Annotated in this window: 62 protein-coding genes, 1 tRNA gene and 1 pseudogene (2 of these 64 only partly in view); 40 read left to right on the top strand and 24 right to left on the bottom strand. The window is 68.9% G+C overall.

Going from position 1 to position 54,621, the window contains the following annotated elements; genetic code table 11:
- The 4 genes from QSK35_RS26590 to QSK35_RS26605 form a co-directional block, all read left to right on the top strand.
- Positions 1-1,088, top strand: the 3' portion of a protein-coding gene (locus QSK35_RS26590; RefSeq protein WP_285750232.1) for a sodium:solute symporter family protein. 424 nt of this gene lie to the left of the window's left edge; 1,088 of the gene's 1,512 nt are visible here — the last part of the coding sequence; its start codon lies beyond the left edge, outside the window; its stop codon occupies positions 1,086-1,088.
- 245 nt (positions 1,089-1,333) lie between these two features.
- The gene (locus tag QSK35_RS26595; RefSeq protein WP_285750233.1) at positions 1,334-1,969 is read left to right on the top strand and encodes a Crp/Fnr family transcriptional regulator; all 636 of its coding nucleotides are present in this window, start codon (positions 1,334-1,336) and stop codon (positions 1,967-1,969) included.
- 111 nt (positions 1,970-2,080) lie between these two features.
- Positions 2,081-2,671 carry a hypothetical protein gene (locus QSK35_RS26600; protein WP_285750234.1) on the top strand — a complete coding sequence of 197 codons (591 nt, stop codon included), beginning with the start codon at positions 2,081-2,083 and terminating at the stop codon, positions 2,669-2,671.
- 63 nt (positions 2,672-2,734) lie between these two features.
- Positions 2,735-3,157, top strand: coding sequence for a hypothetical protein (locus tag QSK35_RS26605; RefSeq protein ID WP_285750235.1), 423 nt, complete (start codon positions 2,735-2,737; stop codon positions 3,155-3,157).
- A gap of 38 nt (positions 3,158-3,195) precedes the next feature.
- Here the strand turns inward: QSK35_RS26605 and QSK35_RS26610 are convergent, their stop codons facing one another.
- Genes QSK35_RS26610 through QSK35_RS26620 form a run of 3 tightly spaced genes read right to left on the bottom strand, consistent with a single transcriptional unit; the run spans position 3,196 to position 5,087 of the window.
- Entirely contained in the window at positions 3,196-3,858 is a 663-nt protein-coding gene (locus QSK35_RS26610) for a CHAP domain-containing protein (RefSeq protein ID WP_285750236.1), read from the bottom strand.
- A 21-nt stretch (positions 3,859-3,879) separates the two neighbouring features.
- A complete protein-coding gene (locus tag QSK35_RS26615) occupies positions 3,880-4,563 on the bottom strand; it encodes a CHAP domain-containing protein (RefSeq protein WP_285750237.1) in 684 nt (227 codons plus the stop codon).
- A 38-nt stretch (positions 4,564-4,601) separates the two neighbouring features.
- Entirely contained in the window at positions 4,602-5,087 is a 486-nt protein-coding gene (locus QSK35_RS26620; RefSeq protein ID WP_285750238.1) for a hypothetical protein, read from the bottom strand.
- 139 nt (positions 5,088-5,226) lie between these two features.
- Between QSK35_RS26620 and QSK35_RS26625 the strand changes: the two genes are divergently transcribed.
- Positions 5,227-5,964, top strand: coding sequence for a helix-turn-helix domain-containing protein (locus QSK35_RS26625; protein WP_285750239.1), 738 nt, complete (start codon positions 5,227-5,229; stop codon positions 5,962-5,964).
- 42 nt (positions 5,965-6,006) lie between these two features.
- Here QSK35_RS26625 and QSK35_RS26630 read toward each other — a convergent pair.
- Positions 6,007-6,080 (bottom strand) — tRNA-Gly (locus QSK35_RS26630).
- 50 nt (positions 6,081-6,130) lie between these two features.
- Here QSK35_RS26630 and dcd point away from each other — a divergent pair.
- Positions 6,131-6,712: a dCTP deaminase gene (gene dcd, locus QSK35_RS26635; protein ID WP_285750240.1), complete on the top strand. Its 582-nt coding sequence runs from the start codon at positions 6,131-6,133 to the stop codon at positions 6,710-6,712.
- 6 nt (positions 6,713-6,718) lie between these two features.
- Here dcd and QSK35_RS26640 read toward each other — a convergent pair whose 3' ends face one another.
- Positions 6,719-7,705 carry a cation diffusion facilitator family transporter gene (locus QSK35_RS26640; RefSeq protein ID WP_285750241.1) on the bottom strand — a complete coding sequence of 329 codons (987 nt, stop codon included), beginning with the start codon at positions 7,703-7,705 and terminating at the stop codon, positions 6,719-6,721.
- Between the two features lie 202 nt (positions 7,706-7,907).
- Here QSK35_RS26640 and QSK35_RS26645 point away from each other — a divergent pair, with 202 nt between their 5' ends.
- The 5 genes from QSK35_RS26645 to QSK35_RS26665 all read left to right on the top strand — a co-directional run bounded on the left by QSK35_RS26645 (position 7,908) and on the right by QSK35_RS26665 (position 11,396).
- Positions 7,908-8,453, top strand: a complete 546-nt coding sequence (locus QSK35_RS26645) for a MarR family winged helix-turn-helix transcriptional regulator (RefSeq protein ID WP_285750242.1) — start codon at positions 7,908-7,910, stop codon at positions 8,451-8,453.
- Positions 8,454-8,576: 123 nt separating this feature from the next.
- The gene (locus tag QSK35_RS26650; RefSeq protein WP_285750243.1) at positions 8,577-8,957 is read left to right on the top strand and encodes a phage holin family protein; all 381 of its coding nucleotides are present in this window, start codon (positions 8,577-8,579) and stop codon (positions 8,955-8,957) included.
- A gap of 65 nt (positions 8,958-9,022) precedes the next feature.
- The gene (locus tag QSK35_RS26655) at positions 9,023-9,778 is read left to right on the top strand and encodes an SdrD B-like domain-containing protein (protein WP_285750244.1); all 756 of its coding nucleotides are present in this window, start codon (positions 9,023-9,025) and stop codon (positions 9,776-9,778) included.
- Positions 9,779-9,829: 51 nt separating this feature from the next.
- Positions 9,830-10,597 carry an SdrD B-like domain-containing protein gene (locus QSK35_RS26660; protein ID WP_285750245.1) on the top strand — a complete coding sequence of 256 codons (768 nt, stop codon included), beginning with the start codon at positions 9,830-9,832 and terminating at the stop codon, positions 10,595-10,597.
- Positions 10,598-10,628: 31 nt separating this feature from the next.
- On the top strand, positions 10,629-11,396 hold the full coding sequence (locus QSK35_RS26665; protein WP_285750246.1) for an SdrD B-like domain-containing protein: 768 nt from the start codon (positions 10,629-10,631) through the stop codon (positions 11,394-11,396).
- A 50-nt stretch (positions 11,397-11,446) separates the two neighbouring features.
- Here the strand turns inward: QSK35_RS26665 and QSK35_RS26670 are convergent, their stop codons facing one another.
- Entirely contained in the window at positions 11,447-13,669 is a 2,223-nt protein-coding gene (locus tag QSK35_RS26670; RefSeq protein ID WP_285750247.1) for a (Fe-S)-binding protein, read from the bottom strand.
- 114 nt (positions 13,670-13,783) lie between these two features.
- Here QSK35_RS26670 and QSK35_RS26675 point away from each other — a divergent pair, with 114 nt between their 5' ends.
- The 10 genes from QSK35_RS26675 to QSK35_RS26720 all read left to right on the top strand — a co-directional run bounded on the left by QSK35_RS26675 (position 13,784) and on the right by QSK35_RS26720 (position 21,363).
- A complete protein-coding gene (locus QSK35_RS26675; RefSeq protein WP_285750248.1) occupies positions 13,784-14,107 on the top strand; it encodes a DMT family transporter in 324 nt (107 codons plus the stop codon).
- Entirely contained in the window at positions 14,104-14,646 is a 543-nt protein-coding gene (locus QSK35_RS26680) for a TetR/AcrR family transcriptional regulator (protein ID WP_285750362.1), read from the top strand. Before QSK35_RS26675 ends, QSK35_RS26680 begins: the two co-directional genes overlap by 4 nt.
- A 20-nt stretch (positions 14,647-14,666) precedes the next feature.
- Positions 14,667-15,236, top strand: coding sequence for a hypothetical protein (locus tag QSK35_RS26685; RefSeq protein WP_285750249.1), 570 nt, complete (start codon positions 14,667-14,669; stop codon positions 15,234-15,236).
- Between the two features lie 74 nt (positions 15,237-15,310).
- Positions 15,311-16,141 (top strand): DUF4097 family beta strand repeat-containing protein, encoded by an 831-nt coding sequence (locus QSK35_RS26690; RefSeq protein WP_285750250.1) that lies wholly within the window; start codon positions 15,311-15,313, stop codon positions 16,139-16,141.
- A 207-nt stretch (positions 16,142-16,348) separates the two neighbouring features.
- Positions 16,349-18,199, top strand: a complete 1,851-nt coding sequence (gene dnaK, locus QSK35_RS26695) for a molecular chaperone DnaK (RefSeq protein ID WP_285750251.1) — start codon at positions 16,349-16,351, stop codon at positions 18,197-18,199.
- The gene (gene grpE / locus QSK35_RS26700; RefSeq protein ID WP_285750252.1) at positions 18,196-18,831 is read left to right on the top strand and encodes a nucleotide exchange factor GrpE; all 636 of its coding nucleotides are present in this window, start codon (positions 18,196-18,198) and stop codon (positions 18,829-18,831) included. Before dnaK ends, grpE begins: the two co-directional genes overlap by 4 nt.
- Before the next feature lie 144 nt (positions 18,832-18,975).
- A complete protein-coding gene (gene dnaJ / locus QSK35_RS26705) occupies positions 18,976-20,145 on the top strand; it encodes a molecular chaperone DnaJ (RefSeq protein ID WP_285750253.1) in 1,170 nt (389 codons plus the stop codon).
- A gap of 2 nt (positions 20,146-20,147) precedes the next feature.
- Positions 20,148-20,576 (top strand): heat shock protein transcriptional repressor HspR, encoded by a 429-nt coding sequence (locus QSK35_RS26710; RefSeq protein WP_285750254.1) that lies wholly within the window; start codon positions 20,148-20,150, stop codon positions 20,574-20,576.
- Between the two features lie 20 nt (positions 20,577-20,596).
- Positions 20,597-20,845: an ATP-dependent Clp protease adaptor ClpS gene (locus QSK35_RS26715; RefSeq protein ID WP_285750255.1), complete on the top strand. Its 249-nt coding sequence runs from the start codon at positions 20,597-20,599 to the stop codon at positions 20,843-20,845.
- Positions 20,842-21,363 carry a DUF2017 family protein gene (locus QSK35_RS26720; protein ID WP_285750257.1) on the top strand — a complete coding sequence of 174 codons (522 nt, stop codon included), beginning with the start codon at positions 20,842-20,844 and terminating at the stop codon, positions 21,361-21,363. Before QSK35_RS26715 ends, QSK35_RS26720 begins: the two co-directional genes overlap by 4 nt.
- Here the strand turns inward: QSK35_RS26720 and QSK35_RS26725 are convergent.
- Positions 21,360-21,977: a class I SAM-dependent DNA methyltransferase gene (locus tag QSK35_RS26725; protein WP_285750258.1), complete on the bottom strand. Its 618-nt coding sequence runs from the start codon at positions 21,975-21,977 to the stop codon at positions 21,360-21,362. The genes QSK35_RS26720 and QSK35_RS26725 overlap by 4 nt on opposite strands.
- The gene (locus QSK35_RS26730) at positions 21,970-23,073 is read right to left on the bottom strand and encodes an FAD-binding oxidoreductase (protein ID WP_285750363.1); all 1,104 of its coding nucleotides are present in this window, start codon (positions 23,071-23,073) and stop codon (positions 21,970-21,972) included. The genes QSK35_RS26725 and QSK35_RS26730 overlap by 8 nt, the downstream gene beginning before the upstream one ends.
- 302 nt (positions 23,074-23,375) lie before the next feature.
- Between QSK35_RS26730 and QSK35_RS26735 the strand changes: the two genes are divergently transcribed.
- A complete protein-coding gene (locus tag QSK35_RS26735; protein ID WP_352244149.1) occupies positions 23,376-23,999 on the top strand; it encodes a pyridoxamine 5'-phosphate oxidase family protein in 624 nt (207 codons plus the stop codon).
- Positions 24,000-24,148: 149 nt separating this feature from the next.
- Positions 24,149-25,369: pseudogene (locus QSK35_RS26740) on the top strand (MFS transporter); the annotation flags it as partial.
- A 332-nt stretch (positions 25,370-25,701) separates the two neighbouring features.
- Here the strand turns inward: QSK35_RS26740 and QSK35_RS26745 are convergent.
- Entirely contained in the window at positions 25,702-26,085 is a 384-nt protein-coding gene (locus QSK35_RS26745; RefSeq protein WP_285750259.1) for a VOC family protein, read from the bottom strand.
- Between the two features lie 58 nt (positions 26,086-26,143).
- On the opposite strand from QSK35_RS26745, the gene QSK35_RS26750 reads away from it, so the two are divergent.
- Complete coding sequence (locus QSK35_RS26750; protein ID WP_285750260.1) at positions 26,144-27,499, top strand: chondroitinase-B domain-containing protein; 1,356 nt, start codon at positions 26,144-26,146, stop codon at positions 27,497-27,499.
- Between the two features lie 19 nt (positions 27,500-27,518).
- Here QSK35_RS26750 and QSK35_RS26755 read toward each other — a convergent pair whose 3' ends face one another.
- Positions 27,519-30,542 (bottom strand): AfsR/SARP family transcriptional regulator, encoded by a 3,024-nt coding sequence (locus tag QSK35_RS26755; protein ID WP_285750261.1) that lies wholly within the window; start codon positions 30,540-30,542, stop codon positions 27,519-27,521.
- Positions 30,543-30,667: 125 nt separating this feature from the next.
- Between QSK35_RS26755 and clpB the strand changes: the two genes are divergently transcribed.
- Positions 30,668-33,265, top strand: a complete 2,598-nt coding sequence (gene clpB, locus QSK35_RS26760; RefSeq protein ID WP_285750262.1) for an ATP-dependent chaperone ClpB — start codon at positions 30,668-30,670, stop codon at positions 33,263-33,265.
- Here clpB and QSK35_RS26765 read toward each other — a convergent pair.
- Positions 33,240-34,397 carry a cytochrome P450 family protein gene (locus tag QSK35_RS26765; protein ID WP_285750263.1) on the bottom strand — a complete coding sequence of 386 codons (1,158 nt, stop codon included), beginning with the start codon at positions 34,395-34,397 and terminating at the stop codon, positions 33,240-33,242. The genes clpB and QSK35_RS26765 overlap by 26 nt on opposite strands.
- A gap of 102 nt (positions 34,398-34,499) precedes the next feature.
- Between QSK35_RS26765 and QSK35_RS26770 the strand changes: the two genes are divergently transcribed.
- The 6 genes from QSK35_RS26770 (at position 34,500) to QSK35_RS26795 (ending at position 38,103) form a co-directional block, all read left to right on the top strand.
- Positions 34,500-35,237 carry a TtfA family protein gene (locus QSK35_RS26770; RefSeq protein WP_285750265.1) on the top strand — a complete coding sequence of 246 codons (738 nt, stop codon included), beginning with the start codon at positions 34,500-34,502 and terminating at the stop codon, positions 35,235-35,237.
- Positions 35,238-35,406: 169 nt separating this feature from the next.
- On the top strand, positions 35,407-35,586 hold the full coding sequence (locus tag QSK35_RS26775) for a peptidase (RefSeq protein ID WP_285750266.1): 180 nt from the start codon (positions 35,407-35,409) through the stop codon (positions 35,584-35,586).
- A 43-nt stretch (positions 35,587-35,629) separates the two neighbouring features.
- Positions 35,630-36,403, top strand: coding sequence for an SDR family NAD(P)-dependent oxidoreductase (locus QSK35_RS26780; RefSeq protein WP_285750267.1), 774 nt, complete (start codon positions 35,630-35,632; stop codon positions 36,401-36,403).
- 37 nt (positions 36,404-36,440) lie between these two features.
- Positions 36,441-36,794, top strand: coding sequence for a hypothetical protein (locus QSK35_RS26785; protein WP_285750268.1), 354 nt, complete (start codon positions 36,441-36,443; stop codon positions 36,792-36,794).
- Complete coding sequence (locus tag QSK35_RS26790) at positions 36,791-37,675, top strand: WXG100 family type VII secretion target (protein WP_285750269.1); 885 nt, start codon at positions 36,791-36,793, stop codon at positions 37,673-37,675. The genes QSK35_RS26785 and QSK35_RS26790 overlap by 4 nt, the downstream gene beginning before the upstream one ends.
- Entirely contained in the window at positions 37,672-38,103 is a 432-nt protein-coding gene (locus QSK35_RS26795; RefSeq protein ID WP_285750270.1) for a hypothetical protein, read from the top strand. The genes QSK35_RS26790 and QSK35_RS26795 overlap by 4 nt, the downstream gene beginning before the upstream one ends.
- Before the next feature lies 1 nt (position 38,104).
- Here QSK35_RS26795 and QSK35_RS26800 read toward each other — a convergent pair whose 3' ends face one another.
- Positions 38,105-38,650, bottom strand: coding sequence for a hypothetical protein (locus QSK35_RS26800; protein ID WP_285750271.1), 546 nt, complete (start codon positions 38,648-38,650; stop codon positions 38,105-38,107).
- 56 nt (positions 38,651-38,706) lie between these two features.
- On the opposite strand from QSK35_RS26800, the gene pyrE reads away from it, so the two are divergent.
- The 5 genes from pyrE to QSK35_RS26825 are packed head-to-tail and all read left to right on the top strand — an operon-like array spanning position 38,707 to position 42,268.
- Positions 38,707-39,261 (top strand): orotate phosphoribosyltransferase, encoded by a 555-nt coding sequence (gene pyrE / locus QSK35_RS26805; RefSeq protein WP_285750365.1) that lies wholly within the window; start codon positions 38,707-38,709, stop codon positions 39,259-39,261.
- A 57-nt stretch (positions 39,262-39,318) separates the two neighbouring features.
- Positions 39,319-39,687 (top strand): DUF2784 domain-containing protein, encoded by a 369-nt coding sequence (locus QSK35_RS26810; RefSeq protein WP_285750272.1) that lies wholly within the window; start codon positions 39,319-39,321, stop codon positions 39,685-39,687.
- Positions 39,687-40,484, top strand: coding sequence for an alpha/beta fold hydrolase (locus QSK35_RS26815; RefSeq protein WP_285750273.1), 798 nt, complete (start codon positions 39,687-39,689; stop codon positions 40,482-40,484). Before QSK35_RS26810 ends, QSK35_RS26815 begins: the two co-directional genes overlap by 1 nt.
- A gap of 4 nt (positions 40,485-40,488) precedes the next feature.
- On the top strand, positions 40,489-41,160 hold the full coding sequence (locus QSK35_RS26820; protein WP_285750274.1) for a TrmH family RNA methyltransferase: 672 nt from the start codon (positions 40,489-40,491) through the stop codon (positions 41,158-41,160).
- Between the two features lie 25 nt (positions 41,161-41,185).
- Complete coding sequence (locus QSK35_RS26825) at positions 41,186-42,268, top strand: glycoside hydrolase family 76 protein (protein WP_285750275.1); 1,083 nt, start codon at positions 41,186-41,188, stop codon at positions 42,266-42,268.
- On the opposite strand, the gene QSK35_RS26830 is transcribed toward QSK35_RS26825, so the two are convergent.
- On the bottom strand, positions 42,250-42,984 hold the full coding sequence (locus tag QSK35_RS26830) for a sugar phosphate isomerase/epimerase family protein (protein ID WP_285750276.1): 735 nt from the start codon (positions 42,982-42,984) through the stop codon (positions 42,250-42,252). The genes QSK35_RS26825 and QSK35_RS26830 overlap by 19 nt on opposite strands.
- Positions 42,978-43,952 (bottom strand): LacI family DNA-binding transcriptional regulator, encoded by a 975-nt coding sequence (locus QSK35_RS26835; RefSeq protein WP_285750277.1) that lies wholly within the window; start codon positions 43,950-43,952, stop codon positions 42,978-42,980. Before QSK35_RS26835 ends, QSK35_RS26830 begins: the two co-directional genes overlap by 7 nt.
- Positions 43,953-43,985: 33 nt before the next feature.
- Between QSK35_RS26835 and QSK35_RS26840 the strand changes: the two genes are divergently transcribed.
- Both QSK35_RS26840 and QSK35_RS26845 read left to right on the top strand, forming a co-directional pair.
- Positions 43,986-44,837, top strand: coding sequence for a PfkB family carbohydrate kinase (locus QSK35_RS26840; protein WP_285750278.1), 852 nt, complete (start codon positions 43,986-43,988; stop codon positions 44,835-44,837).
- A complete protein-coding gene (locus QSK35_RS26845) occupies positions 44,801-45,436 on the top strand; it encodes a nucleoside/nucleotide kinase family protein (RefSeq protein WP_285750279.1) in 636 nt (211 codons plus the stop codon). The genes QSK35_RS26840 and QSK35_RS26845 overlap by 37 nt, the downstream gene beginning before the upstream one ends.
- Positions 45,437-45,448: 12 nt before the next feature.
- Here the strand turns inward: QSK35_RS26845 and QSK35_RS26850 are convergent, their stop codons facing one another.
- Positions 45,449-45,841 carry a hypothetical protein gene (locus QSK35_RS26850; protein ID WP_285750280.1) on the bottom strand — a complete coding sequence of 131 codons (393 nt, stop codon included), beginning with the start codon at positions 45,839-45,841 and terminating at the stop codon, positions 45,449-45,451.
- Between the two features lie 77 nt (positions 45,842-45,918).
- Positions 45,919-46,563, bottom strand: coding sequence for a DedA family protein (locus QSK35_RS26855; RefSeq protein ID WP_285750281.1), 645 nt, complete (start codon positions 46,561-46,563; stop codon positions 45,919-45,921).
- A gap of 154 nt (positions 46,564-46,717) precedes the next feature.
- Between QSK35_RS26855 and QSK35_RS26860 the strand changes: the two genes are divergently transcribed.
- On the top strand, positions 46,718-48,103 hold the full coding sequence (locus QSK35_RS26860; protein WP_285750282.1) for an FAD-binding oxidoreductase: 1,386 nt from the start codon (positions 46,718-46,720) through the stop codon (positions 48,101-48,103).
- Here the strand turns inward: QSK35_RS26860 and QSK35_RS26865 are convergent.
- The 6 genes from QSK35_RS26865 to QSK35_RS26890 form a co-directional block, all read right to left on the bottom strand.
- Positions 48,090-49,235: a glycoside hydrolase family 18 protein gene (locus QSK35_RS26865; RefSeq protein ID WP_285750283.1), complete on the bottom strand. Its 1,146-nt coding sequence runs from the start codon at positions 49,233-49,235 to the stop codon at positions 48,090-48,092. The two genes, QSK35_RS26860 and QSK35_RS26865, sit on opposite strands and share 14 nt — an antisense overlap.
- Positions 49,236-49,309: 74 nt before the next feature.
- A complete protein-coding gene (locus QSK35_RS26870) occupies positions 49,310-49,930 on the bottom strand; it encodes a DedA family protein (protein ID WP_285750366.1) in 621 nt (206 codons plus the stop codon).
- Between the two features lie 68 nt (positions 49,931-49,998).
- On the bottom strand, positions 49,999-50,196 hold the full coding sequence (locus QSK35_RS26875) for a hypothetical protein (RefSeq protein WP_285750284.1): 198 nt from the start codon (positions 50,194-50,196) through the stop codon (positions 49,999-50,001).
- Entirely contained in the window at positions 50,196-51,353 is a 1,158-nt protein-coding gene (gene nagA, locus QSK35_RS26880; protein WP_285750285.1) for an N-acetylglucosamine-6-phosphate deacetylase, read from the bottom strand. The genes QSK35_RS26875 and nagA overlap by 1 nt, the downstream gene beginning before the upstream one ends.
- A complete protein-coding gene (locus tag QSK35_RS26885; RefSeq protein WP_285750286.1) occupies positions 51,350-52,282 on the bottom strand; it encodes an ROK family protein in 933 nt (310 codons plus the stop codon). Before QSK35_RS26885 ends, nagA begins: the two co-directional genes overlap by 4 nt.
- A gap of 104 nt (positions 52,283-52,386) precedes the next feature.
- The gene (locus tag QSK35_RS26890; RefSeq protein ID WP_285750287.1) at positions 52,387-52,953 is read right to left on the bottom strand and encodes a SigE family RNA polymerase sigma factor; all 567 of its coding nucleotides are present in this window, start codon (positions 52,951-52,953) and stop codon (positions 52,387-52,389) included.
- A 39-nt stretch (positions 52,954-52,992) separates the two neighbouring features.
- Between QSK35_RS26890 and QSK35_RS26895 the strand changes: the two genes are divergently transcribed.
- The gene (locus tag QSK35_RS26895; protein ID WP_285750288.1) at positions 52,993-53,277 is read left to right on the top strand and encodes a YciI family protein; all 285 of its coding nucleotides are present in this window, start codon (positions 52,993-52,995) and stop codon (positions 53,275-53,277) included.
- Here QSK35_RS26895 and QSK35_RS26900 read toward each other — a convergent pair.
- Together QSK35_RS26900 and QSK35_RS26905 are read right to left on the bottom strand one after the other, a co-directional pair.
- A complete protein-coding gene (locus QSK35_RS26900; RefSeq protein ID WP_285750289.1) occupies positions 53,260-54,111 on the bottom strand; it encodes an SDR family oxidoreductase in 852 nt (283 codons plus the stop codon). The two genes, QSK35_RS26895 and QSK35_RS26900, sit on opposite strands and share 18 nt — an antisense overlap.
- A 45-nt stretch (positions 54,112-54,156) precedes the next feature.
- Positions 54,157-54,621 carry the 3' portion of an aldo/keto reductase gene (locus tag QSK35_RS26905; RefSeq protein ID WP_285750290.1) on the bottom strand. The gene runs 453 nt beyond the window's last position, so only the last 465 of its 918 coding nucleotides appear in the window; its start codon lies beyond the right edge, outside the window; the stop codon is at positions 54,157-54,159.

A 54,621-nucleotide genomic window follows, 5' to 3' on the forward strand; every position in this document is an offset into this window, starting at 1 on the left:
CCGTCGCGATCCTGCTGAAGGGCTTCGCGGGCGTGCCCATCACGTGGGGCATCATCCTCATCGGTCTCGTCACGATGATCTACTCGGTGCTCGGCGGCCTGTGGGCCGACGCCCTCACCGACTTCGGCCAGTTCATCATCCAGGCCGCCGCCGGCTTCGCGATGTTCTTCGCGGTCGCCGGCCGGCTGGGCATGGACTTCCCGATCACGATCTGGGACAAGCTGCCGGAGAGCCACAGCGACCCGCTCGCCGGGCCGTACACGAGCACGTTCTTCATGGCGCTCTTCCTGATCAAGACGCTCGAGTACAACGGCGGCATGTGGAACCTGGCGCAGCGCTACATGGCCGCGCCGTCGGCCTTCGCCGCCAAGCGTTCGGCCCTGCTGTCGTCCGTGCTGTGGCTCGTGTGGCCGCTCGTGCTGTTCTTCCCGATGTGGGCCGCTCCGCTGATCGTGCCGGGCCTGCAGGGCGCGGCCGCGGAGAGCGCCTACATCGAGATGGGCAAGCAGATGCTGCCCGCGGGCATGATCGGCCTGGTGCTGGCGGGCTTCTTCTCGCACACGATGGCGATGGTGTCGTCCGACGCGAACGTCATCTCTGCGGTGATCACCCGCGACATGCTGCCGAGGCTGTGGAAGGGCATCACCCGCCTCACCTCGGACGGGCAGCTGGTGCTCGCCCGCGTCACGACGTTCCTGTTCATCGGCGGCAGCATGCTGATCGCGATCATCTCCGGCGGCCAGGGCTTCGTGCTGAAGGTCGTCGTCGACCTGGTCGCGGCCACCATGGGCCCGATCGCGATCCCGCTGATGCTCGGCCTGCTGCCGTGGTTCCGCAGGATCGGTTCCACCGCCGCGATCGCGTCGGTGGTCGGCGGTCTGGGCATGTGGGCGTTCCTGTACATCGAGCAGATGAACAAGGCCGCGTGGGTCACCAAGGGCGTGCTGGTCTCCTGGCCGCTCGTGCTCTCGCTGGTGCTCTACCTGACGATCGGATTCCTCAAGTCGGAGCCGTCGCGGGAGCGTGACGAGCTCCTCGACTCGCTCGACACCGACGAGGAGCCCGAGAAGGAAGCCGTCAAGGCCTGATTTCGGCCGTTGCGGAGGCCTTGGAGTGCGGCGGCACTCCAAGGCCTCTTTTTTGCAATTCCACGGCTTATCTCGATAGGCATAGATCAACAACTCGGAATACGTGCGAACGGAGTCGGGAAGGCGCTATCGTCGTGCCGTTTTCGATGGCTTCTCGCGCACGTGGAGATTGATTGTCCATTGGCGACAGCTCCTGGCCTGCACAAAGCTTCCTCGGTCGATTGCCCGGTCCGCCCAGAGACGCGTTGCTGAATCTCGGGACCTCCCGGACACGTCTGCAGGGCGAGAACCTGCTGCGGCAGGGCGAAGAGGGCGACGACGTGCTGTTGCTGCTGACCGGATACGTCAAGATCGAGGTCGATCTGCCCGAAGGCGGTCAGGTGCTCCTCGCGATCAGAACCGGCGGCGACCTCGTCGGCGAGATGGGGCCGCTGGAACACAAGCCGAGAAGCGCGACCGTGCGTGCGTCCACCACCGTCACCTACAAGTCCATCGCCTGGCCCGACCTGGAGAAGTACCTGGCCGACCACCCCCGTGGATCGGTCGAGTTCAGCCGGATGCTGTCGGCGCGACTGCGGTGGTCCAACGAGCGGCGGGTCGACCAGGCCGCGTCCCGGCGGGCCGCCACGCGGGTCGTGCGCGTGCTCTACGAGTTGATGGTCGCGTATGGACGGCGGACGTCGTCCGGAGTGGACATCGACGTCTCGTTGACGCAGAAGGAAATCGCCTCGCTGTCCGGTATGTCGCTCTCCGCGGCGGAATCGGAACTGCGTGAGCTCGAAAAGGCGGGCATCATCCGCAAGCTGTACCGCCGAACGGTCGTAGTGAACGAGATCGCACTGCGCAAGCGAGCCGAAAATCCTGATGACATCCCCCAGTAGTGGGGAATCTGGTTCACCTCTTCGGTGGAAAGTTTCGCGGCGACGCGGACCGTCCCGCGTTCTTCCACAGAAAGGCTCGTAATGGTTGGACCATTTCAGCGTGCCCTCTGCATGTCCGCCGACGCGGAAGGGTACGGCAGACGAACCGATCCGGAGAAGTCCGTCGCGCAGGCAATGCTCGAGTCGGTGCTCAGCGACGCCGCGCTCGACGCCGGGCTGCGCCGCGACAGCTGGTTGCGGCAACCGAAGGGCGACGAGGAACTGGCCGTGCTGCCCGGCGAGGAGCTGGAGCCGAAGGTGGTCGGCCCGTTCCTCGACGCGCTGGACGACGGGCTCGCCCGGCGCAACTTCGGCCTGCCGCCGAGCAAACGGTTGCGGCTGCGCGTCGCGCTGCACCACGGGGTGGCGTACCCGGCGCCGCTCGGGTTCGGCGGACAGGCCGTCGTGCACGTCAGCCGGCTCGTCAACGCGGAGCCGGTGAGACGTGCGCTCGTCCTCGCACCGGACGCCAACCTGGCCGTCATCCTCTCGCCCGAGGTGTTCGACCACGTGGTGCGGCAGGGGTACACCGAGCTCTCCCCGCGCGACTTCCGGCGCGTCGAGGTGGAGCTCAAGGAGATCACCGCCGCGGGGTGGCTCCGGGTGCCCGGTGCCGACGTGCACTCGCTGGAACTCCGCGAGGCCGCGCCGGCGCCGTCCTAGGTCACCCTGTGGTCGTGGTCATCGTCGCGAGACGTTGCCCGGTTCGGCATGCACAGTGGAGTCATGGGGACATGGCGTCCGAAGGACGAGGCGGAGCTGGCCGCCGGCTGGAGTCTGTGGCTGGAGCTGAGCACCCGCGTCTGGCCGGACCCGTCGTGGGACGGCACGCCGGCCGACGCCATCCGCCAGGTTCGCGATCTGCTGTCGGCGTGTGAGCAGATCCGTTCCTCGTACGAGGCCGAGGCCGCGGCCCCGTCGGTCGCCCTGCTGCAGTTGTTGCAGTCCATGACCTTCGTGGCGAGCTTCCCGGTCGACCTCTGGCACGACGACACCCATCCGCTCGACGTCGAACGGGCCGCCCTGCTGCACGGCGACCTGGCTTCGTTCGCCGAACACGTCGCGGGTGTGCGGGCCGCTCTCGCCCGTGGCGGCGGATGGGCATCGCTGGACGCGGAGCGCAGGCCGTGGGGCCTGCCGGTGGACTGACGCGAAGGGCCCGGAGACCAGGCCCTTCGCGACGGTCGTCAGGCCGCTGAGACGAACCCGGACGCGGCGTAGTTCCCTTCGCCGCCACGGAGATCCTTCAGCTTGCGCCACGGGGTGGCCACGACGCTGTCGTGGACGTTGCCCTCGACGGTCTTGATGTGGGTCGCCTTGCCGTGGGCGTCGTACTTGACGTCGACGACGACACCGATGTGGCCCTTCTGCTGCGGGAAGTTGCCATAGACCACGGCATCACCCTTGACGACGGAGCGCTGCTTGATCGGCTTCCACAGCTTGTGCTTCTTGGCCCACGCCTGCCAGTAGGTCGCGAGGTGCCCCTGGTTGACGGTGTCCCACTTCTTCTTGGGCGGGACCGTGGTGTCGGACATGTTCGCGCCGGTGGCACCGCTCTTGGTCCACGTCCAGTACACGAACACCCCGCACCACTGGGTGGGCCAGAAGACGGTCTTGTCGAGCTGGTACTTGCGGGGATAGTGGTTCGCCCCGCCCTTCTCGTGCTGACCGACCTGCCCGAGGGCGGTCGTGGCGATTCGCTCGCGAATCCGTTCCTGTGGCGGGTCGGCCTTGACCGCCGCCACGGGGTCGATGGCGGGTGCCGCGTCGACGTTCTGCGTGGCGACCAGGCCGCCGAGCAGGGACGCGACCAGAACGGCCAGGGCCGCGATCTTCGGTGTCCGGTGCATTTCTTCCTCCTTGTGTGTGGATCAGCCGTGGGACAGGTGGTCGCCGGTCACCGTCACCGGCGCGGGCTGTGGCTCGATCCGGCCGGGCTTCTTGCTCTTCGGCGCGGTTTTGGTCTTGGCCTTGGCGTCTTTGGCGACGGGCGAGGCGAACCCGGTGACCTGTGCCTTCTTCGGGTCGATCGTGACCTTGCGGATCTTGTTGCCGCTGTTGCCGGAGATCACCGTGATGCGACCGGTCTTCCGGTCGACGGCCGTGACGATGCCGACGTGGTCGTTGCGGAAGTCCTTGTCGTTCAGGCGGTACGTCACGGCGTCACCGGGCCGCACCTGCTTGACGCTCGGCCCGTTGCGCCACGTGTGGTTCTTCTTGCCGTAGTCGCGGAAGCTGTTGGCCATCGAGGTGACGCCGTCGGTCTTCGCGCCACCCTTGCCCCAGACGAACTTCGCGAAGTCCGCGCACCACGCCTGGCATTTCCCGTTCGGGCTGTAGGAGTTGCAGTTGTCGCCGGTTTCCCGGTTGCGCTTGCTGTTCATCTCCTGTTCGGCGGTCTCCACGATCCGCCGACGCGTTTCGTCGTCGGTCGACTTCTCGACGGCGACGAGTTGCGGATCGGCCGATATCGAGCGGCCTTCGGACGAAATACCGACCAGGGCGACGGCGGCGAGAATGCCGCCCACCGCGGTTTTGAGCAGGGGCAGTCGCACTGTGATCCTCCATTTGTATTCGGGGGTGATGGTTCGGTTCAGCGGCCGGCAGGCAGGTACGTGAACGGGCCGTCCGTGTGCGGGCCGACCACGATCGGCGCCGGGACGTCCGGCTCGTCCGGCTCGTGCGGCGGCTCCATCGGGAAGGTTCGGACGGTCGGCTCGGGCTCGGACGGTTCGGCGGATTCGAACCGCCACGTCGTCTCCTCCGCGACGGGCTCAGCCTGTCCGGGCAGGTCGGACGGCTCGGACGACTCGTTCACGACCGGTTCCACGGGTGCGGGCTCTTCCGGCTGCACGGGCTGTTCAACCTGTTCAGCCGGCTGTGTCTCCTGCGGCTCCTCTGCCGGCTCCTCCGTCGGTTCCGCGGGTACTTCCGCAGGTGCTTCCGCGACCGGCGGCTCGGCGGTGCTCGGCTCGTCGCCCAGGTGATGGCCCAGCAGGAACGCCGCCACGACCGCCAGCGCGAACGCGGCGAACACGAGCACCGTGTTCCGCTTGTCGGGGATTTGTCGCTGTGGCATCTCCGGACCTCCCTGGTCGAATCGCTCGATCCGAGGCAATCCGTCCGAATAGCCGTCCGACAAGATTCCGCGATGTCCGGGACTGATCGGGACGGCACTGCCATGCTGGCGACGCATCCGAGTCCGACAGGGGGAGTCGATGAGCACCGAATCGTGGTGGAACCCGCCCGCGAATACGGGTGATGCGGAATTCGTCGCGGCATTGCGGGAACTGCGCACCCGGCTCGGCCTGAGCTACCGCGTTCCGGAACGCCGAGCCGCACAGGCCGGCGACGTCTTACCCAGTTCGACGCTGAACTCGGCGTTGTCCCGGACGACGCCGCCGAGCGAACAGGTCCTGACCGCGTTCCTCCGCGCGTGCGGGGCGGACGAGGAGACCATCGAGCGCTGGCGTGCGGCCCGTGCGGAACTGACGGTCGAGCCGGTTTCACTCAGTCCGCTTCCCGACGGTTCCGGCATATCGCGGCGCCGCAGGTTCGTGTTGGTCGCCGCCTTGGCGGTGCTGGTGGTCGCGGCCGGTGTCCTGGTCGCCCTCGCACCCGGCCGCCGCGACGTCCCGTCCGATCGGGACGCCGCCGGACAGACCCCGCCAACGACCGGTTCCTCCGCGCAGCAGGTGGGACAGGCGCCCGCCACGGCACCGGCGGTCACGCCGACCACCCGTGCGGTCCGCGGCCACGAGCCCGCGCCGACCACCACCTCCGTGAGCAAGGCTCCGGAGCCGCGTCCCGGTGATGACGACTGGGACATCCCGCCGGACACGTGGTCGCCGACGTCGTCGAAGAGGACCACGACCACCACGGAACCCGCGATCGGCACGTTCCCCGGCTACGTGTGCGACCCGCCGCCGTCCAACGTGTGCCACGAGGCCAAGTAACGACGAAAGGCCCAGGTGACGAGTCACCTGGGCCTTCGTATGTGGAGCGGGTGACGGGAATCGAACCCGCCTCTACAGCTTGGGAAGCTGTCGTTCTACCAATGAACTACACCCGCATCGGTAGTGCGTCGCCGATCATACACAAACGTCGGGCTACCCTGTGCCAGTGCTTCTGAGTGACCAGGATCTGCGCAAAGAGGTCGAGTCCGGGCGACTCCACCTGGACCCGTTCGACGTCGAGATGGTGCAGCCGTCCAGCATCGACGTCCGGCTGGACCGCTTCTTCCGGGTCTTCAACAACCTGAAGTACACCCACATCGACCCGTCGGTGCAGCAGGACGAGCTGACGAGCCTGGTGGAGACGCCGGACGGCGAGCCGTTCGTGCTGCACCCCGGCGAGTTCGTGCTCGGGTCGACGTTCGAGATGGTCACGCTGCCCGACGACCTGGCGGGCCGGCTCGAGGGCAAGTCGAGCCTCGGCCGCCTCGGCCTGCTGACCCACTCGACGGCCGGGTTCATCGACCCCGGTTTCTCGGGGCACATCACGCTCGAGCTGTCGAACGTGGCGAACCTGCCGATCACGTTGTGGCCGGGCATGAAGATCGGACAGCTGTGCCTGTTCCGGCTGACCAGCGCCGCCGAGTTCCCGTACGGCTCGAAGCAGGCCGGGTCGCGGTACCAGGGGCAGCGGGGGCCGACGCCGAGCCGCGCGTACCTGAACTTCCACCGGACCGACACGCGCCGCTGAGCCGCGTCAGCCGCGCGACAGGTCGCCGTACCGGTCGAGCACCCGCTGACGCAGCTCGGGATTGTTGCGCGGCACCGGTTCCAGGAAGATCTCGTCGAGGTCGCCGAACTCGGCGCGCAGCTCGCCGTCGAGGCGCACACACACCTCCTCGAGCTGCGCGGCGGTGAGTGAGTCGTCGAAGTCCAGCCGCGCACACAGCAGCACCCGGTCGGTGCCGATCAACATGGTGAGCACGTCGACCACGGCGTCGACCTCCGGCACACCGGCGAGCCGCCGCCAGATCGCCTTCACCATCACCGGGTCGGCCTGGCGGCCGATCAGCAGACCGCGGTTGGTCCGCGCGAGGACGTACGCGACGAGCGCGAGCAGCAGGCCGATCAGCACGGACGCGATGCCGTCCCAGATGTGCGACCCGGTCAGCTGGTGCAGCCCGAGGCCACCGAACGCCAGCACCAGGCCGATGAGCGCGGCGGAGTCCTCCAGGAAGACCGTCTTCACCGTCGGGTCGTCCGACATCTGCAGGAACCTCATCAGCGACCGCCCCTCGGCCGCGGCCTCGGCGCGCACCTGGCGGAACGCCTGCGTCCACGACACCGACTCCATGGCGAACGCCAGGCCCAGCACGATGTAGCCGACGAGCGGCTTGACCTGCTCGGTCGGGTGGCCGAACAGCGTGCTGAACCCTTCGTAGAACGCGAACATCGCACCCGAGGCGAAGATCGACACGGCGGCGAGCAGCGACCAGAAGTAGCGCTCCTTGCCGTATCCGAAAGGGTGCCTGCGGTCGGCGGGCCGGTCGGAGCGGCGTAGCGCGGTCAGCAGCAGGGCCTCGGTGAACGTGTCCGCGACCGAGTGAGCGGCCTCGGACAACACCGCCGCGGAGCCGGTGATCACGCCGGCGACGCCCTTCATCACCGCGATCGCCAGGTTCACCAACAGGGCCAGAACGACGGTCAGGGTGCTCTCGCCGCTGGGCTGCTGCTGCTCACTCATGCGGGCAAGCCTAGGGGCGGCCGCTAGTTACTGCATTCGAGTGACATAGCTCTCGGGAGGCAACATCCGCCACGCCTGCGGTGTCTTAAGGACGGGATCTGCCACAGGGGGATGGCGCTGATCACCACGGGGGTAGGACGGCGCGGCCTGTGTCCATAATGGACGCAGGCCGCGCCGGTTTTCGTGGTACTACGATCGCGAGATGCGAGGCGAGGACGACACCGACGCCGAGGTCGAAACCTGGAGGGCGATGGTCCCCGCGATCGACCCGGTGGTCGAGGGCGTGGTGGACCGCGTCCACCAGATCAGCAAGTACCTGGACTTCCTCGCGACCGAGATCGCGGCGCCGCACGGCCTGAACCGCGCCGACTACGAGATCCTCGCCCGCCTGTTCTGGATCGGCCCGCCCCACCGGCTCACGCCCAAACAGCTCGCGAACGGCACGCTCAGCCCCGCCACGACGATCACCAGCAGGCTCGACCGTCTCGAGAAGGCCGGCCTGGTGGTCCGTGAGCTCGACCCGAGCGACCGTCGCTCGCTGCCCGCGACGCTGACCGGCGAAGGTCGCGACATCTTCCTGCAGATCGTGGCCGGGCAGGCCGAACGGGAGAAGGAGCTGTTCACCGCGCTGCCGGGTGCAGACCTGGAACAACTGCGCGAATTGCTCAAGCAGGTCATGGAGGTGCTGGCCGGTGAGCTCGGTCCGGCGCATCGCCGCACCCGGCTGGCGCTCGACAGCAAAGAGTAGATTGCTACGAAGTCGTACTATCCGATATCGTACCGACTGGCGGTACGAGAGGGAGGGCGACATGGGCGGCTATCCACTGTCCGAGTGACGACGAATATCCGGCCGTCACCGTTAGCCTGCGGCATGGGAATTTTGGTTCATGTGCTGCTGACCGCGGTGGCGGTCTGGGTGTCGACCCTGATCCCCGGCATCGACCTGCTGGAAGGCACCACCACGACCCGGATCCTGACGCTGCTCGGCGTCGCGGTGATCTTCGGTCTGGTGAACGCGGTCGTGAAGCCGGTCGTCAAGTTCTTCGGCTGCGTCTTCTACATCGTCACCCTTGGCCTCATCGGCCTGGTCGTGAACGCGTTGCTGTTCATGCTGACCGGCTGGATCGCCGACCAGTTCGGCCTGCCCTTCCGGGTCGACGGTTTCTGGCCCGCGTTCTGGGGCGCGATCATCGTCGCGCTGACCGGCTGGGTGCTGAACCTGGTCTACGACAAGGTCACCGACAACGACTGACGCAACCAGCCGGTGTGAAGCGCGTCTCCCAGAACGAGGTACATACTTCGAATTGGGGGATTCGAATGCGCAAGATCGCGTTCGCGCTCGCATTGGGCACGTTGGTCGCCTTCGCGCCACCGGCTTCCGCTGAAGCCGGTGGCGTCGTCTTCGGATCGGTGTGGTTCGACGTCAACGAGGACGGCATCCGGCAGGCGGACGAGCCGCCGGTGGCCGGCTACCAGTTGATGCTCAACGACATGTACACCGGCGTGACGTCGACTGACGAGAACGGCAACTACCGGTTCGAGAACTTCCCGGACCGCACGAGCTACCGGATCTCGTGGTTCGGCCGCGGCACGTGGGCCTTCACCAAGTCCGGCGGTGACTCGGACTTCGACCCGAACACCGGTGCCACCGCGGACTTCACGGTGCAGCCCGGCGAGCAGGCGGGGCCGTTCAACGCCGGGCTCATCAAGGAGCGCGTCGACACCGCCGTCACGGCCGTCCGGGCGCCCAGGAAGGTCCGGGTCGGTGACGAGGTGGAGGTGAAGATCACCTTCGAGAACACCGGCAACAGCCCCACGCCGCTGTCCGGCATTGCGACCTTCCCGGCGGGAATGACTCCACTGTGGACGGATGCGCCGGTGCCGTACATCGACGGGCAGAAGGTCTACATGTCGAGCTATTACCAGCCTGACACGAACATCGGCGAATCGGTCACTTACACCGTCAGGGCGCGTGTCGACGCGTCCGTTCGGGGGCAGATCGTCGCCGAGGCCAACAACCCGTGGGACACCGACGAAAACAACAACGTTCGCAAGGCAACCGTACGGACGTGACGCGCGTACTCAGGTCGAAGGGGAGCACATCATCGACTTGGGGGAACTGAAATGCGTTACGTGGCAAAGCTTTCGGCGTTCGGTCTCGCACTGGCCGCGTCGGCCCTCGTGGCTCAGCCCGCGACGGCCGACCCGGCCGGCACGATCACCGGCTCGGTGTGGATGGACGCGAACTACGACGGCATCCGTCAGGCCGACGAGCCGCCCGCCGAGGGCGTGCAGGTCTTTCTGAGCGGCCGCCGCGTCTCTATCACCGACGCGAACGGCGCCTATCGGTTCGAGAACCTCCCGCAGGGCAGCTACCGGATCACCGAGCAGGACGGCCCGCAGCGGTGGGCGTTCACCAAGCCCGGCGGCGACTCCGCGGCCGACCCGAACACCGGGTGGACCGAATACTTCACCGTCACCGCGGGCGAGACCGAGCAGGTCGACCTCGGTGTCGTGAAGCAGTATCGGGACGCCGCGATCGCGAAGGTCGGCGCGCCGGAGCTCGTGCGGGTCGGTGACCTGGTGAGCATCGACGTCACCTTCCGCAACGAGGGCAACTGCCTGATCACGTTGTACGGCATCGCCGAGCTGCCGGCCGGGCTGCAGCCGCTGGGCACGAACGCGCCAGCCGGTGAGGTCCGCGGCCAGACGGTGCTCATGTCCAACGGCCGCCAGGCCGCGACCCGGCTCGGTGAGTCCGTGACCTACCGGGTGGACGCGCGGGTGACCGGTGAGGTCAAGGGTGAGCTCGTCGTCACCGCCAACGGCGACGACCTCGCCGAGGACAACCGCGACAACAACGTGGTGCGCAAGAACATCGACACCATCTGACACAACAACAACACACACTGGGGGAACAGAAATGCGTTACACGGCAAGACTTTCCGCGTTCGCGCTGGCACTCGCAGCCTCGGCCGTCGTGGTCCAGCCGGCGATGGCGAGCGAGGGTGGCACGGTCTTCGGCTCGGCGTGGATCGACGCGAACGAGGACGGCATCCGGCAGACGGACGAGAAGCCGCTGGCGAACTTCACCTTCCTGGTGCCCGGCGTGTACTACGCGGGCACGACGGACGAGAACGGCAACTACAAGATCGAGAACGTGCCGGCGGGCACCCGAGTCGTCACCCTGTTCGCCAGGGGTACCTGGACGTTCACCAAGGGCGGCGGCGACTCGGACTTCGACCCGAGCACCTTGCAGACCCGGCAGTTCACGCTCACCGAGGGCGGGCAGGCCGGCCCGTTCAACGCGGGTATGGTCGAGTACCGGCCCGACGCGACGGTCACCGATGTCGACGTCCCGCGCTTCATGCGGGTCGGCGAGCAGGTGAACATCGACGTCACCTACACCAACACGGGCAACGCCCCGAACCCGTTGTACGGCACGGCAACCCTGCCCGACGGGCTCACGCCGCTGTCGACGAACGCGCCGGTGCCGTGGATCGACGGGCAGAAGGTCTACATGTCGAGCATGTACCAGCCGGACGTCCACCTGGGCGAGTCGGTGACCTACACGATCGTCGCGCGGGTGGACAAGCAGATCAGGCGCGGCGAGATCGTCGTGACCGAGGATCAGTACGGGGACGTCAACCCGAGCGACAACGTGAAGAAGGTGAAGGTCTGGGCCTTCTGACAAAACGAGCCCCGGTCCACTGTGGACCGGGGCTCGTTTCCTGAATCAGGTCAGGCGGTCGGCGCCGGCTCCGCGGCCGGTTCCGACTGGCCGCGCTTGACCGCGGTGAGCAGCAGCTGCGCCACGTCCACGACCTCGACGTGCGCACCGGCCTGGCCGTCGGCCTGCCGGGCGGTCACGCCGTCCGTCAGCATCACGCGGCAGAACGGGCAGCCGGTCGCGATCTTCGACGGGGCGGTCGACAGCGCCTCGTCGACGCGGTCGACGTTGATGCGCTTGCCGATCCGCTCCTCCATCCACATGCGGGCACCGCCGGCGCCGCAGCACATCGAGCGTTCCTGGTGGCGCGGCATCTCGCGCAACGTCGCACCCGAAGCGCCCACCAGCTCGCGCGGCGCCTCGTAGACCTTGTTGTGGCGGCCCAGGTAGCACGGGTCGTGGTACGTCACGTCCTCGGTGACCGGCGCGACGGGCACCAGGCGGCGTTCCCGCACCAGGCGGTTCAGCAGCTGCGTGTGGTGCACGACCTCGTACGTGCCACCCACCTGCGGGTACTCGTTCGCCAGCGTGTTGAAGCAGTGGGCGCACGTGACGACGATCTTGCGGCGACCCGCGTCGCGGCCCTCGAAGACCGTGTTGAGCACCTCGACGTTCTGCTGCGCCAGCATCTGGAAGAGGAACTCGTTGCCCGCGCGGCGGGCCGGGTCACCGGTGCAGGTCTCCTCGGGGCCGAGGACGGCGAACGAGACACCCGCGGTGTGCAGCAGCTCGGCCACGGCCCGCGTGGTCTTCTTCGCGCGGTCCTCGAACGCGCCCGCGCAACCGACCCAGAACAGGTACTCGGTGTCGCCCAGCTCGCCGTCGAACACGGGCACCTCGAAGTCCAGGCCCTCGGTCCACGCGAGGCGGTCCTTGGCGTTCTGGCCCCAGGGGTTGCCCTTGTTCTCCAGGTTCTTGAACATGCCGCCGAGCTCGGTCGGGAAGTTCGACTCGATCAGCACCTGGTAGCGGCGCATGTCGACGATGTGGTCGACGTGCTCGATGTCGACCGGGCACTGCTCGACGCAGGCGCCACAGCTGGTGCAGGACCACAGCACCTCGGGGTCGATGACGCCCATCTCGTCCACGCCGCCGACCAGCGGGCGCTCGGCCTCGGCCATCGCCAGCACGTCGATGGACTCCAGGCGCTTCTGGTAGTCCTTGTAGTTCTCCTCGACCAGGCCGACCTCGTCGCCGCCCATGTCCTTGCGGCCACCGGCCAGCAGGTACGGCGCCTTGGCGAAGGCGTGGTCGCGCAGCTGCGTAATGACCAGCTTGGGGGACAACGGCTTTCCGGTGTTCCACGCCGGGCACTGGGACTGGCAGCGGCCGCACTCGGTGCAGGTGCTGAAGTCCAGCCAGCCCTTCCACGTGAAGTCCTCGACCTTGCCGACGCCGAACACGTCCTTGTCGGGGTCGGCCTCTTCGAGGTCCAGGACCTTGCCGCCGCTCATCATCGGCTTCAGTGCGCCGAGCGCGACGCCGCCGTCGTCCTCGCGCTTGAAGTAGATGTTGAAGAACGCGCTGAACCGGTGCCACGCGACACCCATGGTCAGGTTCTTGCCGACCACGACGAGCCAGATCATGCCGGACAGCAGCTTGATCAGCGCCATGATCGACACCCAGACCGGCGCCGACGGCAGCAGGTGCGAGAGCGGCTGCGTGACGAACGACGTCCACAGCGGAGCGACCTCCAGGCCACTCGACTGCTTGAACGCCTTCACGCCGAGGATGCCGAGACCCTCGATGATCACGACGGCCTCGACGAAGTAGGCCGCCTTGAAACTCGAGCCGGCGAACCGGGACACGCGACCGGCGCGGCGCGGGTGGTTCAGCTGCCGGATGACGGCCAGCACGACGCCACCGACGACGGTGCCGAGGCCGAGCAGCTCGACCAGCAGCAGCCAGATCGACCACGTGCCGATGATCGGCCAGTGGAAGTGCGGGTTGAACACCTCGCCGTACGCCTCGAACAGCACCGCGGAGCCGATGAGGAAGCCCCACATGACCATCCAGTGCCACGGCGCGACGGAGCGGAACTTCGCCATCCGTGTGTGGGCCACGAACTCGACGATCAGCTGGCGCAGCCGGGGCACGAACGGGCCGTTGCGGGTCGCGTCCGGCTGACCGAGCCGGATGATCTTGATCATCTTCACGACGCCCGAGACGAACACGCCCCAGGCGACAACGCTCACCGCCACCGCGACGAGGCCGAGAACGAGCTCCACAGTCATGGGCGGCAGCGTACGCCCCATTACTGGTCAGTAACCACTTGGACGTGGTCCGTGTCATGCTCGAACTTGTGGAACAATCGTTCAAGTAGTTTCGCGTTCGTTCTGGGAGTCGCCGTGCTGTACCTGGTCCTGGCCATCGCGATCGCCGGTGAGATCACCGCGACCGTGTCGCTCAAGCTGTCGGAGGGCTTCACCAAGCTCTGGCCGTCCGTTGTGGTCGTGGCCGGGTACGCCCTCGCGTTCACGATGTTGTCGATGGCGCTGAAGATGGGGATGCTCGTCGGTGTCGCCTACGCGATCTGGTCTGCTGTCGGGGTCGCCGCGGTGGCGATCATCGGCTGGAGATTCCTGGGTGAGCACCTCAACCCGACGATGATCGCCGGGCTCGCGCTGGTGATCGCGGGCGTGGTCACCCTGGAGATCGGGAGGATCCACTGAGTACAGAGGTCGACGGGCGGAAGCTGCGCGGCGAACGGCGGCGCCGCGCGATCCTCGAGGCGACGCTGCGGGTGATCGAACGCGACGGCGTGGGCGGGGTGACCCATCGTTCGGTCGCGCGCGAGGCGGACGTGCCCCCGACTTCGCCCACCTACTACTACGCGACGCTGGACGACCTGCTGATCGCGACCCTGGTGTGGTCGGCCGAGCACCTGTGCGGCGAGATGCTGCGAATGATCGAGTCGAGTCCGCGCGAGATCGCCGAGTTCCTGGCGCGCGCTCTCGACGAGGACCGCGGCCGCACGCTCGCCGAGTACGAGCTGTACCTGCTCGCCACCCGGCGGCCGGAGCTGCGGCCCGCCGCCCGGCGGTGGATCGACCTCGCCTTCGAGACCGTGCGACCGGCGAACCCGGTGTGGTTCAAGGTGGTGCTCGCCGCGGTCGACGGTCTGCTCATCCAGGGCCTGCTGGCCGACGCACCACCCACGGCGGACGAGCTGGAGCCAATCGTGTCCTTCTTGATCCGCGACCGCGACTGACGCGGCGGGACAATGGGTTCATGGCGTTCACGCGGCGGGAGAACTGGACGGTGGAGTGCGGCGTCGGCACGCAGTCGATGCTCGCCGCACTGTTCGTTCGCGACACTCTGGCGCTTTCCGTGGACACCACGCCCGACCTTCCCGGCCTCGACCCCGGTGTGCCGGTGATCGTGCCGCCCGGCGTCGACCGGGCCGCGGCCGCGCGCGACTGGCCGGGTTGGTGGACCGAGGTCCTGGAGGACGCGCGGGCCGAGGAACCCGAGCGCGTGCACGACGTGGCCGACACGAACTCGCTGCTGACCCGTCCCGCGTTGCGCGACGCCGTGCTCGCGTTGCGCGACGACTTCTACCGGTACCGCGGTACGCCCACCGGCCGTCCGCCGCTGCCCGTCGGCGATGTGGTGCGCGCCGTCGAGTCACGTCTGGGCCGGCCGGTCCGGCCGTTCCGGCTGGTGATCAACGAGGTGCCGGTCCGCGGGTACGTGTGGGAGCGCATCGCACCCGGTCACGTGGTGGCGTCCACGGCCTGTCTGCACGACCCGTCGCGCTCGGCGCCGCGGCTGCGCGCGGTCGTCGAGGACCTCGCGTAGTAGGGGTAACCCCCGTATCGGATCGGGGGCTTTCCCTGGTGATTCGACGGTGCCGTCCCAATAGCGTTGACGCCATGGTGGTGAGGACAGCAGTGGTGATGGCGGCTCTGGCGCTGGGGCTCTCGGCCTGCGGGATCCGCTTCGTGGAGCACGCGTTCGAGGACGACAAGGCGGTCTCCGACAAGATCGAGTCTGTCGTCATCCAGACCGGGTCGGGCAACGTGTCGATCCGCTACACCGAGGGGACGACGCAGACGACGATCCACCGCCGGGTCACGCACCGCCGGGACCAGAAGCCGGAGGGGGAGACGCACAAGGTCGACGGCAAGGTCCTGACGCTCAACGACTGTGGCAACGACTGCTCGGTCGACTACCAGGTCAACCTGCCGTCGAAGGAAGTCAAGGTGGGCGGCACCGTGGGCTCCGGCGACGTCACCGTCGAGGGCCTGGCCGAGGTGGACGTCAACGCGGGTTCGGGTCACGTGATCGCGCGGCATGTCGGGGGGAAGGTCCGGATCGACGCCAGCTCCGGTGACGTGGTGGTCGAGGACGCGAAGGGGGACGTGACCGCGCACGTCGGGTCTGGCCACGCGCGGCTGCAGGACATCAAGGGAAAGACGACCGTCGATTCCGGGTCCGGCGACATCTCCGGCAGCGGCATCGACAACGACGTCAACGTCATCGCCCACTCCGGCCACGTCGAGCTGCGGATGGTGTCCAAGCGGACGGTCCGGGCGGAGACCGGGTCCGGCGACATCATCCTGCGGGTGCCGGACGGTCCCTACAAGGTCGACACCGAGTCCGGCAGCGGCGACAAGCACATCGACATCGCCACCGACCCGAACGCCACCACGGTGCTCAACCTCCGCGCCGGCTCCGGCAACATCACCGTCAGCCCCGCCTGACCTGCAGTGCCGTGAAGGGCACCATCACGACGCCAGACGCCGTGATGGTGCCCTTCATGGTGTTCCGGATCACTTCCGGCCGGGAACATCGGGCGGCTGGTGCCCGTTGAGACAGGCAGAAAGCTTGAGTCGAGTGGACTCAACTCTGGGTGGCCTGGCAAACTTGAGCCAGCACCACTCAACAAGTACTAGCGGAAGGAACTCCAAATGGCGCGTGCAGTCGGCATCGACCTGGGGACGACCAACTCCGTCGTCGCCGTCCTCGAGGGCGGTGAGCCGACGGTCATCGCCAACTCGGAGGGCTCCCGGACGACTCCGTCCATCGTGGCGTTCGCCAAGAACGGCGAGGTCCTGGTCGGACAGCCCGCGAAGAACCAGGCCGTCACGAACGTCGATCGCACGATCCGGTCCGTCAAGCGCCACATCGGCACGAACTGGCAGACCGAGGAGATCGACGGCAAGAAGTACACCGCGCAGGAGATCAGCGCCCGCGTGCTGATGAAGCTCAAGCGCGACGCCGAGGCCTACCTCGGCGAGGAGATCACCGACGCGGTGATCACCGTCCCCGCCTACTTCGAGGACGCGCAGCGCCAGGCCACCAAGGAGGCCGGCCAGATCGCGGGCCTCAACGTGCTCCGCATCGTCAACGAGCCCACCTCCGCCGCCCTGGCCTACGGCCTGGACAAGGGCGAGAAGGAGCAGACCATCCTGGTCTTCGACCTCGGTGGCGGCACGTTCGACGTCTCGCTGCTCGAACTCGGCGACGGTGTCGTCGAGGTGCGCGCGACGTCCGGTGACAACCACCTCGGTGGTGACGACTGGGACCAGCGCATCGTCGACTGGCTGGTGGACCGGTTCAAGCAGGCCAACGGCATCGACCTGACCAAGGACAAGATGGCCCTGCAGCGGATCCGCGAGGCCGCTGAGAAGGCCAAGATCGAGCTGTCCAGCTCGTCGCAGGCGTCCATCAACCTGCCCTACATCACGGTCGACGCGGACAAGAACCCGCTGTTCCTCGACGAGACGCTGTCGCGCGCCGAGTTCCAGCGCATCACGTCCGACCTGCTCGACCGCACCCGTGCGCCGTTCAACAACGTGATCAAGGACGCCGGTATCTCCGTCGGCGACATCGACCACGTCGTGCTCGTCGGTGGCTCGACCCGCATGCCCGCCGTCGCGGAGCTCGTGAAGGAGCTGACCGGCGGCAAGGAGCCCAACAAGGGCGTGAACCCGGACGAGGTCGTCGCCGTCGGCGCCGCCCTGCAGGCCGGTGTCCTCAAGGGTGAGGTCAAGGACGTCCTGCTGCTGGACGTCACCCCGCTGTCCCTGGGCATCGAGACCAAGGGCGGCATCATGACCAAGCTGATCGAGCGCAACACCACGATCCCGACGAAGCGTTCCGAGATCTTCACGACGGCCGACGACAACCAGCCGTCCGTGCAGATCCAGGTCTTCCAGGGTGAGCGCGAGATCGCGGCGCACAACAAGAAGCTCGGCATGTTCGAGCTGACCGGCCTGCCGCCCGCCCCGCGTGGCGTGCCGCAGATCGAGGTCACCTTCGACATCGACGCGAACGGCATCGTGCACGTCGGCGCCAAGGACCTCGGCACCGGCAAGGAGCAGTCGATGACCATCACCGGTGGCTCCGCGCTGCCGAAGGAGGACATCGACCGCATGGTCAAGGACGCCGAGGCCCACGCGGAGGAGGACAAGCGCCGCCGCGAGGAGGCCGAGGTCCGCAACCAGGCCGAGACGCTCGTCTACCAGACCGAGAAGGTCGTCAAGGAGAACGAGGACAAGATCCCGGCCGACGTCCGCGACCGCGTCAAGACCGCGATCGACGAGGCCAACGAGGCGCTCAAGGGCACCGACATCAACGCCATCAAGGCCGCGGTGGAGAAGCTCGCGACCGAGTCGCAGGCCATCGGCCAGGCCATGTACGCCAACGCGCCGGGTGCGGACGCCGCCGCCGGTGCGACCGCCGGTGACGCGAAGGCCGACGACAAGGCCGACGACGTCGTGGACGCCGAGATCGTCGACGAGGACGAGAAGAAGTGACCGAGCCGAGGCACGCCGCTCCGGACCACCCGGCACCGGGTACTCCCGGTGAGGAGCCTCAGGTGGTCGTGCGCGACCGGCGCCGGATCGACCCCGAGTCGGGGGAGGTCCGGCAGCCGGAAGCCGAGACCGCCGAGGTGGTCACCGACGAACCGGTCGTTGTGGGCGACGACGTGGCCGCCGAGCTGAAGACGCAGCTCGACGAGCGCACCGCCGACCTGCAGCGGCTCACCGCCGAGTACGCGAACTACCGCAAGCGGGTGGAACGCGACCGCGACGTGGTGATCAACAACGCCAAGGCGCAGGTGGCCGGCGAGCTGCTGGCCGTCCTGGACGACATCGAGCGGGCCGCCGCGCACGGCGACCTGACCGGTGCCTTCAAGGCCGTGGCGGACAAGCTCGTCAGCACGCTGCAGAAGACCGGCCTGGAGCCGTTCGCGCACGAGGGCGAGGCGTTCGACCCGTCGGTGCACGAGGCGGTGCAGCACAGCACCTCCCCGGACGTCGACGGACCGACCGTCACCGCCGTGCTCCGGCGCGGGTACCGGTTCGGTGAGAAGCTCGTCCGGCCCGCGCTCGTCGCGGTAACGGATCACGAGCCTGCTCCCGCTGTAGCAGAAGAGAACTCGTGATTTCCTGTCGGTGATCCGAGATCCGTTTTCGCCGCCGGAGCCTGCGGAGGCCGCGAAACCGAGCTCGGATCACCGACCTCGCCGAGGAAATCACGACCCGCGCCGGAGGCGCGGCAATCCGACACTGAGGGGAGGAGACGTCCGGTGAGTTCGAGGGACTGGATCGAAAAGGACTTCTACCGCGAGCTGGGCGTCTCCTCCGACGCCTCGCAGGACGAGATCAAGAAGGCGTACCGCAAGCTCGCCCGCGAGCTGCACCCGGACGCCAACCCCGGCGACGCCAAGGCCGAGGCGCGGTTCAAGGCCGTGTCCGAGGCTCACGGCGTGCTGTCCGATCCCGCGAAGCGCAAGCAGTACGACGAGGCCCGCCGCCTGTTCGCGGGCGGCGGCTTCCCCGGCGGGTTCGGCGCCGGCGCGGGCGGGTTCGACGTGAACGACCTGTTCGGCCGGGCCGCCTCCCAGGGTGCCCAGGGCGGCATGGGCGGTCTCGGCGACCTGCTCGGCGGCCTGTTCAACCGCCGTGGCGGCGGCACCGCGTCCAGTGCGACCCGCCCGCGCCGCGGCGAGGACGTCGAGACCGACGTCCGCATCGACTTCACCGAGGCGGTGCGCGGCGCGACCGTGCCGCTGCGCCTGTCCTCCCCCGCGACCTGCGGCACCTGCAACGGTTCCGGCGCCAAGCCCGGCACCACGCCACACGTCTGCGCCACGTGCGCCGGCTCGGGCCTGGTGACCCGCAGCCAGGGTGCCTTCGCGTTCAGCGAGCCGTGCCGCGACTGCCGCGGCACCGGTCGCATCATCGACGAACCGTGCCCCGAGTGCGGCGGCGAGGGCGTCAGCACCAAGACCCGCAAGCTGACCGTCCGCATCCCCTCCGGGGTCGACGACGGCCAGCGCATCCGGCTGGCCGGGCAGGGCGAACCGGGCCGCAACGGCGGTCCGGCCGGCGACCTGTTCGTCCGCGTGCACGTCAACCCGCACCGCGTCTTCGGCCGCGACGGCAAGAACCTGACCCTGCGGGTGCCGGTCACCTACCCCGAACTCGCGCTGGGCACGACGTTGACGGTGCCGACGCTCGACGGCAAGGTGACCTTGAAGGTGCCCGCCGGAACGGCCAGCGGGCGCGTGCTGCGCGCTCGTGGCAAGGGCATCACGCGCAAGGACGGCTCCTCGGGCGATCTGCTGATCACCCTGGAGGTCGCCGTGCCCCAGAACCTCGACTCGAAGGCCCGTGACGCGCTGGAGGCCTACGCCAAGGCGACCGCCGACCACGACCCGCGCGCCGACCTGAACGCCCTGCTCGAGGGGAGGTAGCCGTGAGCTTCCCGTTCCCGCCCGGCACCAACGAGGACACGCCGTTCTTCGTGATCTCCGTGGCCGCGCAGCTGTCCGGCCTGCACGCGCAGACCCTGCGGACCTACGACCGCATGGGCCTGGTGTCGCCGGGGCGGACCTCCGGTGGCGGGCGGCGGTACTCGATGCGCGACATCGTGCTGCTGCGCGAGGTGCAGCGTCTCTCCCAGGAGGAGGGCGTCAACCTCGCCGGGATCAAGCGGATCATCGAGCTGGAGAACGAGGTCGACGCGCTGCGGGCTCGCGTAGTGGAGCTCTCGCAGGAGCTGGCCAACGCGCTGGCGACCGCGGAGCAGACGGCGGCGAACGTGCACGCCTCCTACCGCCGTGACCTGGTGCCGCTGCGCCAGGAGACGTCGATCGTCGTCTGGAAACCGAAGCCCCGGAAGTAGCGAGCGTTCATACTGCTCCGGTGCACACCACTGGGGGCGGTTGGCGAGTGTGCCTGATCAACGACGACGTGAACACGTTCGCCGTGGTCAGGTTCCTGATGATGAGGTTGTGCGGTCACGACGCCGCCGGGTCGCTGAGTGTCGCCAACGCGGTGCACACGTCCGGTTCGGCCGACATCGCGACCTACGAGGCGCAGCAGCAGGCCGAAGAACTCGTGGCCGTGCTCCAGCGGCACGGGCTGCGGGCCGCGGTGCGGAGGCCGTCATGACGGAGTCGGTCTTCCTCGACCACTTCGACGCGGTCGTCGGCGGCGACGGCGTGCTGGTCCGCATGTCCGAGAACGTCGCCACGACGTTCGGGTTCCACTTCGACGAGCTGATCCGGCTGCTGGACACCGGCGAACCGCCGGACATTCGCATCGGCCTGTTCAGACGGCGCCCCAAGCTCGACGACGTGCTGCGCAAGTTGTTCCCCGACGTTTACCGCGACCGAGCCGACTCGGACGACTTTCGCAGCAGGCACGCCGCGCTGCTCAGGGATTGCGCGGCGATTCGCCGGGTGCGGGCGAGGTTCGGCGAGAGCACGCTGCTCGTGGTGCCGCACCCCGAGGTCGTCGAATGGGTGCAGGTCACCGCGTTGCTGCGCAACTTTCACCTGGTTCGCTGCGGGCAGCAGTGCGCCACCGTCATCTGGTGCAAGCACGTGCTGGAGCAGCTGGTGCTCGCGGTGGAGCCCCACCTCGACTGCGGATGCGGCGGCACGGGGCACCACCCGCAGTACGGCTAACGCTTGCGCGCCAGCAGGAACCCCTGCGGCGAGGCCTCTTTCGCGTCCGGGTCGCGGACCAGCATCGCGACCTCCTCGAACCCGGCGTCGCGCACTATCGACACAGCCGTGTCGACCGGCCACCGGTAGACGTCCAGGGCCACCGGGTGGCCGTAGGCGTGCTCGAGGCGTACGTGCTCGTTGCCGACCTTGAAAGCCACCAGCAGGTGACCGCCCGGCTCCAGCACCCGCGCGAACTCCGCGAAGGCCGAGGGCAGCAGCGGCATCGGCGTGTGGACCAGCGAGTACCACGCCAGGGCGCCCGCGAGCGAGCCGTCGGCGTGCGGCAGTTCGAACAGTGAGCCGACGTCGAAGCTCAGGTCCGGGTGCTCGCGCCTGGCAGCCGCGATCATGCCCGGTGACAGGTCGATGCCCGACACCTCGACGCCCAGGTCGTGCAGGTGGGCGCTCACCCGGCCGGGGCCGCACCCGATGTCGGCCACCGGGCCCGTGGCCAGTGCCGCGAACGTCGACAGCACGGCGCGGTCGAACGGCTTGTCCGCCAGTTCGTCGCGCAGCAGTTCGGCGTAGGAGTCCGCGACCCGGTCGTAGGACTCCCTGACCTGCTCAGTCAAGGGTGAAGGGGTCGTACTTGATGCGGTCCAGCGGCGTTCCCGCGACGAGCATGCGGGACACCGTCGAGCGGATCATGGCGGGCGAGCCGCACACCAGCACGTCCCGTTCCTCCCACGCGCCGTAGCGGGTGACCACGTCGGCCAGGGTGCCCTGCTCGACGCCACGGGCGCCGGGGTCGGACTCCAGAACCGGGACGACGGTAAGCCACGGGTTGGTCGTGGCGATCCGCTGGAGGTTGTCCAGGTCGTAGAGGTCCTCGCGGGTTCGGCCGCCGTAGAACAGGTGGACGCGCGGGTTCTCGCCGAACTGGGCCATCTCGTCGATGATCGCGTGCATCGGGGCGACACCCGTGCCGCCGGCCACCATGAGGATGTCCGTGCCGTTGGTGCGGTCCACCGACAGCCGGCCCATCGGCGGGCCGATGCGCCACGTGTCGCCGGCCTGCGTGTGGCCCACTACGGACCTCGACACCCAGCCGCCGTCGACCGACCTGATGTGGAACTCGATGACCCCGTCCTCACGCGGCGCGTTGGCCGGTGAGTAGTAGCGCCACAAGCGCTTGCGCTGCGGGGTCTCGACCGACAGGTACTGGCCGGCGCGGTAGGACACCGGGTGGTCCGGCTGCAGGCGCACGACGGCGAGGTCCCACGACACGCGCTGGTGTTCGAGCACCGTGGCGTGCCAGTAGGCCGGTCCGTTGTCGGCCTCGGCGGCCTCCTGCATGGCGCGGGCCATGATCGTGTACGCCTCGGCCCAGGCCATCTCGACCTTGGGCGTCCACGCGGCACCGGCGAACTTCTTCACGGCCGACAGCAGGGCGGTGCCGACGGCCTCGTAGTGGCTGCTGACCACGCCGAACTTGCGGTGGTCACGGCCGAGTTGGCGGAGGAAGGGGATGAGGTCGTCCGGGCGGTCCACCATCTGCACCACGTGCACGAGGGCGCGCAGCAGGCGGCTGCGCTGCACCTCCATGTTCGCGGGGAACATCTCGCGGGTGGCGGGCGACAAGGAGAAGAGCATGCCGTAGAAGAACTTCGCCACTTCCTCGGCATGCGGCTCGACCACCGCGAAGCTTTCCCGGATCATGCGCACCATTGCGGTGACGCCGGGTGGCGGTTCACGGTGTGGCGGGGTGGGGATGGGGCTCAGCACAGCGTTCGCAGTCATGGTCCGCGCGCAGTCTCCACGTTCTCACTGGCGCCAGCAAGGCGCGACAGTCCTCGTCAAGCATCCGTCCCCCGACAGGGTGGACAGTAACCCGTCAAACAGGGTTGTGGGTCCTTGATGCCACCTTCGAGTGCTCTATGACTACCCTCCGCAACTGATTGATACCGCAACCGAGCGAATATGCCGTCCGAGAAGTACCTTGATCGAGCCTTGCATGCGACCCTCACGCGGTGTCCCCGCCTGACTACACCTCCACCACCTCACCCGACTGTGTCGCCTCGCGACCCGGCTCGCTGGGCGAGCGCTTCCTCCAATCTGCCTTCAATACGGAGGATCGCGCCAGAAAGTTCTACGAGGACCAGGTAGTCGACCGTCTCAACCACGAGATGGCGGCGTTCGTGCGCCGGATGGAGCTGGCGTTCATCGCGACCTCGGACTCCGATGGGGAGTGTGATGCGACGTTGAGAGCGGGTGAGCCGGGGTTCATCCGCGTGCTCGACGACCGGCATGTCGCGTATCCGGAGTTCCGCGGCAACGGCGTCATGGCGAGCCTCGGCAACATCAAGGAGAACCCGCACGTCGGCATGCTCATGGTCGACTTCACCCGCGACCTGATCGGACTGCACGTCAACGGGCGTGCGGAGATCGTCGAGGACGACGAGTTCCGCCGGATGTACGACGTCGACGAGCGCAAGGCCGAGCGGTGGGTCGTGGTCGAGATCGAAGAGGCGTACATCCACTGCCGCAAGCACATCCCGCGGATGGTCGCGGTCGACCGCAACCGCGACTGGGGCACCGACGACGTCAAACGCAAGGGAGGCGACTACTTCGGCGTCCGATCGTCGCGCGCCTAACCCCTCGTTTTTCGGTCACGCGGGAGCCCCGCGATGCGTGTCATGCATCGCGGGGCTCCCGCGTGACGTTCGCCGGGCCGGTGTGAGGCAAACAAGTTGCCCTAGCTAACTATCTCCGGATATAGTTGTTTTACCGCAACTAACCGGAGGTGTGCTTGAACCGGCATCGGGAGATCCTCGAGGCGCTCTCAGGGCTCTGGACGGCCCTGCTCGTCGCGATTCTCAGCTCGACGATCGTGGCGAACGCGCTCCCGACGATCCTCGCCGAGCTCAAGGGCACGCAGACCCAGTACACCTGGGTCGTGACGGCGATGCTGCTCGCCTCCACCGCCAGCACCCCGGTGTGGGGCAAGCTCGCCGACCTGTTCAGCAAGAAGCTGCTGATGCAGGTCAGCATCACGATCTTCACGGTCGGATCGGTGCTGGCCGGCTTCAGCCAGGACATGGGCCAGCTCATCGCGTTCCGCGCGGTGCAGGGCCTCGGCATGGGCGGCGTGCAGGCGCTCGCGCAGGTGATCGTCGGTGCGATGATCAGCCCGCGCGAGCGCGGCCGCTACAGCGGTTACACCGGCATGGTCATCGCCGCCGGCACGGTCGGCGGGCCGCTCGTCGGCGGGTTCGTGGTCGACACGCCGTGGCTCGGCTGGCGCTGGTGCTTCTTCGTCGTCGTGCCGCTCGCCGCCATCGCGCTGGCGATCCTCGGCCGCACCCTGCACCTGCCCACGGTCAAGCAGCATGTCAAGATCGACTACTTGGGCGCCACGCTGGTCACCGGCGGCGTCAGCCTGGTGCTGCTGTGGGTGAGCTTCGCGGGCAAGGACTTCGCGTGGTTCTCCGGCGAGAGCCTCGCCTACGCGGCCGGCGCCCTGCTCGTCTTCGCGGCGGCGTTCTTCGTCGAACGCCGGCACAGCTCGCCGGTCATCCCGTTCCGTCTCTTCCGCAACCGGACCGTCGTGCTCGCCATGCTCGGCGGCATCGCGGTCGGCACCGCGATGTTCGGCGCCAGCGTGTTCATGGGCCAGTACTTCCAGATCTCCCGCGGCTTCTCACCGACCAAGGCCGGTCTGCTGACCGTCCCGCTGGTGCTCGGACTGAGCGTGTCTTCGACGGTGTCCGGGCAGCTGATCTCCCGGCACGGCAAGTGGAAGGGCTTCCTGGTCACCGGTGCGTTCTCGCTGGTCATCGGCCTGGCGTTGCTCGGCACGATCGACCACGGCACGAACCTCGTGCTGATGGGCGCCTACCTGCTGCTGGTCGGGGTCGGCGTCGGCCTGACGATGCAGAACCTCGTGCTCGCCGTGCAGAACGGCGTGAGCCTCGCCGACCTCGGCGTCGCCAGCTCGACCGCCACGTTCATGCGCTCGCTCGGCGGCACGGCCGGTGTCTCCGTGCTCGGCGCGATCCTGGCGAGCCACGTGAGCACGAAGACGCTCGGGTCGCTGACCCCGGCGGTCCGCGAGTCCTACGGCGACGCGATGGGCGAGCTGTTCGCCATCGCGGCCGTCCTCGCGGTGTTCACCGTGGTCGCAGTGCTGATGATCAAGGAGTCACCACTCCGGACGTCCGTCGATGTCACCCGCCCGGAGTCTGGTGCACGCACAGTGGACACTGAGCTTGCTTCACCTGTGGATGGTGAACTGCGGATTGTGGATAAGTCCACCTCGGGTGTGGACAAGCTGTTGGTACGTGTGGGTGACGGTAATCAAGAGGTCGCCGCGCGTTCGGCTGCGCTGCGCTCAACACAGAACTCGTTGCCCTCGGGGTCCAGCAGCGTCACCCAGCCCGTGCCGTCGGGCCTGCGGTGGTCCTCGAACACCGTCGCCCCGCGCGAGATGAGCCGCTCGACCTCCTGATCGCGCGTCACGTCCGTCGGCTGCAGGCAGACGTGCAGCCGGTTCTTGACCGCCTTCTTCTCGGGCACCTGGATGAACAGGTACTGGATGCCGTTCGGCAGGAGGACGAGGCACTCGGGGTCGCCGGGGTTGTCGTCCGGGTGCACGGGCAGGCCGAGCACCTCGCCCCACCACTTGGCCTGCTCGTAGGCGTTCGCGCAGTCAACGGTGACGTTGTGAATCTCGGAGGTCATGGACTGATCTTCGGCTAGTCTGGCCGTACCGCCACCTCATTTTGTGAGAGGGCGTGACATGAGGCTGTTCACCACGGCCGCGATCCTCCTGAGTCTCCTCACCACCACCGAAGCCCACGCCGGCCCGTGCACCCGTGTCGCCACGGACGCCGAGTTGCAGGCCGCGGTCGCCAAACCCGGCTGCGTGCGGGTCGAGGACGGCACCTATGCGGCACTCACCATCTCGGCGAACGACGTGCACCTCAAGGCGCGCAAGCGGTTGGGCGCCGGGTTCACCGCGGGCACGGTGATCGTCACCGGTTCGAACGTGACGGTCGAGGGCTTCACCTTCACCGGCGGCGCGAACTTCCGGCTGCAGGACTCCGTCGGCTCGCGCATCACCCGCAGCAGGTTCGCTTCGTCCGCGGCCGAGTTCGTCCAGGTCTTCGGGCAGAAGGGCGACCGCAACCGCGTCGACCACAACGAGCTGGGACCCAAGGCGCAGCAGGGCCACATGGTCCAGGTCGGCAAGAACCCGTACACACCGACGAACACGTTGGTGGACCACAACTATCTGCACGACCTGGCGTTCGGCGTCCAGGGCGGCGAGGCGTTGCGGGTCGGCGGGTTCGGGCCGCCCGGCGACTACTTCCACGCGCACACCGTGTTCGAGTACAACCTGCTCGTCCACTGCGACGGCGACCAGGAGGTGTTGTCGCTCAAGAGCTCCGCGAACGTGTTCCGCTACAACACCGTCCGCGCGTCCACCGGCGAGATCAACATCCGGGCCGGGCAGGCCAACGAGATCCACGGCAACTTCGTGTTCGCGGACGGGGTGAAGGGTGCCCACGGCATCCGGCTGAGCGAGGACGACCACAAGATCTACAACAACTACGTCGAGACCGTCGAGGACGCCTTCCTGCTGTTCCCCGGCGACGAGAAGCCCGGCAACCCGCCGCCCGGCGTGCCGCCTTCGGGACCGTTCACCGGCCACGCCCAGGTGCGCAACGCCGTGGTCGCGGGCAACACGTTCATCACCACCGGCCGGGCCGTCGACTTCGGTGGTGGCGTGAAGCCGCCGGACAACCTCACGTTCGTGAACAACCTCATCCGCTCGGACGGCCTCAACGTCGGCAACGGCGCGACGCCGACCAACTCGACGTTCCGCTCGAACCTGTTGTTCGGCGGAGAGCCCGGCGTGTCCGGTCCGGGGTTCGTCCAGGCGGATCCGAAGCTCGTCCGGCGGGACGGTTTGCTGCGGCCCGGCTGGAACAGTCCGGCGCTGCGCGCGGGCGTCGCCGGTTACACCAGGGACGACGTGCTGGGCCGCAAACGCCTGTCGCCGCCGGACATCGGCGCGATCGAGGCCTCGGCGTGGTGGTCGCACCCGCGTCGCGCGCCGCTCACCCCGGCCGACGTGGGTCCGTGGTCGTGAAGTGCCGTTAAGGCCACCTTTACTGCGTTGAGCGCAGTGATGGTGGCCTTAACGGCACACCCAGCTCGTGGTGGATCTGGGTGGCGCGGGCTTGGTGTGACGCGGCGGCCTCGGCGGCGCCCGACCGCCGGGCGATCTCCGCCAGCACCATGAGGTCCTCGGCCTCGTGCAGCCGCTGACCGCCGTGCCGGTGGAGGTGGATGGCGCGTTCGACCCAGGTTCGCGCGTCGTCGTGGTCCTCCCCGGCGAGGCACACCCGGCCGCGCGTGCGCAGGGCGCGGCCCGCGTGCTTGCCGCCGAACCGTTCGGCCAGCGCGACCGCCTCGTCCGCGAACCCGGCCGCGGTGGCCGCGTCGCCGAGCGCCAGCTCGACCTCGGCCAGCAGCGCGAGCACCCCGAGCTGCTCGGGGCGGTTGGCGTGGGCGCCCAACGCGAGCGCCGCCTGTTCGGCGAGCGCGCGTGCCTCGTGCGGGTTCCGGCGGGCCTCGGCGAGACCGCCGAGCGCGTCGGCCACGGCGTGCCGGGCGCCGAGCTCCTCGGCCAGCGTGTGCGCCAGCCGGAAGCAGCCCTCCGCGTGGACCGGGTCGCCCGCGCGCACGCTCACGTGGCCGAGCCCGAGCAGGCTGTACAGCTCGTGGTACGGGCGGCGGCCCGTACCGTGCTCGTCGAGCGCGGCGCGGAAGTACTCCTCGGCCTGGCCGAGCGCGCCGCGTTCGAGCTGCGCCCAGCCCATCCGCTCCAGCGCGAACGACCGGTGGTGCGGGTCGCCGGCCGCGAGCCGCAGGCATCGTTGCGCGGTTTCGGCGCCCGCGTCCGCCAGTCCCGATCGCACCTCGGCCATCGCGAGCCCCACCAGGCCGAGGATCTGTGAGTCGGTGCAACCGTTGACCACACCGATCGTGAACGACCGCTGGTGCAGCTCGGCGGCCGTGGCCAGCTCGCCGATCATGTCGTAGGTGTTGGCGAGGTTGTTCAGCACGGTGATCGTGCCCGACCAGTCGTCCAGCGACTCGAACAGCTCGAGCGCGCTGAGGTTGTGCTCGATCGCCTGGTCGTGCGCGCCCTGCGTGAACATCGCCAGCGCGAGGCCGCAATGCATGGCCGCGCGGAGGTGCGGCCACCCGGTGTGCTCGGCCGAGGCCAGGCCGAGCGCGGCCGCCCGCACCCAGTCGGTGGTGTTCTGACGCAGCCAGAAGTGGGTGCGCAACGCGTCGGCCAGGTGCACGCACCGGTCGTCGAAACCGCGTTCGTGCGCCAGTTCCAGGCCGGCCTGGAGGTTGCGTGCCTCGGTCGCGAACCACGCCGAGGCGCTCGCCTCGTCGGGGAACTCCGGCGCCTCCGCGCGGGCCGGCCGGGGCAGCCGCAGGAACGCGGGCATCAGCACGCGGCCCGCGGCGTCGGCGGCCGCGATGTGGTGGTCCAGCCACCGGGTCAGCGCCGCGTCGCGGCCGCTCTGGCGGTCCTCGGTCGCGGACCGCTCGGCGGCGTAGCGGCGGACCAGGTCGTGCATCCGGTACCGGCCCGGCCCGTGCGGCGTGACCAGATGTGCCGCGTGCAGTGCGGCCAACGGTTTCCCGGCGGATCGTCCGAGCAGTGCCGCCGCCGCGTCCTCGCCGAAGTCGGTGCCCGGCGCGACCGCGAGGTACCGCAGCAGCCTGCGCGGGATCGCGGGCAAAGCCTTGTAGGACAACGTGAACGCGACCTCGGTGGTCGTGTCGGCGGGTGGGGTCCGCAGCCTGGCCACGGCGTCCGCGATGCGGTCGTCCGGCGTGACCGCGAGGTTGCCCGCGACCACCCGCAGGGTCAGCGGGAGGTGGCCGCACGCCTCGGCGAGCTGACGGGTGGCCTCGGGTTCCGCCGCGACCCGGTGCGCACCGAGCAGCTGTTCGAGGAGCTCGTGCGACTCGTGGTCGTCCAGCACGTCCAGGCCGATGTGCCGGGCGCCGGGCACCTCCAGCGCGGTGCGGCTGGTGACGACGACCGCGCAGCCCTCCGGCACCGGCAGCAGCGGCTCGACCTGCGCGGCCCTCGTCGCGTTGTCGAGGACCATCAGCACCCGTTTGCCCTGCAGGGCCGACCGGAGCAGCGCTGCCGGGTCGGCGCCGGTCCGCTTCGCGCCGAGCGCGTCGAGAAAGATCGGCACCGCGTCGCCGAGGTTGCTGCCCAGGTAGAGCCGCCCGTCCGGGAAGTTCGCGGTGTGCGCCCAGTGCACGGCCAGCGCGCTCTTGCCGACGCCGGCGACGCCGCTGATCACGGTCAGGCCGGTGGTGATGCTCGTCAGGTGCGTGTCGCGGCCGACGAAGTGCGGCAGGTCCACCGGCAGCTGCTCGGGAGCGCCGTTGCGCGCGGCCTGCACGGTGTCGCGCAGCTGCCGCAGCTCAGCGCTCGGCTCACCTCCTCGTTCGAGCCACAGGCGCATGCGGAACCGCCGGTACACCTCGAGCGCCGCGGCGTGCTCGCCCCGCTCGTGCTCGGCGCGCATGAGCAGCTCGACCGGGCGTTCCCGCAGCGGGAAGGCCTCGACGAAGGACACGAGGTCGGGCCGCGGGTCCTCGTTCGGGTAACGCACCCGTACCAGCTCGATCCACTCCTGCCACGCGTCGGCCCGTTTGGCATCGAGATCGCCGGCGATCTCGGCCATCACGCCGCCGAGCGCCGGTCCGCGCCACAACGCCAGCGCCTCGCGGAACGTCCGCGCCGCGTGCCGGTCCTGTCCCCGCGCGCGCAGCAGCCGGGCCTCGTTGACCAGCTCGTCGAACGCGTGCGCGTCGAGGTCGCCGACCAGCTCGAAACCCGCTTCGCTCGTGGTCACCCCGACGCCCTGCCGGCGCAGCTTCAGGGCGCACTTGACCAGCTGGTTGCGCGCGGTGGCGGGCGGCATGCCGTCCCACACCAGCGCGGCGACGCGGTCCCACGGCACGAGCGAGCCGGCATGCACCGCGAGGGCGGCGGTGAACCGCTGCTGGCGAGGTCCGCCCAGGTCGAGCCGCGTTCCGCCCGACCATGCCTCCAACGGTCCGAGCACCCGGAACTCGATCGACACGCGGTGATTGTATGGATGCGAAACGTGATTCCGTGGCCGTTTAGAAGTTGAGCGGAACACACTCAACTTTTCTGACGTTGTGCGGGATGATGGTCCGTGCGGAAGGCTGACCACGAGGTGGAGGAATGGACGCTTTCAACCCGACGACGAAGACCCAGCAGGCCGTGTCGGCCGCGGTGCAGGCCGCGACGATCGCGGGACACCCCGATGTGAGCTCGGTGCACCTGCTCGGTGCCCTGCTGGCCCAGACCGACGGGCTGACCGCGCCACTGCTGTCCGCGGTGGGCGCGGATCCCACCCTGGTCCGCAAGGAGCTGGAGCAGCTCTCGCGCGGCCTGCCGACCGCGACCGGCTCGACCGTGTCGGCGCCGCAGCTGTCCCGCGACGGCGTGCGGGTGCTGAGCAAGGCGCAGGAGCTCGCGACCGAGATGGGCGACGAGTACGTCTCGACCGAGCACCTGCTCGTCGGGCTCGCCCAGTACGGCGGGCAGGTCGCGGACCTGCTGCGCCGAAACGGCGCGACCCCGGACGCGTTGCGCGACGCGTTCCAGAAGGTCCGCGGCTCGGCGCGCGTCACGTCGCCCGACCCCGAGGGCACGTACAAGGCGCTGGAGAAGTACGGCGTCGATCTCACCGCGCGGGCGCGCAAGGGCGAGCTCGACCCGGTGATCGGCCGCGACGCGGAGATCCGCCGCGTCGTGCAGGTGCTGTCCCGGCGCACCAAGAACAACCCGGTGCTGATCGGTGAGCCCGGCGTCGGCAAGACCGCCATCGTCGAGGGGCTCGCGCAGCGCATCGTCGCCGGTGACGTGCCGGAGTCGTTGCGCGGCAAGCGGGTCGTCGCGCTGGACCTCGGTTCGATGGTCGCCGGCGCGAAGTACCGGGGTGAGTTCGAGGAACGGCTGAAGGCCGTGCTGAAGGAGATCACCGACTCGGCGGGCCAGGTGATCACGTTCATCGACGAGCTGCACACGATCGTCGGCGCGGGCGCCACGGGCGAGAGCGCGATGGACGCCGGCAACATGATCAAGCCGATGCTCGCGCGCGGTGAGCTGCGCATGGTCGGCGCGACCACGCTGGACGAGTACCGCGAGCACGTCGAGAAGGACCCCGCGCTGGAGCGCCGGTTCCAGCAGGTGCTGGTCGGCGAGCCGAGCGTCGAGGACACCGTCGGCATCCTGCGCGGCCTCAAGGAGCGCTACGAGGTGCACCACGGTGTGCGCATCACCGATGCCGCACTGGTCGCCGCCGCCACGCTGTCCGACCGCTACATCACCGCGCGCTTCCTGCCGGACAAGGCGATCGACCTGGTCGACGAGGCCGCGTCCCGGCTCCGCATGGAGATCGACTCCCGGCCGGTCGAGATCGACACCGTGGAACGCGCGGTGCGCCGGCTGGAGATCGAGGAGATGGCGCTGGAGAAGGAGTCCGACCCGGCGTCCATCGAGCGGCTGGCCGCGTTGCGGGCCGAGCTCGCCGAGAAGCGCGAGGAGCTCGCGGCGCTGACCGCGCGCTGGCAGAACGAGAAGGGCTCGATCGACAAGGTGCGCGGGCTGAAGGAACAGCTCGAGCAGCTGCGCGGTGAGTCGGAACGCGCCGAACGCGACGGTGACCTGGGCCGGGCCGCCGAGCTGCGGTACGGCCGGATTCCGGCGCTGGAGAAGGAACTGGAGACGGCCGCGGAGTCCACTCAGGAAGCCGCGATGCTCAAGGAGGAGGTCGGCCCGGACGACGTCGCGGACGTCGTGGCGGCGTGGACCGGAATCCCGGCGGGCCGGTTGCTCGAGGGTGAGACGGCGAAGCTGCTGCGCATGGAGGACGAGATCGGCAAGCGCGTCGTCGGCCAGGCCGAGGCCGTGCGCGTCGTGTCGGACGCCGTGCGCCGCACCCGCGCCGGGGTCGCGGATCCGGACCGGCCGACCGGCTCCTTCCTGTTCCTCGGCCCGACCGGTGTCGGCAAGACCGAGCTGGCGAAGGCGTTGGCGGAGTTCCTGTTCGACGACGAGCGGGCGATGATCCGCATCGACATGAGCGAGTACTCCGAGAAGCACTCGGTGGCCCGCCTGGTCGGTGCGCCGCCCGGTTACGTCGGTTATGACCAGGGCGGTCAGCTGACCGAGTCGGTGCGCCGCCGGCCGTACTCGGTGGTGCTGCTCGACGAGGTCGAGAAGGCGCACCCGGACGTGTTCGACGTGCTGCTGCAGGTGCTGGACGACGGTCGCCTGACCGACGGCCAGGGCCGCACGGTGGACTTCCGCAACACGATCCTCGTGCTCACCTCGAACCTCGGCTCGCAGGCGATCGCGAACCCGTCACTGGACGAACTGCAGCGCAAGGACGCCGTGATGTCCGTGGTGCAACGGCACTTCAAGCCGGAGTTCCTGAACCGGCTGGACGACGTCGTGGTCTTCCACGCGCTGGCGACCGAGGAACTGACGTCCATTGTGGACATCCAGGTCGGCAGGCTGGCACAGCGCCTGGCCGCGCGGCGGCTGACGCTGGACGTCACGCCGGCCGCGCGGGACTGGCTGGCGCTCAACGGGTTCGACCCGGTCTACGGGGCGCGGCCGTTGCGCAGGCTGGTGCAGTCCTCGATCGGCGACCAGCTCGCGAAGGAGCTGCTCGCCGGCGAGGTTCGCGACGGTGACACGGTCCGGGTCGACGTGCTCGACGACAACTCGGGCCTGATCGTCGGGGCTACCAGGTCACCGGCAACGATGTGAGGCGGCGGCCCGGCGAGGTCGGGTCGTAGTCGAGCTCGTCGGTGGTGATGCGGAGCTGTGGGAAGCGCCGGAACAACGTGGACAGCGCGACCCGCAGCTCCAGCTTCGTCAGGTGTGCGCCGAGACAGAAGTGGGGCCCGTGACCCAGCGCCGTGTGGGGCGCGGGCCCTTCGCGCAGAATGTCCAGCCGGTTCGGGTCCGGGTACGCCGCCGGATCCCGGTTGGCGGCCGCGATGATCGGCATCACCGCCGCGCCCTTGGGGATCGGCACGCCGTCCAGCACGACGTCCTCTGTCGCGACCCGCGGCAGGATCCCGCTGGTGAGCCGGTTGAACCGGAACAGCTCCTCGATCGCGCGGCCCCACAGTGACGGGTCGTCCATGAGGAGCCGCAGCTGGTCGGGATGGTCCAGCAGGGACACGGTGAAGTTACCCAGCTGGTTGATGGTCGTCTCGTGGCCCGCGGTCAGCAGCACCTGCAGGTTCGCGACCAGCTCGTCCGGTGTGATGTCGTCGTTGTTGGCGCGGACGAGCTCCGAGATCAGTCGCTCGTCCGGCTGACGGCGTTTGGTCTCGACGAGCTCGGCGAGGTACGCCTGGATCTCGCGTTCCGCGGTCCGGATCTGTTCGAGCGGCAACGAGTGCGCGACGAGCGTGTGCGACCACTCCTCCATCCGCCGCCGATCTTCGTACGGCGCCCCGAGCAGCTCGCAGATGACCATGATCGGCAGCGGCTTGGCGAAGTTCGCGACGAGGTCCGTGGGTGGTTCGAGTGGATCGAGCAGTCCGTCCACCATGGTCTGAATCCGCGGTTCGAGCTGTTCCACCATGCGTGGACTGAACGTCGCGGCGAGCAGCTTGCGCACCCGGTTGTGCCGGGGCGGGTCGAGGCTCGTCAGCACGAGCGGGTTCGACGCGGACGGGATGTAGACCGGCCCGCCCGGCTTGCACGCCTCCTCCCGGCTGAACCTGTTGTCGGTGAGCACCTGCTTCACGGCGTGGTAGCCGAGCGCGAGATGAACCTCCGTCGGACCCATCGTCGCCTTGACGACGGGACCCTGTTCCAGCAGGCGAAGGGCCTCTGGATCTTCGGGAGTGGTGGGTGGCGAGCTGAACGGGAACGTGGGTTGCAAGGCGGCCTCCTTCCCTCCGTCACGTTCATCGCCCGGGAAAGGTTCGCGTGTACACGGCAAAGTGATCTTCGTTCTTGGACCAATACCCACTACCCTTCCGGTGTGGGCATTCCGGCGTGGGTCTGGTTCACCGTCGCCGCCGTCGCAGGCGTCGCGGGTTTCGCGCTGCTCGCGACCGATCGCGCGCAGCGCACCGCGCGCAATCGCGAGCGGCGTCGCTGGGCCGCGTTGCGCGGGTGGCAGTTCGAGGAAACGGACCATGTCCTGCCCACACGCTGGGAAGCCGGCGCCATCGCCTACTACGGCACGGGCCTGGCCAGGGATGTCGTGGCGGGTTCCACCTTCACCGCCGACGGCCGCCGCGGCGTGTACGTGCTGGACCACGAGACCGGCGGCAAGGTCAACTCCGTGCTGGTCGGCGTCCGCTGTCGCCGCGCCCTGCCCGTGATCATCGAGTTGTGGCTGTCCACCGTGCCGTTCCAGCGCGACAAGATGCCCGACCTGCTCGGTCCGGTGGGCTCCCGCTACGCCTTCGTCACCGACGTACCGGCGGCGCGCAAGCTGATCACCCCGGACCTGATCGACGCCGCCGAGGAGATCGGCTCGGACGTCACCGTGGTCTGGCTGGAGGGCGACTGGGTGCTCGCCTCGGCGCCGCCGAACTCCTCACCTGCGCGGATCGAGCGGCTGCTGCGTGACCTCGGGGAGCTCGCCGACGTCGTGGATCCGTTCGACGCCGAGGCCGAACAGGCCGTCGATGTGGACGTCGAGGTGGACGTCGACCCGTCGGACGAGGGTGGCGAGATCTACCGTCCCTCGTTCGGACGTAAGCAGAGTTGAACCATTCGAGTGTGATCTGAATCACCTTTGTTTGGGCGTAAAAGATCGGTGCCCAAATCAGATATGCCGTGCGGATGCCCCTTGCTTGGGCCGTCAGCTTGATGGGTGACGCCCAGGCGTAGTACTCGCACGCCGTCGTGAGTCCTACACGAAACCTGGAGGAACCACGATGTATGGAGCAAAGGTCATCACGGTCCCGGCAGCGGCGGGCACCGGCAGCGCCGTCGTGCTGGCGAACACCGGCGCGAGCGTCGGCTGGATGGTTGTCGGAGGCGCTGCCCTGCTGGTGTCGGGTCTGATGCTGCGCATCGCGGTGCTGCGCCGCCCCGCGAAGCAGCGGCAGGGATGACGACGGGCTTCGAACCCGGCGGTCGGTCCACTAGCGTCAGCGCATGCCTACTGCGCTGGTAACCGGAGCGACCGTCGGGATCGGAGCGGCCTTCGCGCGGCGGCTCGCCGCCGAGGGGTACGACCTCGTGCTCGTGGCCCGCACCGCCACGAGTCTCGAAGAGCTTGCCGCGCAACTGAAGCAGCAGCACGGCGTCGCCGTCGAGGTACTGCCCGCGGACCTGTCCGACCAGGCCAGCCGGGCCAAAGTGGAGGAACACCTCCAGAGCAACCCGGTCGACCTGCTCGTCAACAACGCGGGGTTCGCGAACTCGGGCGAGTTCCTGAGCGTCGACGCCGATCGCCTGCAGGCTCAGCTGGACGTCAACGTGGCCACCGTGCTCAGGCTGACCAGGGCCGCGATTCCCGGCATGGTCGAACGCGGCCACGGCGCCGTGATCAACGTGTCCAGTGTTGCGAGCTTCCTGCCGGGACGCGGCACGAGCTACAGCGCCGACAAGGCGTGGGTCACGAGCTTCTCCGAAGGCATGTCCCTGGCCGTCGGCAAGTCCGGCGTGCGCGTCATGGCGTTGTGCCCCGGTTTCGTGAAGACCGAGTTCCACAAGCGCGCGAACATCGACATGTCGAGTACTCCCAATTGGCTCTACGTGGACGCCGACCGGCTCGTGCACGAGGCGCTCGCCGACCTGCGCAAGGGCAAGGTGCTGTCGATTCCGGGCCTGCAGTACAAGGCGGTCGTGACGCTGACGAAGGTGCTGCCGCGCGCGCTCGTGCGGAAGATGGCGTCGCGGTTCGCCGGCGGGCGCGGGCGCACCTGATCGGAACCGATCGGACAAAACGATCGTCGGAAGCGGCATGGGCGAACAGTTCAAAGTCGTGCCGGAGGAGCTGCGCGGGTACGGCGAGCTGCTGGACCGCAATGCGCAGCACTTCCTCACCATCAAAGAACACGCGGTGAGCAAGGGCGGCGACACCTCCGGGTTCACCGGCCTGCTGACGTTGCTGCACCCCGTCGTCACCGGCGTCGCCAACCTCTTCGGTGAGACCCTCGACTTCGGCAACAAGATGATGCTGAAGGAGGCCGACGCGCTGCGGAAGGCCGCCGAGCACTACGAGGCGATCGACGGGGTCGTCGAACGCTGGCTCGGCACGTGCGGCACCGCCCTGGAGTCCGCGGGCGAGGCGCCTAAGTTCGGGGGTGCGCGATGACCTACGCCGACGTCGAGGACCCCGCGGTCGCCCTCCGCGCGCCCGCCGAGGACCGCCCCGGCCGTCAGACCACCAAGGAGCTGATCGAGGCCGCCGGCTGGAAGATCCAGGGCGTCAACTGGATCTACGAGAAGGTCACCGGCGAGAACCTGGTCGAGTCGCTGATCAACCCGCTGGTCGGCGACTTCGAGAAGATCGACGCGAACGCCAACGCCTGGGATCAGACCGCCAAGGCGCTGGACTCCGTGCGGCACAACGTGGGCAAGGGCGTCGAGCAGCTGTCGCCGCACTGGGACGGCGACGCCGCGCAGGCGTTCGAAGCGCGCCTCAGCACGCTGTGGGTCGTCGCGATCGAGGCCGACTCGCAGGTCGCCCGGATCATCGGTAACAAGTTCCAGTCGATGGCCACCACGTGCCGCAAGGCCACCAAGATCGCGCTGTTCCTGCTGGACAAGCTCGTCACCAAGCTCGTCGAGGCCGCGATGACCGCATGGATCCCGGTCGTCGGCTGGGGCCGCGCGGTGTGGATGGTCTACGACGCCATTCAGATCGTGGACGCCATCCGCAAGATCATCCAGGCCATCCAGACGCTCATCGAGGGCATCCAGGGCATGGTCGACGGCATCGTCGCCATGGGCACCGCGCTGATGAAGCTGAAGGACGTCAAGGACGTCAACGACGTGCTGGACGTCGTCGACGGCGTGCAGGACGGCAAGCAGAAGTTCGACAACGGCAAGGCCGCCGCCAAGTCCGGCGCCTTCGGTGTCGCGATGGGCGGCTACAGCCTCGGCAAGGCGGGCAGCGCCGCCGGTGGCCGGTACAACTCGTCGCCTGCTCCCGCACCCGCTCCTGCTCCCGCTCCGAGTGGAGGACAGCAGTGACGTTCCCCTACGACCAGGCGCGGCTGCAGGCGTTGTTCGACGACGTCGACTCGCGGATCAGCGGCCTGGACCAGGTGGCGCAGCAGGCGAGCCAGGTGCGGACCAGGTCCAAGGGACTGTCCGAACAGGACATCGCCGAGATCGAGCGGTTCGCCCGCACGCCCGGCGCGCCCAAGGAGCTCAAGGACATCCAGCGGCGCGTCGAGTCCGGCGAGATGTCCTGGCAGGACATCTCCGCCGGCCGTGTGGTGAACGACGAGGGCGTGCAGAAGGCGCTGGCCACCGGCCTGCCGGACCTCCAGCGCGCCTATTCGGCGATCCAGGAGGGGCAGGACGTCGAGGACGTCATCGAGTCCGGTCGGCCGCGGGCGGTCCGCCGCGACGACGACGATGACGAACCGACGACCTTCACCAAGGACGCCTGGTAGGTCAGCCCGCGGGCCAGTCGCCTCCACCACCGACGTGACTGGTGCCCTTGCCGTGCACCACGTCGAACGCGACGCCCGCGGCGATAGCCAGTGAACGCAACGGCTCGGCGACGCCGGGACGGATCCGCACGACGTCCCGGCGCACCCTCCGGCCGTTGCGCTTGGTCAGCTGCCTGGTGTTGACGTGCGCGACGTCGCCCAACTGGCAGATCTGCCTGCCGCTCGGGTCGAGCAACGCGAACCGGCGCACCGACCCGAGCGCCTGCCCGTTCGGCGCGGTCACGTCGACCCTGCGACCGATCCCCTTGCGGATGTTCAGCAACGGCTGGCCGTTCGGCGCGGTGACCCGGAGGTCGAACGGCGTCCAGCCGGAGAATCCGGTGAGCCGCAACGGCGTGAGCAGCCCCGGCCCGCGACCCTCCCGGACGATCGCGATCGGCAGGTCCCGGCCGTCGTAGACATCCGCGCGGTACTTCGGGCGCCAGAGCAGGCTGAAAGCCGTCCACGGCTGCTCGACGAGCAGGGTGTCGGTTGGGAGAAGGCTCACGACGGGTCAGCGTATGCGGCGGGCGTGTGCGAAGCTTGCGTTCCGTGCGTACTGAAGTGGTTCTTGACTCCGGCGCGAAGGCCGAACTGGCCCGCCTGGTGAGTGAGTTGGCCGTCGTGCACGGCAAGGTGACCCTGTCGTCCGGCAAAGAGGCCGACTACTACATCGACCTGCGTCGCGCGACGCTGCACCACGCGGCCGCGCCCCTGATCGGCAAGCTGTTGCGGCAGCTCACGACCGACTGGGACTACGTCGCCGTCGGTGGTCTCACCCTCGGCGCGGACCCCGTGGCGTACGCGATGATGCACGACGCCGCCGTGGCGGGTGACGTGCTCGACGTGTTCGTCGTCCGCAAGGCCGCCAAGGCACACGGCATGCAGCGCCAGATCGAGGGCATCGACGTCGCGGGGCAGCGCGTGCTCGCCGTCGAGGACACTTCCACCACCGGTGGTTCGGTGCTCACCGCCGTCGAGGCCCTGCGGGCCCATGGCGCCACCGTCGTCGGCGTCGCCACCGTCGTCGACCGCGACACCGGCGCCCGCGAGGCGATCGAGGCGGAGGGCCTGCAGTACCGGTACCTGCTGGACCTCGCCGACCTCGGCCTGGCCTGAGATTTATCGAGAGCGACTCGAGGCCATCCGCTCTACCCTGGAACAGGGGTGGTGCGGATGGCCCGAGTGCTCGCCGACACGGTGATGGTTCTGCACTTCGCGCTCATGGGGTTCCTCATCGTGGGCGGCTTCTTCGCGTGGCGCTGGCGGGGCGTGATCTACCCGCATCTCGTGATCGGCGCGTGGGCGATCCTCAGCCTGCTCGTCGACGTCAAGTGCCCGTTGACCATGCTGGAGAACCACTTCCGTTTGCAGGCCGGTCAGCCGGAGCTGAGCGGCGGGTTCATCGACCACTACATCGACGGCGTCTGGTATCCGGAGAGCCAGTCGGCGGCGGTGCAGTTCGTGCTCGGCACCATCGTGATCGTCTCCTGGGTCGGGTTCGCCGCCCGTACGCGGTCGGGGCACAAACTAAGCTTCCGCTGATGGGGATCTTCTCGTCGTACGACGGCACGAAGCTCGCGTACCACGGCGACGGCTCGATGATCGGCCTGCCGGGCGGTCCGATGCAGGACTCGTCGTACCTGCCCGACCTGCCGATGGTCCGGCTGGACCCGCGCGGCACCGGTGAGTCCGAGATCCCGGCCGACCCGTCGTCCTACCGCTGTGACCGCCAGGTCGAGGACGTCGAGGCGTTGCGGCTGCACCTGGGCCTGGACCGGATCACTCTGCTCGGCCATTCGGCGGGCACCAACCTCGCCGTGCTGTACGCGACCAGGTACCCCGAACGCGTCGCCAAGCTCGTCCTCGTCACGCCCAGCCCGTTCGCCGTGGGGCTGAACGTGTCGCCGGCCGTCCGGCGTGCGGTGATGCGGCACCGTGCGGAAGAACCCTGGTTCGCCAAGGGATCCGCGGCGTTCGAACGCATCGTCGTCGGCCAGGGCACGCCGGACGACTGGGCCGATCTCGTCCCGTTCACCTACGGTCGCTGGGACGCGAAGGCGCGGGCCCACCACGCCGCCCAGCGGCGCAACGACGAGGCGGCCGCGATCTTCGGCAGCGCGTTCGACCCCGCGGCGACCCGTGACGCGCTGGCCGGGTTCACCGCTCCGACGCTGCTGATCGCGGGCACGTTCGACACGAACTCGCCGGTGCCGATCGTGGCCGAGTACGCCGACCTGTTCCCGCAGGCGCGGATGGACGTGCTGGCTGGCGGCGGCCACTTCCCGTGGCTCGACCACCCGTCCTGGTTCGCGGAGACCGTCGAGTCCTTCATAAGGTGACGAAGTGCTGGTGCTCGAGGGTTTTCACGCGGTCAAACACGCGCTGCGGTTCGGTGGTGACGTCCGCCCGTTGCTCACGACGAGCCTGCCGGGCCTGCTGAAGCTCGCCGACTCGCACGCCCCGGACCTGCGCGCCGAGCTCGAGACGCGCGCCACCGAGGTCGACGAGAAGGAGTTCGTCGCGAAGATCGGCCGCACCCACCCCACCGGCGTTGGAGGCTTCGCGGAACGGCCGGAGCTGCCGTTCGACCGGGAAGCGCCGATCGTGCTGCTCGACAACCCGCGCAACCTGGGCAACTTCGGCGCCGCGATCCGCGTGGCGGCGGGGCTGGACGCGGGTGGCGTGCTGTCGATCGGCGACGTGGATCCGTGGCACCCCAACGTGTTGCGCGGCTCGGCGGGCCTGCACTTCGCGCTGCCGGTCGGCAAGGCGCAGAGCCTGGACTTCGGGGGGCCGCTGATCGCGTTCGACGCGGACGGCGAACTGCTGAAGGGCGAGATCCCGGACGACGCGGTGCTCGCGTTCGGCTCCGAGCGGCACGGGCTGTCCGACGAGGTTCGGCAGAAGGCGGACCGGATCGTCAGCTTGCCCATGCGCGCCAAGGTATCCAGCTACAACCTGACGACATCGGTCGCGATGGCGCTCTACCACTGGTCGGTTCACCGAGCGTCTTGACCGGTCCAGTCGCGACGATGACGGGGTGATCGCGAAACTGCTGGCGGCGCGGGCCGGCGTGGCGGAGCGGGCGGTGCAGTCACGGCACCTGCGCCGCGTGTGGGGACTGCCGGGCACATTGCTCGGCACGGTGGCGTGGCCGGCGACGTGGCGGGACAAGACGCACGTCCGGATGAACTACTGGTGGCAGGCGCACCTGCTCGACTGCATGGTCGACGCGTACCTGCGCAAGCCGACGGCCTCCCGGGAGGACATGGTCAAGCGGCTGGTGCGCGGCATCCGGGTGCGCAACCTGGCGGGCTGGACCAACGACTTCTACGACGACGTCGCCTGGCTGGGGCTGGCTCTGCTGAGAGCCGCCAAGGAGGTCGGCGTCACGAAACCCAAGGCCATCAACGTGATCGCGCAGCGGTTGCGCGACGGGTGGACCGACCACGCGGGCGGCGGCATCTGGTGGAAGCGCAACGACGACTTCAAGAACGTGCCGGCCAACGGTCCCGCCGCGATCTTCCTGGCCCGGCTCGCCAACGCGGGCGGTGAACGCACCGACCTGGTCCGGGCGCGGTCCACTGTGGACTGGATCGAGGAGCACCTCGTCGATCCGGGCACCGGGCTGGCGTGGGACGGCCTGCACGTGCACCCGAGTGGCGAGATCCGCGAGATCGAGAAGAACATCTACACGTACTGCCAAGGGGTTCTGCTCGGTGCGTGCGTCGAGATCGCGAAGGCCGGGCAGCCGGCGCCGTGGCTGGATCGGGCGGCTCGGGTGATCACCGGCGTGCACGACCACCTGGCGGTCGACGGCGTGGTCAAGGGTGCGGGCGGCGGCGACGGCGGGTTGTTCGCCGGGATCCTCGTGCGGTATCTCGCCCAGGCCGCGCTGGAACCGCAGCTCGCCGAGGCCGGGAGTCTCGCGGCCGAGCTGGTGTACCAGTCCGCGGAAGCCGCGTGGCTCAACCGGTCCATGGCGGTCAGCGGGCCGCTGTTCGGTCCGGAATGGTCACGGCCGGTCGTCGAACGAGAGGGGCGTGACCTGTCGATCCAGCTCGGCGGCTGGATGTGCCTGGAGGCCGCCGCGCTGCTGGAACGTCACGACGTGCGGATGTAGCTCAACAACGTCGCCGCGTCGCGCCGGAACTGCTCCGGCGAGTCGTCGATCACGAACTCCAGCAACACGTTGCGGTCGACGCCGTCGCGCGCCAGCTCGGTCAGCACCGGGCGCCACAGGTCCTTGCGCGCGGCCAGCGGCAGCCGGTCCTTGCCGCCGCCCGGACCCCACGAGAACACGTGTGCCGTAACGGGTTCCAACGTCCGCACCTCGTGCACCGCGGAGAACACGTCCTGCCCGCCGCGCGGCTGCCAGTACGGGACCACGCCCGGCACCTCTTCGAGCAGCTGCTGGGCCGACTCGAGCGTGTCGGTGAGCGTGTTGCGGTGGTACTCCAGCGCGATCCGCGTGCCCATCGCCTCGGCGTGCTCCGCGGCGTGGTGGAGGGCTTCCACCACCGGCCCGCGGTCCGCGCACTCGGCGGAGCCCTCGGTGCCGGCCCAGACCCGGACCAGCGGTGCGTCCAGCTCCGCGGCCGTCTCCAGGATCTCCGCGAGCTCGGCGCGGTCGGTGACGCCCGCGCGGTAGTACGACCCGTAGGCCGCGACCTTCAGCCCGGTGTCGAGCGCCCGGCGGGCGGCGGCGAAGTCGCACGGCGGCACGTGCACGTCCGCGCCCCACTCGACGGCCTGTAGCCCGCATTCCGTTGCCAGCTCACCGATTTCCCCGATGGTCAGCTGCCGGAACGTCACCGAGACGAGGCCGGGGATCAACATCCGCAGGAGTTGCGATGCATCAGCGACGGCGCGAGCCGGATCGTCTCCGGTGGCCGTTCGGGGTCGGCGATGCGGGAGAGCAGCAGCCGGACCGCGGTCCGGCCGATCTCCTCGACGGGTTGCGCGAGCGTGGTGAGCGGCGGGTCGATCAACGTCGCCCACTCGACCTCGTCATAGGCCGCGACCGCGAGGTCCTGGCCCAGCCGCAGGCCGCGTGCCCGTGCCTCGTGCAGCAGTCCGACCGTGACGAGGTGGTCGGCCGCGACGACGGCCGTCGCCGGCTCCGCGAGGTCGAGCAGTGGCGCGAGCCAGCCGTTGCTGGACACCAGGTTCTCGTCCCACTGCAGCCCGGCGCGGCCGAGGCCCAAGCGGTAGCCGAGGATGCGTTCCTCGGTGGTCGCCACCCCGGCCTTGCCGCACACGATGCCGATGCGCCGGTGCCCCAGTTCGGCGAGATGCCTGACCAGCGACGAGGTGGCCTGGACGTTCTCCGGCCCGACCTGGTCGATGTCCTTCGCGACGGTCAGCCGGTCGACCAGCACGGTCGGGATGCCGAGCCGCTTGAGTTCGGGCAACACCAGGCTGCCCGCGCCCGCGGACGGGGTGAGCAGCAGCCCGTCGACGCGGCGGGATCTGAGCTTGCGCACCGCGGCCTGCTCGGACTCCGGGGTGTCCCGCGTGTCCATCAGCACGAGCGTGTACCCGTTGCGGGTGGCCTCGTTCTCGATGGCGGCGATCAGCTCGGCGAAGTACGGGTGCGACACGAGAGAGACGGCGAGCCCCAGTGACTTGGTGCCGCCCATGACCAGCGACCTCGCGATGGCGTCGCCCGTGTACCCGGTCTCGTCGATCGCCTTCTGGACCCGGTCGCGCGTGTCCAGCGCGACCGGCCTCGTCTCGTTGATCACGTGTGACACCGTGGTGATGGAGACCCCCGCGAGAGCCGCGACATCCCGCATGGTGACCATGCGCGGGACCTTACCCGTTTGGAGGATCGCCAGATGGCTGCCGTGCTGTGTGTCGGGCTGGCAACTCTCGACGTGGTCCAAACCGTGATCGACTTCCCGGCACCGGGCGAGAAGGTGCAGTCCGTTTCGGTCGATTTGTCGCCCGGTGGCCCGGCCGCGAACGCCGCCCGCGCCGTCGCCGCCCTCGGTGGGTCGGCGTCCCTGCTGACGGCGTTGGGATCCGATCCGCTCGGCTCGGTAGTCGTGTCGTCACTGGCGCCGGTCGACGTGCACGCTGTGACCGGAATCACTCCGGTGAGCATGGTGGTCGTGCGGGAGTCGGACGGCGAGCGGATCGTCGTTTCCCACAACGCGGGTTCGGTTCTTGCAGGCGGGGATGCGGACGCTCTGGTGTCGTCCGCGGACGTGGTGCTCGTCGACGGCCACCACCCGGCGCTGGCTCTCGCCGCGGCAACGGCCGCAAAACGGTCCGGATTGACTGTGGTGCTGGACGCCGGTAGCTGGAAACCTGTCCTCGATCACCTGTTGCCGCTGGTGGACGTGGCTGCGTGCTCGTCAAGTTTCGAACTTTCCGAGGACGACCTCCACGCCCGCGGTGTGCCGCTGGTGATCAGGACCCACGGCTCCGCCCCGGTCACCTGGTCGCGTCCTTCCGGCGCTTCCGGTGCCGTGCCGGTCCCGTCGGTCGACGTCAAGGACACGAACGGCGCGGGCGACGTGTGGCACGGCGCCTACGCGCTGTCGCTGGCCCGCGGGACCTCGTGGATCGACGCGATCGAGGAGGCGGCCGCGGCCGCGGCGGTTCGGGTCGGCAGTGCGGTCGGGGATTGGGTTAGGGAGCTGGCAAGGTGGCAGGACAGCAGGTCAGGTTCGACGAGCTCCTAGGCCGGGCACGCGCTTTGGCGGCGTCCGGTGAACGCAAGATCCTCGGCATCGGCGGTGCGCCGGGCTCCGGCAAGTCCACCCTGGCCCGCAGGCTGGTGGAGGCCCTGGACGGCTCGGCCGTGCTCGTCGAGATGGACGGCTTCCACCTCGCCCAGCGCGAGCTCGAGCGGCTGCGCCTGGTCGAACGCAAGGGCGCGCCGGACACGTTCGACATCCCCGGCTACGTCGACCTGCTGGGCCGGCTGAAGGCCTGCGGACCCGACGTCATCTACGCGCCGGAGTTCCGCCGTGAGATCGAGGAACCCGTCGCGTGCGCCGTGCCGGTGCCGACCGAGATCCCGCTCGTCGTGACCGAGGGCAACTACCTCTTGCTGAACTACGACAAGTGGAAGCGCGTCCGCATGATCCTCGACGAGGCGTGGTTCCTGTTCATCGACGAGGACGTGCGGGTGCAGCGGCTGATCGACCGGCACCTGCGGTACGGGCGGACGCTGTCGGAGGCCGAGGAGCGCGTGCTGCACGGCACGGACCACGTCAACGCCCTGATGGTCAACTCCTCCAAGGGCAACGCGGACCTGCTGATCACCGAAGTTCTCTAGGTTCCGGGTGCTCTAGGTACTGGTGTCCCACCGGAACACGACGTACTTCGTGACGTTGCCCCAGGTGATCGTCACCTGAGTCTGCCCGCCCTTGGAGTGGTGCATCGTGAACGGCAGGTCGGGCCACGCCGCGCCGGTCTCGACGGGCACGTCGCTCTTGCACGTGTTGACGAACGCGTCACCCTGACACGTCCAGCCCTCGCCCTGGATGATGATGTCGCCCTCACCGTCCAGGTACTCCAGCTTGAACGAGACGTCGGCCTTGTCCTGCCGCCGGCCGGTCGTGTTGCCGAGCTTGAGCCGGAAGTCGATGGGCTGCTTGCGGTAGACGAACCCCATGTGCGCGTCGTCGGACGTCCACTTCCGCACGCCCTGCACGTCGGTGTCCAACGAGAACAGTTCCACGGGAGCCTTGGAGGTGGTCGGGCTGTCCGCGGCGGGCGCCGCGTGTCCGCAGGCGGTGAGCAGGAGGGCGAGCAGCGCTACGGCGCCACGTCGGCCATGTCGTCGACCGGCTTCTTCATCTCTTGCCGGTAGCGCCAGATGCCCCAACCCGTACCCCCGAGGAAGAACGCGACGCTGACGATCACCGCCGCGGTTTCCAACCAAGGTACGGCCGTCAGAACCCACGCCGCGTAGTAGCCCGCCAGCACGAGCGTCGGCACCCAGGCGAGTGCCCCGATCGTCGTAGCCAGCGTGAACCGCCGGAGGTCCATCCGCGCTGCCCCGGCGATCATCGGCGCGAGTGTGCGCACCCACGGAATCCATCGTGCCAGTACAACGGCCCAGAACCCCCGGCGATCGAGGAAGTCCCCTGCTTTGGTGAGGTTGCGCCGGTTGAGCACCTTGCCGCCACGCCTGGCCAGCACCCGCGTGCCGGTGTGCTTGCCGACGTAGTAGCCGATCTGGTTGGCGATCACCGCGACCACGGTCGCCGTGATGGACAGTCCCCACGCGCTCAGCTCGCTGCCGTGGCTCGCCAGCACCACGCCCGCCGCGAACAGCAGCGAGTCGCCGGGCAGGAACAGCCCGAAGATGAAGGCGCACTCGAAGAAGATGAAGCTCAGCACGATCAGCCACACGGCCACCGGGCCTGCGGTCTCCAACGAGGCGAAAGCGTGGGCCACGGCTAGAGCCTACGTTGTGGGAACGTCCCAGGTCGGCGACATGAACCTAACGGGACGACGAATACTGGATTGAGCACACACGGTTACCACGTGAACCCGATTACCCGATTGGAAGCGGGGCTATTCGCAGGCGCCCAGGACTAGCGTGGACCGCATGGAGACGCTGCTCGCCGAACTCCGCGCCGCCGTCGGCGCCGCGGGTGTCCTGACCGACACCGACGTCACCGCGAGCTACCAGCGCGACATGATGCCGCTGGCCCCGCACGGCACCCCGCTGGCAGTCGTCTTCCCGACCGAGACATCCCAGGTACAGGCCGTGGTGCGGGCATGCGCTCGGGCGCGTACCCCGATCGTGCCGCGCGGCGCGGGCAGCGGACTCTCCGGAGCGGCCAACGCCATCGACGGCTGTGTCGTCCTGGTGACCACGAAGATGAACAACATCATCGAGGTGGACCCGGACAACCGGCTGGCCGTCGTCGAACCGGGCGTCATCAACCTGGACCTGCGCGACGCCGTCGAGAAGCACGGCCTGTTCTATCCGCCGGACCCGTCGAGCTACGACTGGTGCACGATCGGCGGCAACCTCTCCACGAACGCGGGCGGCCTGTGCTGCGTGAAGTACGGCGTCACCACGGACTCCGTGCTCGGCCTCGAAGTCGTCCTGGCGGACGGCGAGCTGCTGAAAACCGGCCGGCGCACGGTCAAGGGCGTGGCGGGCTACGACCTCACCAAGCTGTTCATCGGCTCCGAGGGCACCCTCGGCGTGATCACCAAGGCCACCCTCGCCCTACGCCCCCTCCCGCAGGCGCCCAGCACCCTGGTCGCGGCGTTCCCGACGACCGCCCAGGCGGGCGCCGCGGTCAGCCGGATCATCAAGGAGGGCCTGGTCCCGTCGTTGATGGAGATCATGGACCGCAGCTCCATCGAGGCCGTGGAGCGCTACCTCAAGACCGAGCTGGGCGCGGGCCCCGGCTGCGCGGCCCTGCTGATCTGCCAGTCCGACGCCGGCGCTGAGGCCGCCCAGCGTGAGCTCACCAAGATCGACACCATCTGCCACGACGCGGGCGCCGACCTGGTCTACGCGACGCACGACCTGAGCGAGGGCCGCGACCTGCTGACCGCGCGCCGGGCCGTGCTCACCGCCCTCGAGGTCTACGGCTCGTGGCTGACTGACGACGTGTGCGTGCCGCGCACCCGGATCGCCGAGCTCATCCAGGGCTGCGAGGACATCAGCAAGGAGGTCGGCCTGCGCATCGCCGTCGTCGGGCACGCCGGCGACGGCAACATGCATCCGACCATCGTCTACGACCCCACCAGCCCTGCCGAGTTCGCTCGCGCGCAGAAGGCGTTCGACGACATCCTCGCCGTCGGGCTGGCTCTCGGGGGGACGGTCACCGGGGAGCACGGGATCGGGAAGATCAAGCGGGACTGGCTGGCCACCGAGATCGGGCCGGTCGGTCTCCGGGTCCACCGCGACATCAAGCGTGCGCTGGACCCGGAGAACCTGTTCAACCCCGGCTCGATGTTCAGCGCGACATAGCGTTCAACAACGAGTGCTGCGCGTCGTCGTTGCCCAGCTCCCACATGAACGTGCCGAGCAGGCCCTTCGACTTCGCGAAGGAGGCACGCAGCCCGATCGACCGCGGGCTCTCGAACGACACGAACTTGCGCTCGGCCGCGTTGTACAACCAAGGCGACTGCGCCACCGGGTGCCAGTACTCCTTCCATCCCGGAGTGGCGCGCAACTTCTGCACGTCGGTGTACCCGTCAACCCAGAAGGTGCTCTCGTACGGCTGGTAAAGCCCGTGCTGCGACCCCTCAGAGCGAACGACGAACCCACGCCCGTAGAACGGCACCCCGAGCACCATCTTCCGAGGCGACACCCCGTGCCGCTCGTAGTACTCGACGGCCCGCACCACGTTGTTCCACTTGCGATCCGCCCGCGGCATCGGGTCGGCGGCGACCTCGCGCATGGGTGCGTTGAACGTCGCCACGGGCGAGAACCCGGTACCCATGTCGTAGGTCATCACGTTGATGAAGTCCAAAACGCCGGCCAACGCACCGAGTTCGAAACTGCGCGCCGGGTCGTAAGAACCGTCGGTCTGCAGCCGGCCGGTCGGCAGGGCCGCGGTGACCAGACGGGATCCCAGCGCACGCTTGAAGTCCTGCGCCAGCAACGTCATGTTGTGCTTGTCCTCGGGCCGGTCCTTGATGTCGGCCGGACCTCCGTAGACCGGGAACTCCCAGTCGATGTCGAGACCGTCGAACGTCCGGTCGCGGAAGAAGAGATCCACACAGGACTGAACGAGGGTCTGCCGCGAAGCGGAAGTCAGAGCGGCGTCCGAGAACCCGCCCGCACCCCAGCCGCCCAGCGAGATCAACGCCTTCAGGGAAGGCTTGCGCTGCTTCAGCGCGCGGATGTCGGCGAAATCGCGCGCGGCCGTGGGAGCGGGCATCACGCACTTGCCGTTCTCGATCAACGCGAAGGCGTAGAACAGATGCGTGATGGGTGTGTCGGTCGGGATGGCGGAGATGGGGTAGCTCTCGCTGTACCAGTTGCCGTAGTAGGCGCCGACAATTCGTGGTGGGGCCGACGAAGCAACGGGCGACAGGCCGATCGAGACGGAGAGGGCGGCCAACGCGACCGCCAAAGTCTTGCGCAGCAACGACATCAGGGCCTCCAGCCACTGGTTTAGACCAAAACCTAGGGCTGGAGACCCTGATGTCACAAGGCAACGAAAGTCGGCTAATCCTCCACGCGCGGAAGGACCTGCGTTGCGCCGTTCATGGCCTTTTTCTCCTTGCGCGCCTTGATCACCTCGATGATGATCGGCACGACCGAGAGCAGCGCGATGGCGACGAGGGTCAGTTCGAGGTTCTTGCGGATGAAGTCGACGCGGCCCAGGAAGTAGCCCAGCACCGTCAGGCCGGCCGCCCACGCGACACCGCCGATGAACGAGTACGTGAAGTACGTCTTCTTGTCCATCCGGCCCACACCGGCCATCGCGGTGATGAACGTGCGCACGATCGGGACGAAGCGCGCCATGACGATCGCGCGCGCGCCGTACTTCTCGAAGAACTCGTGCGTCTTCTCGACGTACTCCTTCTTGAACAGCTTGGAGTCCGGCTTGTTGAACAACGCCGGGCCGATGCGCTGACCGATGAAGTAGCCGCAGACGTTGCCGAGCATCGCGCACACCGTGAGCAGCACGCAGACCAGCCACAGTGGCGTCTGGATGTGTTGTGCCGCGACGAAGAGTCCCGCGGTGAACAACAGGGAGTCGCCGGGCAGGAAGAAACCGATGAGCAGACCGCACTCGGCGAACACGATCAGGCACAGCCCGAGGAGCATCCACGGACCGAGCATCGTGAGGAGTTTTTCGGCATCCAGCCAGTCAGGGCCAAGCGCAATCGTCACGGGCACAACGGTACAGGTCAGTTAAGCGTGATCACCGCTGCCACCGTGCCCGCGGCCAGGCCCAGCAGCAACGCCAGCAGCAGCACCCACCGTGCGGGCATTCGCTCCCGTTGCTGCTCCGGAACGGGCACGACGGGCGTCATGCCCGCGTTCGTGCTGGTGGCCTGCCTGCGCAGCGCGTCCGTCAGCACCCGCTCCGGATCTTGCGTCGTCATCAGCTCTTGACCCACTCGCCCTTGCTCAACACTTCCCGGGGCTTCAATTCTGCATCGAGCACGACGAGGTCCGCCGCGAAACCCGCGCGCAGCTGCCCGGTCTCCTCGCCGAGGCCCAGCAGGGTCGCCGGACGCGTGGCGGTCGCGTGCACGGCCTCGGACAGCGACAGCCCGCACGAGTTGACGGCGTTGCGGAACGCCATGTCCATCGTCAGCGTGCTGCCGGCCAGTGCGGCGCCGCCGGCCAGCGTCGGCACGCCGTCCACGACGCGGACCTCCAGGCCGCCGACGTCGTACACGCCGTCGCCGACGCCAGCGGCCGCGATCGCGTCGGTGATCAGCACGGTCCGGCCGACGCCCGCGTGGTGCGCGGCGAGCCGCACCGCCGTGGGGTGCAGGTGCACGAGGTCACAGATCAGCTCGACGGTCACGCGCTCGTCGTCGAGCAGCGCGCCGATCGGGCCCGGCTCGCGGTGGTGCAGCGGCCGCATGCCGTTGAACAGGTGCGTCGCGACGGACGCGCCCGCGTCGACCGCCGGGCGGACCTGCGCCTCGGTCGCGTCGGTGTGGCCGATCGCGGCGAGCACGCCGTTGTCGACGAGCTGGTGGACGGCGGCCACCGCGCCCTCGAGCTCGGGGGCGATCGTCACCATGCGGATCGTGCCCTTGCCCGCGTCCAGCAGCTTCGTCACGGACGCCTGGTCCGGCGGGCACAGGATGGCCGGGTCGTGCGCGCCGCAGCGCGCGGCCGACAGGAACGGCCCTTCCAGGTGGATGCCGGCGAGCAGCCCGTCCTGCACGAACTCGGCCAGCGCGGACACCTGGTCGGCGAGCTCCGGGATGGGCCGCGAGACGAGCGATGCGATCTGCGTCGTCGTGCCGTGCCTGCGGTGTGCGGCCGCCGCCTTGCGAACCCGCTCCGGGTCGCTGCTGGTGAACGCGTGCCCGCCGCCGCCGTGGCAGTGGATGTCGATGAATCCGGGCACGACCGTGTTGCCGGACACGTCGTGTGTCGGTCCGTCGGGAGGTACACCGGCACCGACGGCCTGGATGCGGCCCTCGCGCACGCTGATCCATCCCTGCTCGAGCACCCCGTCCGGCGTGACGATCCGGCCACCGGCCAGCGTCACGTCAACGGGCCCGCCCCACGTGCTCATTTGTCCTCCCGGCCTGAAATCTTCGCAAGCGTGTCGATGGCCAGCAGGGCGGCACCGAGGCAGCCGGCCTCGTCGCCGAGGGCAGCCAGCCGCAGCTCCGGTCGGCGCTGGAAGGCGATCAGCCCGTCCAGCCGGTCCCGCAACGGCTCGATCAGCAGGTCTCCTGCCAGGGCGAGGCCGCCGCCGAGCACCACGGCCTCGGGTCCGAGCAGGGTCGCCAGTACCAGGATCCCCCTGGCCAGCGCGTCCACGGCCTCGTGCCACACGACGACCGCGTCCTGGTCGCCGAGCCGGACCAGATCGGCGACCTCCGCGGCACCGTTCACCGGCTTGCCCGTGCGCACCGAGTACCGCCGCGCGATCGCGGCCGAGGACGCCACGGTCTCCACGCAACCCGTCTGACCACACCCGCACGGTTCGCCGTGGCCCACGTCCACATGGCCGATCTCGCCCGCGTACCCGCCGCCGCTGTACAACTTCCCGTCCAGCACGAGCGCACCCGCGATGCCGGTGCCGATCGGCATGATCACCGCGTCCGTGAGCCCCTTGGCGGCGCCCAGCCGCAGCTCGGCCAGGCCACCCGCGCGTACGTCGTGCCCGAACGCGACCGGCAGGCCCAGGCGTTCCTCGAGCGTCGCGGTGAACGGGAAGTCCTGCCAGCCGAGGTTGGCGGCGTAGACGCCGACGCCGTTCGCCTCGTCCACGACGCCCGGCACGACCAGGCCGACCGCTTCGACCTGGTGTTCCGAGGAGCGGCGCAGTTCCTCGACCAGGTCCACCACGACGTCGAGGATCGGGCCGACGGGTCTGGGCGTGGACCGGCGGCTGTGCTTCACCGCCGTCACGCCCGTAGGAGTGCCGGTGACGAGCGCGGCTTTGGTGTCCGTGCCGCCGACGTCGACGGCGACCACGTGTCTGCTGGGTGCCACGAGGTCTGATCCTGCGGCATCAACCGGCCATTGGTCTATACCAAGTACCGGATTGGGGGCGCGCGTCCACCACGTGAAAGCGCTCCACCAGGACGAAAGGTGTGTTAACGCCCCGCCATGATCTTCTGCAACGCGTCCAGCGCGCGGCTCGCCGTGGACTTGACCGTGCCCTTCGAGATGCCGGTCGCCTCGGCGATCTCGGCCTCGGACAGGTCGCCGTAGTAGCGCAGCACGAGCACCTCGCGCTGACGGGGCGGCAGCTGCTGCAACGCCTTCACCACGGCCTGGTGCTCCGCGGTGAGCATGGCGAGCGACTCGGCCGAACGGGCGTTGGCCACGTGCGGCGGCGTGTAGTCACGGGCCGTCTTGCGGCGGCGCAGAACGCTGCGCGAGCCGTTCACAACGGCCGTGCGCAGGTAGCCGACCGCGGCCTGGGCGTCGCGCAGGCCCTTCCAGTTGCGGTGCAGGCCGGTGAACGCCTCCTGCACCACGTCCTCGGCCGTCGCGGGCTCGTCGACCAGCAGCAGCGCCAGGCGGATCAACCGCATCCGGTGCTGTTTGTACAGGTCTTCCAGCGTCAACGGGCCGGCCGGAGGGGCTGCGACACCGTCCGCGATGCGCAGGTTGGTCAGCGTGTCCTGCACGCTGCTCGGGGTCTGGTCGCCAACCACGAGGAGGACGTTACCGTTCTTCCAGCTACGGAGGTGGACATGGCCCGCTTTGCGGTCGAATTGGTGTACGGCCAGAACCGCGACGAACGCCTCGCCGCGCGACCCGCGCACCGCGAGTACATCGCCGCACTGGTCGAACGTGGGGTGGTCCTGCTGGCCGGTCCCTATACGGACGACCTGGGCGCCTTGATCGTGTACGAAGCCGACGACGAGACCGCGGTGAAGGAGATCATCGCCGGCGACCCGTACTCGTCCGCCGGTGTGATCACCGAGTGGCGCGTCCACGAGTGGAACACGGTCCTCGGCTCACTTCTCCGCAGCTAGACCACCGGGGCCGACCAGGCCCGACGTGTCCGTCTCGGCCATCGCCCGGTCCGCAACCGGCACCGCACCGCCCGAGCGGCGGTCGATCAACGGGGGCAGCAGGGCGCGGAACAGCTTCACCGCGCCCACCCAGCCGGGCGTGTGCACGGCCCGCGCGCGCCTCTCGATACCCCTGACCACGGCACGGCCGACGGCGGACACCGGGTACTTCTTGCCGAGGATGCCCGGCATCGCCGTGCGCATCGGCCCGAAGACGGGGTGCTGGTCAGCGCTGTTGACCATGTCCGTGGCGATCCACGAGAAGTAGGCGACGCCGACGTCCACGCCGAGGTGCCGGACCTCGGCGCGCAGGCTGTCCGCAAACGCTTCACACCCCGCCTTCGCCGCCGTGTAGCAGGCCATCCCGGGGGTGTGCGCGATCGCGGCCAGCGACGACACGACCAGGACGTAGCCGCGGCGGGCGATGACGTGCGGCAGGGCCGTCCGGACGGTTCGCCACACGCCGAGCAGGTTCACCTCGATGACCCGCTCGAACGCCTTGGGGTCCATCGAACGCACGAACCCGGTCGCGGCGATGCCGGCGTTCGCGACGACGACGTCGATGCCGCCGAAATGCGAAGCGACCTCCGTGAAGACGCGATCCAGCGCGTCCCAGTCCGTGACGTCCGCTTCCCACGCCTTGCCGCCGGTGCTCGCCGCGACCCGTTCGAGCTGGTCCTTCTCCAGACCCACGAGCGCGAGGCGAGCCCCGCGCGCGGCCAGCTGCCTCGCCACCTCGGCGCCGATGCCCCTGGCCGCGCCGGTGATCAGTACCACCTTGCCCGTGACGTCCATGCGAGTCACGGTAACGCAACTTACTCCGAGTAAGCTACTGGCAAGTTAAATTACATCCAGGCGGGTGGTGTCGATGTCGAGCGTCAGGACCGGCAGCAGGTCTTCCAGCTGTTCGACGGTCCGGGCGCTGGCGATCGGGGACGCCACCGTCGGCCGGTTCGCGAGCCAGGCCAGCGCCACCGCGGCGACCGTCGTGCCGTGTTGTTCGGCCAGGTCGTCGAGGATCTCCAACGTCTTCAGGCCGTGCTCGTCGAGGTACTTCGACGCGGCGGCCGCGCGGGCGCTGTCGACCTCGACGCCCGGCCGGTACTTGCCGGTCAGAAAGCCCTTCGCGAGACCCCAGTAGGGCACCGTCCGCAGGCCGTGGTCGCGGACGACGGCCTCCAGGTCACCCTCGTACTGCTGGCGGGCGACCAGGTTGTACTCCGGCTGCAGCGCGACGAACTTCGCGAAGCCCTCGCGTTCGGAGATCTCCAGCGCCTCCCGCAGCCGGGCCGCGCTGATGTTCGA

The sequence above is a fragment of the Lentzea sp. NBRC 105346 genome (genome assembly GCF_030269605.1).
In the GTDB taxonomy this organism is placed as follows: Bacteria; Actinomycetota; Actinomycetes; order Mycobacteriales; family Pseudonocardiaceae; genus Lentzea.

Coding starts and splice junctions, on each gene's coding strand:
- QSK35_RS26600 (WP_285750234.1), top strand. CDS start 2,081: ATGTCCGCCGACGCGGAAGGGTACGGCAGACGAACCGATCCGGAGAAG.
- QSK35_RS26605 (WP_285750235.1), top strand. CDS start 2,735: ATGGGGACATGGCGTCCGAAGGACGAGGCGGAGCTGGCCGCCGGCTGG.
- QSK35_RS26610 (WP_285750236.1), bottom strand. CDS start 3,858: ATGCACCGGACACCGAAGATCGCGGCCCTGGCCGTTCTGGTCGCGTCC.
- QSK35_RS26620 (WP_285750238.1), bottom strand. CDS start 5,087: ATGCCACAGCGACAAATCCCCGACAAGCGGAACACGGTGCTCGTGTTC.
- QSK35_RS26625 (WP_285750239.1), top strand. CDS start 5,227: ATGAGCACCGAATCGTGGTGGAACCCGCCCGCGAATACGGGTGATGCG.
- QSK35_RS26640 (WP_285750241.1), bottom strand. CDS start 7,705: ATGAGTGAGCAGCAGCAGCCCAGCGGCGAGAGCACCCTGACCGTCGTT.
- QSK35_RS26645 (WP_285750242.1), top strand. CDS start 7,908: ATGCGAGGCGAGGACGACACCGACGCCGAGGTCGAAACCTGGAGGGCG.
- QSK35_RS26650 (WP_285750243.1), top strand. CDS start 8,577: ATGGGAATTTTGGTTCATGTGCTGCTGACCGCGGTGGCGGTCTGGGTG.
- QSK35_RS26655 (WP_285750244.1), top strand. CDS start 9,023: ATGCGCAAGATCGCGTTCGCGCTCGCATTGGGCACGTTGGTCGCCTTC.
- QSK35_RS26660 (WP_285750245.1), top strand. CDS start 9,830: ATGCGTTACGTGGCAAAGCTTTCGGCGTTCGGTCTCGCACTGGCCGCG.
- QSK35_RS26665 (WP_285750246.1), top strand. CDS start 10,629: ATGCGTTACACGGCAAGACTTTCCGCGTTCGCGCTGGCACTCGCAGCC.
- QSK35_RS26670 (WP_285750247.1), bottom strand. CDS start 13,669: ATGACTGTGGAGCTCGTTCTCGGCCTCGTCGCGGTGGCGGTGAGCGTT.
- QSK35_RS26685 (WP_285750249.1), top strand. CDS start 14,667: ATGGCGTTCACGCGGCGGGAGAACTGGACGGTGGAGTGCGGCGTCGGC.
- QSK35_RS26690 (WP_285750250.1), top strand. CDS start 15,311: ATGGTGGTGAGGACAGCAGTGGTGATGGCGGCTCTGGCGCTGGGGCTC.
- dnaK (WP_285750251.1), top strand. CDS start 16,349: ATGGCGCGTGCAGTCGGCATCGACCTGGGGACGACCAACTCCGTCGTC.
- QSK35_RS26720 (WP_285750257.1), top strand. CDS start 20,842: ATGACGGAGTCGGTCTTCCTCGACCACTTCGACGCGGTCGTCGGCGGC.
- QSK35_RS26730 (WP_285750363.1), bottom strand. CDS start 23,073: ATGGTGCGCATGATCCGGGAAAGCTTCGCGGTGGTCGAGCCGCATGCC.
- QSK35_RS26745 (WP_285750259.1), bottom strand. CDS start 26,085: ATGACCTCCGAGATTCACAACGTCACCGTTGACTGCGCGAACGCCTAC.
- QSK35_RS26750 (WP_285750260.1), top strand. CDS start 26,144: ATGAGGCTGTTCACCACGGCCGCGATCCTCCTGAGTCTCCTCACCACC.
- clpB (WP_285750262.1), top strand. CDS start 30,668: ATGGACGCTTTCAACCCGACGACGAAGACCCAGCAGGCCGTGTCGGCC.
- QSK35_RS26775 (WP_285750266.1), top strand. CDS start 35,407: ATGTATGGAGCAAAGGTCATCACGGTCCCGGCAGCGGCGGGCACCGGC.
- QSK35_RS26780 (WP_285750267.1), top strand. CDS start 35,630: ATGCCTACTGCGCTGGTAACCGGAGCGACCGTCGGGATCGGAGCGGCC.
- QSK35_RS26785 (WP_285750268.1), top strand. CDS start 36,441: ATGGGCGAACAGTTCAAAGTCGTGCCGGAGGAGCTGCGCGGGTACGGC.
- QSK35_RS26790 (WP_285750269.1), top strand. CDS start 36,791: ATGACCTACGCCGACGTCGAGGACCCCGCGGTCGCCCTCCGCGCGCCC.
- QSK35_RS26810 (WP_285750272.1), top strand. CDS start 39,319: ATGGCCCGAGTGCTCGCCGACACGGTGATGGTTCTGCACTTCGCGCTC.
- QSK35_RS26815 (WP_285750273.1), top strand. CDS start 39,687: ATGGGGATCTTCTCGTCGTACGACGGCACGAAGCTCGCGTACCACGGC.
- QSK35_RS26830 (WP_285750276.1), bottom strand. CDS start 42,984: ATGTTGATCCCCGGCCTCGTCTCGGTGACGTTCCGGCAGCTGACCATC.
- QSK35_RS26835 (WP_285750277.1), bottom strand. CDS start 43,952: ATGGTCACCATGCGGGATGTCGCGGCTCTCGCGGGGGTCTCCATCACC.
- QSK35_RS26840 (WP_285750278.1), top strand. CDS start 43,986: ATGGCTGCCGTGCTGTGTGTCGGGCTGGCAACTCTCGACGTGGTCCAA.
- QSK35_RS26860 (WP_285750282.1), top strand. CDS start 46,718: ATGGAGACGCTGCTCGCCGAACTCCGCGCCGCCGTCGGCGCCGCGGGT.
- QSK35_RS26865 (WP_285750283.1), bottom strand. CDS start 49,235: ATGTCGTTGCTGCGCAAGACTTTGGCGGTCGCGTTGGCCGCCCTCTCC.
- QSK35_RS26870 (WP_285750366.1), bottom strand. CDS start 49,930: ATGCTCGGTCCGTGGATGCTCCTCGGGCTGTGCCTGATCGTGTTCGCC.
- QSK35_RS26875 (WP_285750284.1), bottom strand. CDS start 50,196: ATGACGACGCAAGATCCGGAGCGGGTGCTGACGGACGCGCTGCGCAGG.
- nagA (WP_285750285.1), bottom strand. CDS start 51,353: ATGAGCACGTGGGGCGGGCCCGTTGACGTGACGCTGGCCGGTGGCCGG.
- QSK35_RS26895 (WP_285750288.1), top strand. CDS start 52,993: ATGGCCCGCTTTGCGGTCGAATTGGTGTACGGCCAGAACCGCGACGAA.
- QSK35_RS26900 (WP_285750289.1), bottom strand. CDS start 54,111: ATGGACGTCACGGGCAAGGTGGTACTGATCACCGGCGCGGCCAGGGGC.